Annotated in this window: 63 protein-coding genes and 1 riboswitch (2 of these 64 running past the window's edge); of the genes, 16 read left to right on the plus strand and 47 right to left on the minus strand. The window is 35.8% G+C overall.

Annotated features, from left to right (window positions below):
- On the minus strand, position 1 holds a 1-nt sliver of the coding sequence (locus KDN24_RS17130) for an ABC transporter ATP-binding protein (protein WP_409972343.1). 899 nt of this gene lie to the left of the window's left edge; only 1 of the gene's 900 nt is visible here; its start codon straddles the left edge of the window (only 1 of its three bases is visible, at position 1); its stop codon lies off the left edge, out of view.
- A 145-nt stretch (positions 2-146) separates the two neighbouring features.
- A complete protein-coding gene (gene lipM / locus KDN24_RS17135) occupies positions 147-983 on the minus strand; it encodes an octanoyltransferase LipM (protein ID WP_409972342.1) in 837 nt (278 codons plus the stop codon).
- A gap of 184 nt (positions 984-1,167) precedes the next feature.
- Here lipM and KDN24_RS17140 point away from each other — a divergent pair, with 184 nt between their 5' ends.
- On the plus strand, positions 1,168-1,548 hold the full coding sequence (locus KDN24_RS17140) for a rhodanese-like domain-containing protein (RefSeq protein WP_409972341.1): 381 nt from the start codon (positions 1,168-1,170) through the stop codon (positions 1,546-1,548).
- 244 nt (positions 1,549-1,792) lie between these two features.
- On the opposite strand, the gene gcvPB is transcribed toward KDN24_RS17140, so the two are convergent.
- From gcvPB to gcvT, 3 genes are read right to left on the minus strand one after another with little or no spacing between them, the layout of a single operon-like run.
- Complete coding sequence (gcvPB, locus tag KDN24_RS17145) at positions 1,793-3,253, minus strand: aminomethyl-transferring glycine dehydrogenase subunit GcvPB (RefSeq protein WP_409972340.1); 1,461 nt, start codon at positions 3,251-3,253, stop codon at positions 1,793-1,795.
- On the minus strand, positions 3,246-4,592 hold the full coding sequence (gcvPA, locus tag KDN24_RS17150) for an aminomethyl-transferring glycine dehydrogenase subunit GcvPA (RefSeq protein ID WP_409972487.1): 1,347 nt from the start codon (positions 4,590-4,592) through the stop codon (positions 3,246-3,248). Before gcvPA ends, gcvPB begins: the two co-directional genes overlap by 8 nt.
- Before the next feature lie 20 nt (positions 4,593-4,612).
- Complete coding sequence (gcvT, locus tag KDN24_RS17155) at positions 4,613-5,716, minus strand: glycine cleavage system aminomethyltransferase GcvT (protein WP_409972339.1); 1,104 nt, start codon at positions 5,714-5,716, stop codon at positions 4,613-4,615.
- 249 nt (positions 5,717-5,965) lie between these two features.
- A riboswitch (glycine riboswitch) is annotated at positions 5,966-6,056 on the minus strand.
- A 230-nt stretch (positions 6,057-6,286) separates the two neighbouring features.
- On the opposite strand from gcvT, the gene KDN24_RS17160 reads away from it, so the two are divergent.
- Positions 6,287-7,975, plus strand: a complete 1,689-nt coding sequence (locus KDN24_RS17160; RefSeq protein ID WP_491348095.1) for a DEAD/DEAH box helicase — start codon at positions 6,287-6,289, stop codon at positions 7,973-7,975.
- Positions 7,953-8,747: a YqhG family protein gene (locus tag KDN24_RS17165; RefSeq protein WP_409972338.1), complete on the plus strand. Its 795-nt coding sequence runs from the start codon at positions 7,953-7,955 to the stop codon at positions 8,745-8,747. The genes KDN24_RS17160 and KDN24_RS17165 overlap by 23 nt, the downstream gene beginning before the upstream one ends.
- A gap of 170 nt (positions 8,748-8,917) precedes the next feature.
- Here KDN24_RS17165 and KDN24_RS17170 read toward each other — a convergent pair whose 3' ends face one another.
- The 9 genes from KDN24_RS17170 to comGA are packed head-to-tail and all read right to left on the minus strand — an operon-like array spanning position 8,918 to position 13,672.
- On the minus strand, positions 8,918-9,115 hold the full coding sequence (locus KDN24_RS17170) for a YqzE family protein (protein WP_409972337.1): 198 nt from the start codon (positions 9,113-9,115) through the stop codon (positions 8,918-8,920).
- 50 nt (positions 9,116-9,165) lie between these two features.
- On the minus strand, positions 9,166-9,669 hold the full coding sequence (locus KDN24_RS17175) for a shikimate kinase (protein WP_409972336.1): 504 nt from the start codon (positions 9,667-9,669) through the stop codon (positions 9,166-9,168).
- A 14-nt stretch (positions 9,670-9,683) separates the two neighbouring features.
- Positions 9,684-10,070, minus strand: a complete 387-nt coding sequence (comGG, locus tag KDN24_RS17180; protein ID WP_409972335.1) for a competence type IV pilus minor pilin ComGG — start codon at positions 10,068-10,070, stop codon at positions 9,684-9,686.
- Entirely contained in the window at positions 10,060-10,539 is a 480-nt protein-coding gene (comGF, locus tag KDN24_RS17185; protein ID WP_409972334.1) for a competence type IV pilus minor pilin ComGF, read from the minus strand. The genes comGG and comGF overlap by 11 nt, the downstream gene beginning before the upstream one ends.
- Positions 10,493-10,825, minus strand: coding sequence for a phosphatase (locus tag KDN24_RS17190; RefSeq protein ID WP_409972333.1), 333 nt, complete (start codon positions 10,823-10,825; stop codon positions 10,493-10,495). The genes comGF and KDN24_RS17190 overlap by 47 nt, the downstream gene beginning before the upstream one ends.
- A complete protein-coding gene (gene comGD, locus KDN24_RS17195) occupies positions 10,809-11,330 on the minus strand; it encodes a competence type IV pilus minor pilin ComGD (protein ID WP_409972332.1) in 522 nt (173 codons plus the stop codon). Before comGD ends, KDN24_RS17190 begins: the two co-directional genes overlap by 17 nt.
- The gene (gene comGC / locus KDN24_RS17200; protein ID WP_409972331.1) at positions 11,249-11,581 is read right to left on the minus strand and encodes a competence type IV pilus major pilin ComGC; all 333 of its coding nucleotides are present in this window, start codon (positions 11,579-11,581) and stop codon (positions 11,249-11,251) included. The genes comGD and comGC overlap by 82 nt, the downstream gene beginning before the upstream one ends.
- A 2-nt stretch (positions 11,582-11,583) precedes the next feature.
- Entirely contained in the window at positions 11,584-12,615 is a 1,032-nt protein-coding gene (comGB, locus tag KDN24_RS17205; protein ID WP_409972330.1) for a competence type IV pilus assembly protein ComGB, read from the minus strand.
- Entirely contained in the window at positions 12,602-13,672 is a 1,071-nt protein-coding gene (gene comGA / locus KDN24_RS17210) for a competence type IV pilus ATPase ComGA (protein WP_409972329.1), read from the minus strand. Before comGA ends, comGB begins: the two co-directional genes overlap by 14 nt.
- 290 nt (positions 13,673-13,962) lie before the next feature.
- Here comGA and KDN24_RS17215 point away from each other — a divergent pair, with 290 nt between their 5' ends.
- Together KDN24_RS17215 and KDN24_RS17220 are read left to right on the plus strand one after the other, a co-directional pair.
- Complete coding sequence (locus tag KDN24_RS17215) at positions 13,963-14,664, plus strand: helix-turn-helix transcriptional regulator (protein WP_409972328.1); 702 nt, start codon at positions 13,963-13,965, stop codon at positions 14,662-14,664.
- 104 nt (positions 14,665-14,768) lie between these two features.
- The gene (locus KDN24_RS17220; protein WP_409972327.1) at positions 14,769-15,011 is read left to right on the plus strand and encodes a DUF2626 domain-containing protein; all 243 of its coding nucleotides are present in this window, start codon (positions 14,769-14,771) and stop codon (positions 15,009-15,011) included.
- Positions 15,012-15,103: 92 nt separating this feature from the next.
- Here the strand turns inward: KDN24_RS17220 and KDN24_RS17225 are convergent, their stop codons facing one another.
- Both KDN24_RS17225 and KDN24_RS17230 read right to left on the minus strand, forming a co-directional pair.
- Complete coding sequence (locus KDN24_RS17225) at positions 15,104-16,165, minus strand: class I SAM-dependent methyltransferase (protein WP_409972326.1); 1,062 nt, start codon at positions 16,163-16,165, stop codon at positions 15,104-15,106.
- Between the two features lie 153 nt (positions 16,166-16,318).
- Entirely contained in the window at positions 16,319-16,954 is a 636-nt protein-coding gene (locus tag KDN24_RS17230) for an MBL fold metallo-hydrolase (protein ID WP_409972325.1), read from the minus strand.
- A gap of 223 nt (positions 16,955-17,177) precedes the next feature.
- Between KDN24_RS17230 and KDN24_RS17235 the strand changes: the two genes are divergently transcribed.
- Positions 17,178-17,351: a DUF2759 domain-containing protein gene (locus tag KDN24_RS17235; RefSeq protein WP_409972324.1), complete on the plus strand. Its 174-nt coding sequence runs from the start codon at positions 17,178-17,180 to the stop codon at positions 17,349-17,351.
- Positions 17,352-17,684: 333 nt separating this feature from the next.
- Here KDN24_RS17235 and KDN24_RS17240 read toward each other — a convergent pair whose 3' ends face one another.
- The 10 genes from KDN24_RS17240 to KDN24_RS17285 form a co-directional block, all read right to left on the minus strand.
- Positions 17,685-18,842, minus strand: coding sequence for a YqgU-like beta propeller domain-containing protein (locus tag KDN24_RS17240; RefSeq protein ID WP_409972323.1), 1,158 nt, complete (start codon positions 18,840-18,842; stop codon positions 17,685-17,687).
- Between the two features lie 141 nt (positions 18,843-18,983).
- Entirely contained in the window at positions 18,984-20,168 is a 1,185-nt protein-coding gene (locus KDN24_RS17245; protein ID WP_409972486.1) for a M14 family metallopeptidase, read from the minus strand.
- Between the two features lie 280 nt (positions 20,169-20,448).
- Positions 20,449-22,341: an LTA synthase family protein gene (locus tag KDN24_RS17250; protein WP_409972322.1), complete on the minus strand. Its 1,893-nt coding sequence runs from the start codon at positions 22,339-22,341 to the stop codon at positions 20,449-20,451.
- A gap of 313 nt (positions 22,342-22,654) precedes the next feature.
- Complete coding sequence (locus tag KDN24_RS17255) at positions 22,655-22,855, minus strand: YqgQ family protein (protein WP_409972321.1); 201 nt, start codon at positions 22,853-22,855, stop codon at positions 22,655-22,657.
- A gap of 58 nt (positions 22,856-22,913) precedes the next feature.
- Positions 22,914-24,458 carry a rhomboid family intramembrane serine protease gene (locus KDN24_RS17260; RefSeq protein WP_409972320.1) on the minus strand — a complete coding sequence of 515 codons (1,545 nt, stop codon included), beginning with the start codon at positions 24,456-24,458 and terminating at the stop codon, positions 22,914-22,916.
- A gap of 136 nt (positions 24,459-24,594) precedes the next feature.
- Positions 24,595-24,792, minus strand: a complete 198-nt coding sequence (gene yqgO, locus KDN24_RS17265; RefSeq protein ID WP_409972319.1) for a protein YqgO — start codon at positions 24,790-24,792, stop codon at positions 24,595-24,597.
- A 75-nt stretch (positions 24,793-24,867) separates the two neighbouring features.
- Positions 24,868-25,644, minus strand: a complete 777-nt coding sequence (locus KDN24_RS17270; RefSeq protein ID WP_409972318.1) for a DUF92 domain-containing protein — start codon at positions 25,642-25,644, stop codon at positions 24,868-24,870.
- Positions 25,645-25,647: 3 nt separating this feature from the next.
- The gene (locus KDN24_RS17275; protein ID WP_409972317.1) at positions 25,648-26,205 is read right to left on the minus strand and encodes a 5-formyltetrahydrofolate cyclo-ligase; all 558 of its coding nucleotides are present in this window, start codon (positions 26,203-26,205) and stop codon (positions 25,648-25,650) included.
- Positions 26,206-26,295: 90 nt separating this feature from the next.
- Positions 26,296-26,445, minus strand: a complete 150-nt coding sequence (gene rpmG / locus KDN24_RS17280) for a 50S ribosomal protein L33 (RefSeq protein ID WP_057771568.1) — start codon at positions 26,443-26,445, stop codon at positions 26,296-26,298.
- A 56-nt stretch (positions 26,446-26,501) separates the two neighbouring features.
- Positions 26,502-27,134 carry a hypothetical protein gene (locus KDN24_RS17285; protein WP_409972316.1) on the minus strand — a complete coding sequence of 211 codons (633 nt, stop codon included), beginning with the start codon at positions 27,132-27,134 and terminating at the stop codon, positions 26,502-26,504.
- A 202-nt stretch (positions 27,135-27,336) separates the two neighbouring features.
- Here KDN24_RS17285 and KDN24_RS17290 point away from each other — a divergent pair, with 202 nt between their 5' ends.
- Positions 27,337-27,717, plus strand: coding sequence for a hypothetical protein (locus KDN24_RS17290; protein ID WP_409972315.1), 381 nt, complete (start codon positions 27,337-27,339; stop codon positions 27,715-27,717).
- A 4-nt stretch (positions 27,718-27,721) separates the two neighbouring features.
- On the plus strand, positions 27,722-28,207 hold the full coding sequence (locus tag KDN24_RS17295) for a hypothetical protein (RefSeq protein WP_409972314.1): 486 nt from the start codon (positions 27,722-27,724) through the stop codon (positions 28,205-28,207).
- A 34-nt stretch (positions 28,208-28,241) separates the two neighbouring features.
- Here KDN24_RS17295 and phoU read toward each other — a convergent pair whose 3' ends face one another.
- From phoU to KDN24_RS17335, 8 genes are all read right to left on the minus strand, one after another.
- Positions 28,242-28,901: a phosphate signaling complex protein PhoU gene (phoU, locus tag KDN24_RS17300; RefSeq protein ID WP_409972313.1), complete on the minus strand. Its 660-nt coding sequence runs from the start codon at positions 28,899-28,901 to the stop codon at positions 28,242-28,244.
- A gap of 96 nt (positions 28,902-28,997) precedes the next feature.
- Complete coding sequence (gene pstB, locus KDN24_RS17305) at positions 28,998-29,765, minus strand: phosphate ABC transporter ATP-binding protein PstB (RefSeq protein ID WP_409972485.1); 768 nt, start codon at positions 29,763-29,765, stop codon at positions 28,998-29,000.
- Between the two features lie 88 nt (positions 29,766-29,853).
- A complete protein-coding gene (gene pstA / locus KDN24_RS17310) occupies positions 29,854-30,732 on the minus strand; it encodes a phosphate ABC transporter permease PstA (RefSeq protein WP_409972312.1) in 879 nt (292 codons plus the stop codon).
- The gene (pstC, locus tag KDN24_RS17315) at positions 30,733-31,725 is read right to left on the minus strand and encodes a phosphate ABC transporter permease subunit PstC (protein WP_409972484.1); all 993 of its coding nucleotides are present in this window, start codon (positions 31,723-31,725) and stop codon (positions 30,733-30,735) included.
- A 44-nt stretch (positions 31,726-31,769) separates the two neighbouring features.
- A complete protein-coding gene (locus KDN24_RS17320; RefSeq protein ID WP_409972311.1) occupies positions 31,770-32,774 on the minus strand; it encodes a PstS family phosphate ABC transporter substrate-binding protein in 1,005 nt (334 codons plus the stop codon).
- A 186-nt stretch (positions 32,775-32,960) separates the two neighbouring features.
- Positions 32,961-35,120, minus strand: a complete 2,160-nt coding sequence (locus KDN24_RS17325) for a peptidoglycan D,D-transpeptidase FtsI family protein (RefSeq protein WP_409972310.1) — start codon at positions 35,118-35,120, stop codon at positions 32,961-32,963.
- Positions 35,121-35,282: 162 nt separating this feature from the next.
- A complete protein-coding gene (locus KDN24_RS17330; protein ID WP_409972309.1) occupies positions 35,283-36,500 on the minus strand; it encodes an MFS transporter in 1,218 nt (405 codons plus the stop codon).
- Between the two features lie 129 nt (positions 36,501-36,629).
- Entirely contained in the window at positions 36,630-37,238 is a 609-nt protein-coding gene (locus KDN24_RS17335) for a superoxide dismutase (RefSeq protein ID WP_409972308.1), read from the minus strand.
- 365 nt (positions 37,239-37,603) lie between these two features.
- Here KDN24_RS17335 and KDN24_RS17340 point away from each other — a divergent pair, with 365 nt between their 5' ends.
- Positions 37,604-38,299 (plus strand): Crp/Fnr family transcriptional regulator, encoded by a 696-nt coding sequence (locus KDN24_RS17340; protein WP_491348096.1) that lies wholly within the window; start codon positions 37,604-37,606, stop codon positions 38,297-38,299.
- 182 nt (positions 38,300-38,481) lie between these two features.
- Here the strand turns inward: KDN24_RS17340 and KDN24_RS17345 are convergent, their stop codons facing one another.
- Both KDN24_RS17345 and KDN24_RS17350 read right to left on the minus strand, forming a co-directional pair.
- Positions 38,482-38,964, minus strand: a complete 483-nt coding sequence (locus KDN24_RS17345; protein ID WP_409972306.1) for a DUF456 domain-containing protein — start codon at positions 38,962-38,964, stop codon at positions 38,482-38,484.
- Between the two features lie 28 nt (positions 38,965-38,992).
- Positions 38,993-40,636, minus strand: coding sequence for a Na/Pi cotransporter family protein (locus KDN24_RS17350; RefSeq protein WP_409972483.1), 1,644 nt, complete (start codon positions 40,634-40,636; stop codon positions 38,993-38,995).
- A gap of 190 nt (positions 40,637-40,826) precedes the next feature.
- On the opposite strand from KDN24_RS17350, the gene KDN24_RS17355 reads away from it, so the two are divergent.
- Positions 40,827-41,591, plus strand: a complete 765-nt coding sequence (locus KDN24_RS17355; RefSeq protein ID WP_409972305.1) for a DUF1189 domain-containing protein — start codon at positions 40,827-40,829, stop codon at positions 41,589-41,591.
- Positions 41,592-41,618: 27 nt separating this feature from the next.
- Here the strand turns inward: KDN24_RS17355 and KDN24_RS17360 are convergent, their stop codons facing one another.
- Positions 41,619-43,337, minus strand: a complete 1,719-nt coding sequence (locus KDN24_RS17360) for a methyl-accepting chemotaxis protein (RefSeq protein WP_409972304.1) — start codon at positions 43,335-43,337, stop codon at positions 41,619-41,621.
- 177 nt (positions 43,338-43,514) lie between these two features.
- Here KDN24_RS17360 and yqfZ point away from each other — a divergent pair, with 177 nt between their 5' ends.
- Positions 43,515-43,829, plus strand: coding sequence for a protein YqfZ (yqfZ, locus tag KDN24_RS17365; RefSeq protein WP_409972303.1), 315 nt, complete (start codon positions 43,515-43,517; stop codon positions 43,827-43,829).
- A gap of 193 nt (positions 43,830-44,022) precedes the next feature.
- Positions 44,023-45,132: a flavodoxin-dependent (E)-4-hydroxy-3-methylbut-2-enyl-diphosphate synthase gene (gene ispG, locus KDN24_RS17370; RefSeq protein ID WP_525931284.1), complete on the plus strand. Its 1,110-nt coding sequence runs from the start codon at positions 44,023-44,025 to the stop codon at positions 45,130-45,132.
- Positions 45,133-45,347: 215 nt separating this feature from the next.
- Here ispG and KDN24_RS17375 read toward each other — a convergent pair whose 3' ends face one another.
- Positions 45,348-45,734, minus strand: a complete 387-nt coding sequence (locus tag KDN24_RS17375) for a hypothetical protein (protein ID WP_409972301.1) — start codon at positions 45,732-45,734, stop codon at positions 45,348-45,350.
- A 194-nt stretch (positions 45,735-45,928) separates the two neighbouring features.
- Between KDN24_RS17375 and KDN24_RS17380 the strand changes: the two genes are divergently transcribed.
- Entirely contained in the window at positions 45,929-46,501 is a 573-nt protein-coding gene (locus KDN24_RS17380) for a hypothetical protein (protein ID WP_409972300.1), read from the plus strand.
- Between the two features lie 83 nt (positions 46,502-46,584).
- On the opposite strand, the gene KDN24_RS17385 is transcribed toward KDN24_RS17380, so the two are convergent.
- The 3 genes from KDN24_RS17385 to KDN24_RS17395 are packed head-to-tail and all read right to left on the minus strand — an operon-like array spanning position 46,585 to position 48,689.
- Positions 46,585-47,022 carry a Fur family transcriptional regulator gene (locus tag KDN24_RS17385; RefSeq protein WP_409972299.1) on the minus strand — a complete coding sequence of 146 codons (438 nt, stop codon included), beginning with the start codon at positions 47,020-47,022 and terminating at the stop codon, positions 46,585-46,587.
- A gap of 33 nt (positions 47,023-47,055) precedes the next feature.
- Positions 47,056-47,895: a metal ABC transporter permease gene (locus KDN24_RS17390; RefSeq protein WP_409972298.1), complete on the minus strand. Its 840-nt coding sequence runs from the start codon at positions 47,893-47,895 to the stop codon at positions 47,056-47,058.
- Positions 47,892-48,689 carry a metal ABC transporter ATP-binding protein gene (locus KDN24_RS17395; RefSeq protein WP_409972297.1) on the minus strand — a complete coding sequence of 266 codons (798 nt, stop codon included), beginning with the start codon at positions 48,687-48,689 and terminating at the stop codon, positions 47,892-47,894. The genes KDN24_RS17390 and KDN24_RS17395 overlap by 4 nt, the downstream gene beginning before the upstream one ends.
- Positions 48,690-48,877: 188 nt before the next feature.
- On the opposite strand from KDN24_RS17395, the gene KDN24_RS17400 reads away from it, so the two are divergent.
- Positions 48,878-49,132 (plus strand): DUF2624 domain-containing protein, encoded by a 255-nt coding sequence (locus KDN24_RS17400; RefSeq protein ID WP_409972296.1) that lies wholly within the window; start codon positions 48,878-48,880, stop codon positions 49,130-49,132.
- A gap of 30 nt (positions 49,133-49,162) precedes the next feature.
- Here KDN24_RS17400 and KDN24_RS17405 read toward each other — a convergent pair whose 3' ends face one another.
- Positions 49,163-50,056, minus strand: a complete 894-nt coding sequence (locus KDN24_RS17405; protein WP_409972295.1) for a deoxyribonuclease IV — start codon at positions 50,054-50,056, stop codon at positions 49,163-49,165.
- Positions 50,057-50,089: 33 nt separating this feature from the next.
- Positions 50,090-51,403, minus strand: coding sequence for a DEAD/DEAH box helicase (locus KDN24_RS17410; RefSeq protein ID WP_409972294.1), 1,314 nt, complete (start codon positions 51,401-51,403; stop codon positions 50,090-50,092).
- A gap of 217 nt (positions 51,404-51,620) precedes the next feature.
- On the opposite strand from KDN24_RS17410, the gene vrrA reads away from it, so the two are divergent.
- Positions 51,621-52,487, plus strand: coding sequence for a VrrA/YqfQ family protein (vrrA, locus tag KDN24_RS17415; protein ID WP_409972293.1), 867 nt, complete (start codon positions 51,621-51,623; stop codon positions 52,485-52,487).
- A 198-nt stretch (positions 52,488-52,685) separates the two neighbouring features.
- Positions 52,686-53,627: a 4-hydroxy-3-methylbut-2-enyl diphosphate reductase gene (locus KDN24_RS17420; protein WP_409972292.1), complete on the plus strand. Its 942-nt coding sequence runs from the start codon at positions 52,686-52,688 to the stop codon at positions 53,625-53,627.
- 258 nt (positions 53,628-53,885) lie between these two features.
- Here the strand turns inward: KDN24_RS17420 and KDN24_RS17425 are convergent, their stop codons facing one another.
- The 4 genes from KDN24_RS17425 to KDN24_RS17440 form a co-directional block, all read right to left on the minus strand.
- Positions 53,886-55,001 carry a Nif3-like dinuclear metal center hexameric protein gene (locus KDN24_RS17425; protein WP_491348097.1) on the minus strand — a complete coding sequence of 372 codons (1,116 nt, stop codon included), beginning with the start codon at positions 54,999-55,001 and terminating at the stop codon, positions 53,886-53,888.
- Positions 54,998-55,705: a tRNA (adenine(22)-N(1))-methyltransferase gene (locus KDN24_RS17430; RefSeq protein ID WP_409972290.1), complete on the minus strand. Its 708-nt coding sequence runs from the start codon at positions 55,703-55,705 to the stop codon at positions 54,998-55,000. Before KDN24_RS17430 ends, KDN24_RS17425 begins: the two co-directional genes overlap by 4 nt.
- 135 nt (positions 55,706-55,840) lie before the next feature.
- The gene (gene cccA, locus KDN24_RS17435) at positions 55,841-56,197 is read right to left on the minus strand and encodes a cytochrome c550 (protein ID WP_409972289.1); all 357 of its coding nucleotides are present in this window, start codon (positions 56,195-56,197) and stop codon (positions 55,841-55,843) included.
- A gap of 210 nt (positions 56,198-56,407) precedes the next feature.
- Positions 56,408-57,458: the 3' portion of an acyl-CoA dehydrogenase gene (locus KDN24_RS17440; protein ID WP_409972288.1), read on the minus strand. Its footprint extends 92 nt past the window's final position; the window shows 1,051 of its 1,143 coding nt (coding positions 93-1,143); the start codon falls outside the window, past its right edge — the gene reads right to left on this strand; it ends in the stop codon at positions 56,408-56,410.

Raw genomic sequence — 57,458 nt, forward strand, 5'->3', positions numbered from 1 at the left:
TTTTTCCACCTCCGTCATAACTAACTTTATTTTAAAATGGAGGGAGAAATGGGGTTAGTAGATTATGTCACAACTATAAGATGACATTTGTCATTTTTTAATTACCCACTTCCCTTGTTAATAAAAAAAAGCGGCTAGCGCCGCTTCTACCTCTTAAAATTCCATTCATCTTGTTCATAACGTTCTTTCGCAATTTTAGTTACATAAGCCATCTCATCCACTGATAATTCATAAGGCTCAAGCTCAATATGAAGCCCTTCTTCAAAACCCTTTTTAAATGCTTCTTTTGCTTGTTCGAGTGTGACTCGTGTCTTACTAATTTCATTAATGGCAACCGCTTTATTTTTAAATGCTTTTTGCATCCGTTCCTTTACACGTTCATTTGGATAGTTAAATAAACTGAATAGTTTCTCCTCTTCAATATCGAGTAAAATGGATCCGTGTTGAAGAATGACACCCTTTTGTCTTGTTTGTGCACTACCTGCAACTTTCCGTCCCTCTACAACAAGCTCATACCAGCTCGGCGCATCAAAACAAACAGCGGAGCGAGGATTTTTCAATGACTCTCTCTCTTCAATCGTTTTCGGAACAGCGAAATATGCTTCCATCCCTAAATGATGGAATCCTTTTAAAATTCCTTCAGAAATAACACGATATGCCTCTGTGACCGATTGAGGCATATTTGGATGTTCCTCAGACACAATCACACTATATGTAAGCTCATGCTCGTGTAATACACCCCTTCCCCCTGTCGGTCGCCGGACAAAACCAAGCTTATGCTTCTTTACAGCTTCCATATTAATTTCTTTCTCAACCTTTTGAAAATACCCAATTGAAAGTGAGGGTGGATTCCAGCCATAAAAGCGAATGGTCGGAGGAAACTGTCCTTCACTATTCCAATCTAGCAATGCTTCATCAAGAGCCATATTGAAAGAAGGTGAACAATTACCTGAGTCAATAAAACGCCAAATTTCTTTTTTCATTAGAAAACCTCATTTGCATATTGATAAACTACTATTAATTGTAGCAAAATTTTTCAAAGAGGTCTCCTTTTCTAAAGTCATTTATCAAGGAAAAAGAAGATTTTCAACGGTTCTACTTTACTCATATGATTGAAGGCTTATATAATAGAGTAGGCGTAGTAAAGCGTGAAAGGAGAAAGACATATTGGATACACTTTATTTCCTGTTAATTATTATCGGGGCATTTCTTGTTTATACGATTGTAACTTGGCTATATCAGCGAAAAATCGTTAAAACACTAACAGAAGAACAATTTCGCGAGGGTTACCGTAAAGCCCAATTAATCGATGTTCGCGAACAAAATGAGTTTGACAACGGTCATATTCTCGGAGCGAGAAATATTCCACTTTCACAAATGAAAATGCGAATGAAAGAGCTTCGTCCCGACAAACCCGTTTATTTATATTGTCAAAGCGGTATGAGAAGTGGGAGAGCAGCACAATTTTTATATCGCAGAGGCTATAAAGACCTTTCACAACTCCAAGGCGGCTTTAAAAAATGGACTGGAAAAGTGAAAACAAAATAGCAAAAATGATCATGTTAAACCAATAGATGGTTTTGCTTTACGGTTACATTATTATTAAAAGAGTTGGGGGATTTCGATTTTACCCTTTATCAAACTTCGATTGAAATTCCGATAAATTTTCCAACCTTGCTAGATCATTTAAAAGCTTATAAGTAAATAAAAGCTGGAGAAGAAAATGAAATCTTTTTCTTCTCCAGCTTTATTTTTAAGTCTTATTGAACTCCCTTTTAGGGAGGTAATAAGATTATTGTTTTTGATAGCGAAGAATCGGCTTACGAGCAGCAAGTGTTTCATCAAGACGACCAACAACTGTATTATGTGGTGCTTCTTGAATGATTTCTGGATTCTCTTCTGCTTCCTTCGCAATTTGAAGCATAGCATCGATAAACGCATCGAGCGTTTCTTTCGATTCTGTCTCAGTCGGTTCAATCATCATACACTCTTCCACAATCAATGGGAAGTAGATTGTTGGTGGATGATAGCCGAAGTCTATGAGACGTTTAGCGATATCAAGAGCACGTACGCCGAGTTTCTTTTGACGATTTCCACTTAATACGAATTCATGCTTACAATGTCTATCAAATGGAAGGTCATAGGCATGCTGCAATCTTCTCATCATATAATTTGCATTTAATACTGCATATTCAGTTACAGCTTTTAAGCCGTCTGGTCCCATTGAACGAATATACGTATAGGCACGAACATTGATCCCGAAGTTTCCGTAATATGGCTTAACACGTCCAATGGATTGTGGACGGTCATAATCAAATACATATTTATCGCCTTGTTTCGTGATGACTGGTTTTGGAAGATAAGGAATAAAATCTGCCTTTACACCAACAGGACCTGAGCCTGGTCCGCCTCCGCCGTGTGGGCCAGTAAATGTTTTATGAAGATTCAGGTGAACAAGGTCAAATCCCATATCTCCTGGACGAACTTTAGACATAATTGCATTTAAGTTCGCTCCATCATAATACAGTTTTCCACCTACACCATGAACAATTTCAGCCATTTCAAGAATATGTTCTTCGAATAAACCGATTGTATTTGGGTTTGTCAACATTAGTGCTGCTGTATCTTCACCAACAACACGACGTAAATCCTCAATGTCAACAAGGCCATCTTTAGTCGATTTAACCGTAACGGTTTCAAAGCCCGCTACTGTTGCTGAAGCAGGGTTCGTACCATGTGCTGAGTCAGGAATGATGACCTTTGTCCGGTTAAAATCACCGTTTGCTTCATGGAAAGCACGGACCATCATTAAGGCTGTCCATTCTCCATGCGAGCCTGCTGCAGGCTGAAGGGTCACTTCATCCATACCAGTAATTTCAATTAAATGCTGTTGCAGGTCATACATAAGTTCTAATGCACCTTGAACACTGCTTTCATCTTGCAAAGGATGCAAGTGAGCAAATCCATTATAACGCGCTACATTTTCATTAATCTTCGGATTATATTTCATTGTACATGAACCTAATGGATAGAAGACTGAGTCAATACCAATATTACGTTTAGAAAGTGCAGTGTAATGACGCATAATATCTAGCTCAGAAACTTCTGGAAGCTCTGGTTCTTCCACTCTGAAATATCCCTCTGGAATTAGCTCATTAATATCAGTTTCCGGAACATCCATTTCCGGGAGACTAAACCCAATGCGACCAGGTTTGCTTAATTCAAAAATGAGTGCTTGATCGTCCTTATGCATGGTACTCCCCCATTTCTTTAACAAATGTATCGATTTCTTCCTTCGTTCTTAATTCTGTAACGGCAACGAGCATATGATTTTTTAAATCGGAATAATCTCGGCCTAAATCATAACCACCAATGATTCCTTTTTCAAGAAGCTTTACATTTACTTCTTTAACAGGGGCATTTAATTTTACAACAAATTCATTGAAAGAATGGCCATCAAAGACAATCTCAAACCCGTTTTCTTTGAATTGTTTTTTCGCATAATTCGCTTTTTGAAAATTCGCAAGCGCCATTTCCTTGACACCTTTTTTACCTAATGCTGTCATTGCGACAGATGCAGCTAAAGCCGTAAGGGCTTGGTTTGAACAAATATTAGAAGTCGCTTTTTCTCTACGAATATGCTGCTCACGAGCTTGCAATGTTAAAACGAAGCCACGGCGGCCTTCCTCATCAACCGTTTGACCAATAAGACGACCCGGTACTTTTCGTACTAATTTATTTGTTACAGCAAAATACCCGCAATGTGGTCCACCAAATGCAGTTGGAATGCCAAATACTTGTACATCACCAACGACTACATCCGCTCCAAATTTCCCTGGTGGTGTTAGTGCACCTAGTGCAAGTGGATTACTTGAAACAACAAACATGGATTTATGTGCATGAATGATTTCCTCAAGCTCTTTTAATGGCTCGATTCTACCTAAGAAGTTCGGATATTGTACAATAACCGCAGCAACATCTTCATTAATCAATTCTTTAAGAGCCTCAACATCTGTAACTCCTTCTTTTTGAGGAATTTCAACAACTTCAATGTATTGACCCTTCGCATAAGTTTTCAAAACTTCCTTAGACTCAGGATGAACTGTAGTTGATATTAACACCTTTTTGCGGCGAGTATGTCCTGCACTTAACATGGCAGCTTCGGCTAAAGCGGTGCCGCCATCATACATAGAAGCATTCGCAACTTCCATACCTGTCAGCTCACAAACCATCGTTTGAAATTCAAAAATGGCTTGTAGCTCCCCTTGGGAAACTTCAGGCTGATATGGTGTATATGCTGTATAAAACTCTGAACGGGATAGAACATGATCGACTATGACTGGCATATAATGATCATAAACACCTGCTCCTAAAAAAGAAGTGTTGTTTTTTAAATCTGCATTTTTTTGAGCCAATCCAGCTAATTCTTTCATTAGCGCAGATTCTGTTGCTGCTGGTTTAATATTGTATTCGCCTTTAAACCTTACTCGTTCAGGAATATCATTGAATAACTCATCAACTGAGTTCACACCGATAACATCGAGCATCTCTTTCTTATCTGACTCAGTCAGCGGTAAATAACGATGTTTCATCATATAATCTCCCCCTTTTATTATTTTTCTCTTTTATAGAAAGGTGTAGGTGCCACAATTGCTTTTAGGCGCTTTCCACGAATTTCTACTTCCACTTCATTTCCAATATTTGTATATTTCGTATTCAATAGAGCTAATCCAATATTTTTCTTCAATGTTGGTGATTGTGTACCTGTTGTCACTTCTCCGATCTTCTCTTCACCTATGAAAACAGGATAGCCATGACGAGGAATTCCACGATCAATCATTTCAATACCAGCTATCTTTCGATTTAAACCATTTTCTTTTTGGCTTAACAATACTTCTTTTCCGATAAAGTTAGCATCTTTATTTACTTTAACCGCAAAGCCAATACCCGCTTCTAACGGTGTAATATCTTGAGAAATTTCTTGGCCATAAAGGACAAGATTTGCTTCAAATCGGAGCGTATCACGAGCACCTAAACCACATGGAATGACTCCTTCCTCTTGCCCAGCTTCTAAAATATCCTTCCAAATGGAAACAATGTCCTCGTTACCACAATAAATTTCAAAGCCGTCTTCACCTGTGTAGCCAGTTCTAGACACGAGTGCCTTTCTACCATTTAAATCTACATCATTTTGGAATTTAAAAAATCCGATATTTGCTAAGTTTGTTTCACTAGCCAGCTTTTGAAGCACCCGCTCAGCTAATGGACCTTGGATGGCAACTTGAGCTGTTTTATCAGAAATATTTTCAATTTGTACATCGCCTTCAAGATGGTCACTTAGCCATTTATAGTCTTTTTCAATATTTGAAGCATTTACAACTAATAAATAATGATCATCTGCATACTTATAGACGAGCAAATCATCTACTGTTCCGCCATTTTCATAACTCATAGCCGTATACAGGACACCGAATTCTTTTAATTTTGAGATGTCATTCGTCATCATTTTTTGAAGATATTGAAAGCTGTCTGGCCCCTTTACAACAATCTCACCCATGTGAGACACATCAAATAATCCAGCTTTCGTGCGAACTGCTTCATGTTCCTCTTTAATGCTTGAAAACTGAACAGGCAGATCCCAGCCCCCAAAGTCAATCGTTTTCGCACCATGGTCTTTATATACATCAAACAATGGTGTACGTTTTAACTGTGACATTTACTCATCCCCCTTTTATCCTTTGTAAAGCTTAGAAATTCGCCAATAGAAAGGAGCTCTTCATAAGAAAAGGACAGAAAACCCCCTCTAAAAATGAGAAGATCTCTGTCCTTGCACCTGAAAGTTTACCGTTAAACGGCTTTCCCCTTTGGTGGCCCCTTTTTGAATAGAATCGATCATTTGAAGCTCACAAGCTTATCAAGCTTCAAAATTCACACTTTCAGAAAAAAAGAGCACTCTCCAGAGCTACGTCAAACAAGAGTTCTTTTGCCTGAGAGATTCACAATTTCATTGCTTGCTCCTTCGGCGCTACATAAGTAGTCTCTCCCCTTGTCATCATCCGCATTTATAAAATTTTCCAAGTTGGTTCATACTAAGAAAAAATAGCATTTAATAGGACTACATAATCAACTAGTTTCCAAAACAGATTGTTACATAAGCCCTGCTGGTAAAACAAAATGGAAAATCATTATCGTTAAACGATAAACAAATGAATGTGGCAAATTTCAAAACTTTCAAAGCTATTCTAATCCTACCATTAGAATTGCTTTTGAGCAAGGAGTTGTTTTCATGCCTGTACAGATCAAATTTGAGTCCCTCTGGCAAAACGATTTTTTAAAACGGACAGAGGAGGATGGGCCTTGGGGATGTTGGGAACTTTATAAGTTAACAATGGAGGCAGAAAGTCATACGATCATTCCTGAATTTGAGGGATTACAAGCCCCAAAGCATTTATCAGGACTTACGCCTTTGCCACATCAATTGGAAGTGGCAAAGCAAGTTGTCGAAAACATGAATGGAAAGGCAATTCTCGCTGATGAAGTCGGATTAGGAAAAACGATTGAAGCTGGATTGATCTTAAAAGAGTATATGATTCGCGGACTTGTAAAAAAAGTATTGATACTTGTACCCGCTTCACTCGTTACACAATGGGCCTTTGAGCTAAACACGAAATTCTTCATCCCTGCGGTCATACAGCGAAAAAGCTATGTTTGGGATCAATGTGATGTCGTCATATCTTCAATCGATACAGCTAAACGCAATCCCCATCGCGATATTATTTATAAACAAGACTATGATTTAATTATTATTGATGAGGCACATAAACTGAAAAATAATAAAACGAAAAACTATGAGTTCGTTCAAAACTTAAAAAAGAAATTTTGCTTATTATTAACTGCAACACCTATTCAAAATCGGATTAGCGAGATTTTCAATTTAGTCTCTCTCCTAAAGCCCGGTCATTTAGGGAGTGAATCCGTTTTCTACGAGAAATATCACAAGGATTCACGAAGCTTAAATGATGATGAGCGTTTAAAAGCACTTGTGAATAAAGTAATGATTCGAAATCGTCGAGAGGATACAGGCATCCAATGGAAAAAACGGACGGTCGAAACGATTCCAATCGATTTTTCCCCTGAGGAACGAGCATTATATACCGCTATTTTAAGCCTGCGTGGAGATGAAAATTGGCAAAGCTCAAGTTCATTTTCAATCATGACCCTTCAGAGGGAGGCATGCAGCAGTAGAGAAGCTGTTTTTTTTACATTAAAAAATATGCTCGCTCGAAAAGAAAATCCAACGAAACAATTCGAAAAAAAAATCCATGATTTAATGGCAATCATCGAAACCGTACAAAAAAATTCAAAAGCCGTGAAAGCACTTGAACTAATTAAACAAATTAATGATAAAGTGATTATTTTCACCGAATATCGTGCTACACAAATGTATTTGCAATGGTTTCTGAAACAGCATAATATTACATCTGTTCCTTTTCGAGGTGGTTTTAAAAGAGGAAAAAAAGATTGGATGAGAGAGTTGTTCCAGAAGAATGCCCAAGTTCTGATTGCAACTGAAGCTGGTGGCGAAGGGATTAACTTGCAATTTTGCAATCATATTATTAATTTTGATCTGCCATGGAATCCAATGAGGCTGGAACAAAGAATTGGTCGTATTCATCGCCTTGGTCAAGAAAAGGATGTGCATATTTTTAACTTTGCCACTAAAGATACTGTTGAAGAGCATATTTTAAAATTACTATACGAGAAAATTCATCTTTTTGAAAAAGTAATAGGTGATTTAGATGATATTCTAACAAAACTTGATTTCGGAAATTTTGAAGACTATTTAGTTGATATTTTCGGTAATTCCAGTTCTGAAGGCGAAATGAAAATTAAGATGGACAATTTAACGGCCATGATTCAATTTGCTGAAGAGCTAAGGGAAGGTGAGATGAATGCAGCAACAGGAAATTCATAATTTTCTCGAACGATACTTTCAAGCAAATGGCTGTACAATCATCCATAATGGTCCAGGATTTCTATCGGTAGAATTAACGATTGACTTAGATAAAGAACTGATGAATCGCCCGTTTTATTGGCATTATTTAGAGAAAACTGGTGGCACTCCAAATCCAATGAGCCTTACGCTCATTACAGAGCCTAATTTAGCTCCAAAAGACTTAAAAGGAGAAATTATTCACTTCGGCTCCCCTAGATTGCACCAAATTTTCGCTTCAACACGAAAGCTTGCCGGTTTTATTCGCTTATATGAAGAGCAGCAGCGCTCTCCTGTCACGCAAACCTCGTTAAAACCATGGCTTGGGATGAATATCCGCATTTCTTATCAAAGTGACAGAAAGCGAGATGTACTTAAATCAATCGGTTTACAACTAATTAATGGGCAAATGATTGAAAACTTTCATGATAAGCTACTAGAATTAAAGCTTACTCGAAAAATTCCAGATTACTCCTTTACCATCTCGCCTCTCATCATGCCAAAAAGCGGGATGTTAAGAGTGGAGAAATTTCTTAAAGAGCAGCTTGAGTTAGAGGATCATTCTTGGGCAGAGGCTGCAAGAGCAAGATGGGATAAAGATTTAACACTGCTTGAACATTTTTATGAAGAGCTGGACGAAAAAGGAGAAGTTTATGAGATTGAAAAAGCCGCATTGAAAGAGCAGTATGAACCCAAAATTTCAATTTCAATTGTCAATGGTGGATTATTTTATTTAACAGATTTGGCTATTTAATAAGAAAAGGGTAAGTGCCTTGGTCAAGCGCTGGGGCTAGACATTCATCCAACTTCAAAAATTTTATGCTTTCTTATTAAAAATAAAAAAGCTAAACTCCTTCGGAACAAACAATCTGTTCCGAAGGAGCTTAGCAAAGCAGCTTAGCTTGAAAATATTTAATTCCTACTTTATATAGGTCTCTTCTTTCTGTACTTCCTTTTAACTTGATCGTAAAAAATATATGGAAGAATCCCAAACCATTTTAACAGAAAGGGTTCTTTCATTTCCTTTTTCTCGATATGTTGCCGTTTTCGCTCTTCCTTTGGCTGGTCAATATATTTGATAACCGTTTGTGTAATATATTTAACATAATCATTTGTATTCAATGATTACACCTCATTCCCCACAATGCTGTTTCAACTTAAAGTATGCCCTGCTAGGAAAGTTTTAAACAATGTACGATTTCTCTAACGATGTCGACAACTTCTTTTCCTGATGTATCAATAACGTAGTCAGCCGTTTCCTGATAAAACGTCATTCTCTCTTCATATAGCTTTTTAATTTTTTGCTCTTTATCACCTTTTAATAATGGGCGAGATTCATCTTGTTCAAGTCTCATCAATATTTCTTCAGGAGTAGCAAACAGGAAAAACACATTGCCTTTTTCTTTGAGGAGCTTCCGATTTTCTTCTCTTGTCACAACTCCTCCCCCAGTGGTAATGATCGTATTTTCACTGTGAAGGTTTTGAAGCATTTTTGTTTCCAGCATACGAAAATACGCTTCACCATCCTGCTCAAAAATGGTGTTAATACTTTTTTCCTCTTGTAATTCAATTTCTGCATCCATATCCAAAACTGGGAATGCTAAATATTCCCCTAATTCTTTCCCAATTGTCGTTTTTCCAGCTCCCATAAATCCGATTAAAAAGATCGATTTCATATCATTTCCCCTGTTTAGTTTTTTTCAATCCATTTTATCATCTTCCCTACTTCTTTGTCATAATAGCCGAAACCTAATACGATTGGTAAATCCTCCATTCGTAAATTAAATGAAACTTTAAATTGATTATCAGTAAGTTTTTCAACTCCATATTCAACCTCCCCATCCGTGAATATGAGATTTCCAGTCGGTAGAGCATTCTCATCTAGCTGCTGCATTTCGTTTTCCACATGAATGACAGAGCATAAGAAATAATACTCTTGTTTAAAAACGGTCTCAGCTTCTCTATATAACCGTTTCTCAGCTAAAAATTGTTCTATATACACTGTTAATAAAACAGAAAAAAGAAGAATCACGCAAAACGTAAGTGGATAGGTAAACCCTTTTTCATTACGGATCATGGGATTTATCCAATTCAAGATAGGAGTATACTGGGGCAGTAAATGTTTCAGAAAAATTATTTTTCACGGTTATCCTCACTCCATCTTTTATTTTCTCAAATTGTACGGTGTCGATTTTTTGGAGGACTACCTCATGTCCCGAATAATCAACTCTCCTACGAATACTCGTTCGATATTTTTCATAAAGAACATCTTGTCCATTTTTCTTTAAAAGCAGCCTTCCATTTGATACGTGCACTTCATCAGCTAAACGTATTTCCTTTTTCAGCTGATTTATAAATACATTCCACTCCATATTTTGCGCGGCAGCATCAAATCGTTCATTGTGAAAGAGAAGCGTAAAGCTAATTGGAAAAAAAGCAATGATAATGAGGAAAATCGAAAATGCATAGAGCATTTCAAGCATTGTAAATCCAGAATTATTAAAAAAACTCACATTTTTTAATTGTCCTTTTAAGTACATTTTCATATTGAACACAAACCTCCATTATGGCTTGTCCATTAGATTGTTCATACACGACCTCATAATCAGTTTGATCCATACTCACCGTTTCAAAAAGTGGAATTCTCCCATCTTTTTTTGCGTTCAATAAGGTTTCATATAGTAGCTTAACAGCTGTATTTTCCTGTTTTGTGGCAATAGAATGATTCATTGTCTTCATAATTAAAGGAACCATGACCCCTGCTATTACGAGCCAAGCCGATAATGTTAAGAGCAGTTCAGCTAAAAAATAACCTTTATTCTTTTTCAACATAGAATCTGCCCCTCCCGATCAAAAATGTCATCCGATATCTTTCTTTTCCCACTAGGATATAAATAGAACCAAATTTATTAATATTTCCGTCAGGTTGAAATTGAAAATTGAGACTTTGTGATCCAGAAACAACTTTAATCTCTTTTGGAATTTCCCTTTTTACGAGAAATCCATCAGCTACTCTTCCCCTTAAATAGTACATATTTTGTTCAGGTACAATGGAGACATAGACCTCATGGTGATGGGAAATGGCATACTGCTGCGCATAAAATAAATCTGCCTTTAGTTGATTTAGGAAAAGTTGTCTTTCCAAGAAGAGAAGTTGAGGCTTTATTAAAAAAGCTGATATAGAGGCAATAACGAGGAAAACACTTAAAACAATAAGAGATTCAATTAATGTATATCCCTGCTCTCGAGTGTTTACTATGGCTGCTTTTCGCCCATTGCTTCTTCTGCTAATACTCTTCCATCCGCTGAAATCGTTATTTTCGCTCCATTTGGACATGTATTTTCACCTTCATTTAAATATTCTTCATCAATTAATGCCTGAATAGAAGCTGGTTTTTTTCTTTTATCAATTTCATATGCCTGAACATGTGCCTGAACCATTTGCACAAAAGCTTCACAGCCTTTATTGTTTATTTTTGAATTATGCTTCGTAACATTTGGAATTGTAATAATTAACAAAACAGAAATGACTAATAAAACGATCATCATTTCAATAAGTGTAAAACCTTTTTCATTTCCTACTCTCATTTTTAAAATCCCTCCAATAAATGAAACATCGGTAATAATACAGCTAGATACATCGAAACAATTAAAAATCCAATGAATACATATAAGCATGGTTGAACCGTTTTAAGTAATTTTTCAGTCTTTTCTTCAATGAGATTCAAACAATGTCTGCTAAAAAAATATAGCTCTGAATCAAGCTTTCCATTTTTCTGTCCATGTCTAATGATGTGCGTTAGTTCTCTTTCGAAAAATGAAAAAGTGATTAATATCTCCTCTAGTCCCTCCCCTCTTTTCAAACCTTGTTTAATTTCTTCACCTAACTGCTTATAAAATGGCTGCTTATCATTATTTTCAAATAAACGTAGTGCTTCATGGATGGATAAACCGCCAGTTAATAAATAACTTAATTGTATTGAAAAATAGTGAGTAAAAAATAATCGAAGAAAATCCCCAAAAACAGGGAAAGAAACAAGAACTTGCTTTTGCTTTATTTGTGAGTATTTTCGAAATTTGAAAATATAAAAGAAGAGAATGGCAAGGAACATAATTCCGCACCCTGCCAACACATAAGGAATGATATCGCCGAAAATATAAACTACTTTTGTAAAGAAGTTTGGCTTTAGCTTCATAGAAGTAAATAAGGAGGAAAATCTCGGTAAAATTAAGTGATCAACGAATGTAAATAATATCGCTGTCATGAGGATTAGAAAGAGAGGATAAACAAGAAGCTTTTTTAATTTTTCAAAATCCCCTTGCCTTTTAAGCATCATCTCGCTTCCTTCTTGGAAAGCTGCTGCAAGTCCTCCATGCTGTTCTGCAAAGTATACGTAGCCAATTAAATGATGATTAAACTTTAAGTTTGCTAAAACTTGGTGAAAGGGATAACCTTCCCTTAAATCTGCAAGCGATTGACTCATTTCTGCTTTCTTTTTTTTCGGAAGTTGAAAACTAATGGATTCAATTGCCTCAGAAAGTGGATAACCTCTTATTAGAAGCTCACCTGTTCTTTTTAAGAAAAGACTTTGCTCATGAAGTGTCCATTTATTTTTGTTCATGATCAACCACCCACCGGTCATATTCAGAATCTTTTATATAGCCAAGCGCAATTCCCTTCTTGATAATGTCCTTTAATGTCTTGTATTGAACGAATACATCTTCTCCCTTCGCTTCCTTCATCGCTGCATTTAATGCTCTACCTGCCAGCAGTTCAAAAACACTCGCCCGCTTCCATCTTCCATAGCAATAGCAAAAGGCTGAGCATTCATTTTCACAATACGGGCATGTTAACTCAACTAGCCTTTGTGCGGTTACCGCTACTAGCGTCTGTTGAATTTCGACAAAATTCACCCCAAATTCACTTAACCTGTATATGGCCCCTTTCGCATCACGAGTGTGCATAGTTGAAAGTACTAAATGACCAGTTAGCGCAGCACGTACTGCAATCTTTGCTGTTTCCGCATCGCGAATTTCACCGACCATAATAATATCAGGATCATGCCTTAATATTGCTTTAAGACCAGTCGCATAAGTAACTCCTGCTTTTTCATTCACTTGAACTTGTAAAACGAGATCATTTTCTTTTTCTATTGGGTCTTCAAGCGTGATTACATTGCGGTTGAAAAGATGGGAAGTTTCATTTATTAGGGAGTATAGAGTCGTTGTTTTGCCAGAACCGGTCGGCCCTGTAAAAATAATTAATCCGTGGGCATGTTTTAATAAGGCAAGCATTTTTCGTGTCATTCCAGGAAATAAGGATATTTGATAAAAGGGTATTTGTTCTTGCTGTTGAAGGATTCTAATAACGAGGCTCTCACGATGAGCTGAAGGGAGAGTTGAAAAACGAAGTCCAACGATTTTCTCGTCGATAAAATAAGAGTAAGCACCGCTTTGTGGCCGTCTTTTTTCACCAATGTCCATCGAGGCTGTAAATTTAAAATGTGCAATAAGTCGCTCACATTCCTCCTTTGGGAGATAAAGTCTGGGAATAAGCTTGTTTGATAATCGAAGTTGAATGAGGGTGTCTTTCCTACGGGGGACAATGTGGATATCTGAGGCGTGGTTCCGAACGGCATCTTTAATAATTCGTTCTGCAAGTTTTTCAATTGTGTTCAATTGAAGATAACACCACCTTTTGGAAATTATTCCACTTTATTATACAATTACTGTATTGATTTGACAAATTATTTACGTGTAAAAATTTATTGAGCATGACATTCATTGTCCTTATTAATAAGAGAAATCTATCGTCTTGATAAATAATGTCGTTTAGTTAATAAAAAACAGATTGTGTCAAATTTTAATAGCAATAATTGTGAACATTTTATAAACTTATAGTGATAACAGTGTTAACATTTAATACCTATATTATAATAGAGTCATTATCCGGTCCCGAGGTGATCTAGGTGGAACAAACATTAAAAATTACAAATGTATTATCTGACCCAACACGCTTTTATATTTATCAATACATTACAAAGACACATAAAGAAGTAACTGTACAGGAAATCGCTGAAAATTTCGAAATTCATCCGAACGTAGCGAGACTGCATCTTTCAAAGCTAGAAGATGTAAATATGCTTGTTTCTGACACACAAAAAACAGGAAAAGGCGGTCGACCTAGCAGACTTTATCGTTTGTCTGATGATGTGATACAGCTTAATTTCCCGTATCGTGATTATCAATTGCTTTCAAAAATCACGATCCAAACAATGATCTCTTTAGGAGAGGTTGGGAAACAAGCATTATATGATACTGGTAAAAAGTTTGGTCAAGAATTGATTGAGCAAGAAAAGAACAGTGCTTATCAAATCGGAATAGATCTTAATTTCGAACAGAAATTAAATATTTTGAAAAACGCAGCAACAATGGCAGGTTTTTATCCAGAATTTGAATCAAATGATGACAAAACAAAAATCTTTTTCCAAATTTACAACTGTCCTTTTAAAGAAGTGGCGATGGAGCATTCTGAATCTGTCTGCAATATGCATTTCGAATTTTTAAAGGGAATGTTTGAGTCATTATTTGAATCCATTGAATTAGTGGAGAAGGAAAATATGATTAGTGGCTGTGATTCATGCTCATATCATGCGATCGTCACAAAGTAGCAACAAAGAGTTATTTACTTTTGTTGCACATTTCACTTATAATATGAAATGATGTACTTATAATATGTAATGATGTACTTACAGGGGTAAAAGGAGGGATACATATGGATCGTATGTTCAGAGTATGTGGATTTTGGACAGGAATCTTTGCCGTCATGTTCTTCATAGGGGGCATGTATGCAACATCTTTAATCTTCTTTGTTCAAACTGGATTTTTCGTACTTTTAAGCTATTTAAAGCTGACAGAACGTATGTACTTATATGTCTTCGGAGCATATTTGACGGTGTTTTTCGTCGGTTTCACTTACTGGACAACTTTTATGATGGTACCAGGTGCAGGACATTAAGAAAACTTCAAACTACTCAATAAAAAAGCGATGAAACTCATCGCTTTTTTATTTTTTTAAATTTTTTAAGTCGTCTTCATTTTAAAATGTTCCTAAATTCCTTTTGTTTGCAGAATGACATGAAAAGCTGAACTCATTCCTGTTGGCATGATTAAACTTCGAATCGCTCTATTTCTTTTACTCGTTTCTGAAAAAGGATTCGGATCGTAATGCTCTTGGAGTTCTTCGATGATTCCTGATGTTAATAAAAATTCATCCTGGCGCCATTTTTCATTAAAAATTAATCCAGAATTTGTGCCCATACGGATTAATGAATCGAAGTGAACATGACTCGTAATATCCATTTCTCCGGGGTGTAAAAGGACATTATTGATTTGCTGATGCTGGTAATATCCTCGTAAGCTTCCATCCTTTCTCCACGGTGCTCGCCATTCTTCATTTGAATAGCCATAATCAACCGTCAGCACAATTCCCTTCTCCATTGTGCTGGCAATCTCATGAACCATTTCTTCCATTTGTAACGGAATTTCTATTCTTTGGCGATCAACTAATTGTAATCCACTTTCAGCAAGAAAGGAAAAAATTCTTTCATCCGCTAATGGGACAAGCTTTTCAACGAGTTCATTATTCTGAACGGTGATCATAACCTCCATCAATATATCACCATGTCTTTCGATGACATGTACCGGAAAGGCATCAAATAATTCATTTGAGAAGATCATTCCATTAAACGGTGATATATCGGCAAGATTTTCGATTTGTCGAATATTTTCATTGAATGTGATTATCTTTTTCTGTTGCAGACGATGATATGTGCTTTCCTCTAAGATGAAATAGTTGAGTGTTTGTGATGTTAATTTGGACCATTCCTCGATGAAAGCTTGAGCAAACCGCCCCGTCCCAGCTCCTATTTCACATACAAAAGGTGGAAGCTTGTGCTCATTCATATATTTATAAAACCATTTGGCAACGGCTTGTCCATAAATATTAGATACATTACTAGATGTAATAAAATCACCTTCTCGACCAATTTTAACCTTTTCCTTCATGTAATAGCCGAGCTCCGGATGATATAATACTTGTGAAATAAAATCAGCATATGTGATCGTACAACCATTCTTTTTCATAATATAATCAGTTAAAAACTTTTTCATAAAATACTCCTTTATCTCATTATTACTATTGACACGGTAATAACGGTGTTATACTATATTTATAGTAGTAAAACTATATCCCCTCCCATTATTTGAATAGAACATCCCCCAGAAAAGCCCTTCTCTTATGAGAAGGGCTTTTCTATGCGAAGATTAAAATCCATGTAAAAATGGGTTTGTATCCATTTCCTGGCCAATTGTCGTAACTGATCCATGACCAGACATAACAATCGTCTCTTCTGGTAATACTAATAATTTCTCATGTATGCTTTTTAATAGTTGATTATAATTTCCTCCAGGCAGATCGGTCCTACCTATGCTGCCATTAAATAACGCATCACCCGATACAAGCAGCTGAGCCTCATCAAAATATAATGAAATACTGCCTGGTGAATGTCCCGGAGTTTCAAGAATTTGAAAACGGAAATCACCGATCATCATTTCTTGTTCAGCATCTATTAAATGATCTGCTGGCTTCCCTTTGACCGTCTTAATCATTTCATATTTTAATGAACCATTTAACTTCGGGTCTACTAGCCAATCTGCCTCTAATTTATGAACATACACTGGAATGCTATATTCACCTCGAATATCATCAACTGCTCCAATGTGGTCAAAATGGGCATGAGTAAGAATTATCGCTAATGGCTTTAACTGTTTTTGCTGAATAAAGCTTATTAGCTTTTCACTTTCCTCACCAGGATCAAAAATTAAACAGGTATTATTCTCTAATGACAATACATAACAATTTGTTTGTAAAGGACCTAATGGAATTTGACTCCATTCCATTATCAACACCTCCAGTTGATGAATATAATTATTATTCTACACGATTTTCATGCCGGATAGGAAGGAAATATAATCATGTGAATATACGACATAGAAGTGTCATTTTTGGACCTCGACAAATACAAGAAAAACCGATAGAATATAATACGAATGTAAAAAAAATTACATACTAGATGTAAATGAAACGAACAATACTATGATTGTATAAGGGGGCTATTTTATTATGGGATTAGTTATCATTTTTGCACTTGTAGCTGTACTAGCTGCATTTGGTGCAATTAGCGCATTAAAGAATAAAAACTTCCTTGGCTTTGTATTAGCAGCCTGCTCATTGCTTGTATTCGGTGGTTTTGCTTTAATGACATTAATTAAAAGCGGATATCCAGCAGTAAGCTAAGAAAAGCGAAAACGCCTCGGTCAGCGGCGTATAAACTGGACTGACCTCGACTGAGATAAAGGAAACACGACGAGTGATAACGAGGACGATGTTGACTTATCGTAGGGAGAGGGAGTGCAGGCAAAATACGCCACGTCCTGTGCAATGCCTGCACTAGCACGTCCTGTGCGTCGGAAGTTTACTAGTCGCTAGGCGCTGGAGCTAGACACTCATCCAACTTCAAAGATATAGGTTCCAATATGACAAAAAGGAAAGGACACCGATTTTCAAGGTTCCTTTCCTTTTTTGTCTTCATTTTTTTCTAGCTAAAAGAAAATCTAGGTCAAACACCCCTTACTTTTCAATATTAATAAGAGGTATTACTTGTTTTGTTTTCATATCAAGGAGTTTTTCATAATAAAAACCGTACAAGCAAAGTTCACCATTTGGTGCACAGCTTAAAGGTTCATTTTTCAAATCCTCGAAAAGTACTTTCATTTCCCCTTTTATAAAATCAAATGAAATTAGCTGAAATCCTTCTTGATATTCATCCGCAGCTGCACTATAAAGCGGTTTAAATGTAAGAAAATGATTTTCTTCATCGAAGTCAAAAAAGGGTATGAGCCAATCAGAAAATCTTGTTAAATGAGGAATAGTGAAAGATGATAATTCCTGAAAATCATTGCGAAGAAAAGAATAAACAGCTTCTTTCTTTTGCTCCGGTTTAACCGTTATCGTCATTAAAAAGTTTTTTATCGATTCTACATGATAAACTTGATTTAGCATTTTTCCTTCATTCATATTCGTTAATGACTTCTTCATTAATGGAGCAAGCAGCGTTGCATTTTCATTGCTCCAATCTAAATAAAGCAGGTCATCTTCATTTAACCAATAGACAAACGGTTCTTTTAATGGAACATTGGTCATTTGACTTTCGGCGATATTTACCTTAACCATAGAAAAATCCCAATTCTCCGTAAACAGAGAAATTAATAGTAAATCTTCATTATAAGGACTCCATTTAAAAACAAAATCGAATGCCTCAAGCCTTTCTTTCATTAATTCCTTGCCATTTATATCAATAATTGTAATAAGTCCCTCATAAGTTGTTGGAGCAGCATGAATCAAAATCTTGCTTCCAAATGGATTGACTATAACTGAGGCAATAGGTGCCTCACTTTCATATACTAACTTCGTTATTCCTGTATGAACATTATATGTATATAAATTAGAACCAAAATCAACATTCATTAAGTAAAGAATCGTTTCATTATTTAACCAGCCTGTTATCGTATTGAATTGACCTTGTCCCATTTGCAAGGGGGCAATTATTTCGCTACCAGTAAATAAATGGGGAATCTCTTTTTTTTCGAAAGGCAGGTTTAGTTTAGAGCCAGAATGCGTCTCTACATTTTTTTCTGTCATACAGCCACTAAGCAAACTCGAAATTAAAAAGAGGAATGCACATAAAAAAAGAACTTTTCGATTCCGCCATATTTTTGTCTGCTCCAACTTAGCCCCTCCCTTCTACTCCATAATATTAGTACGTTAATCCTCTTAAATTGTTTCATATTTTACGGAAAAACAAGTCAAAAAGAAAAAATCGGCCAACCGCCGACCTCTCCTCATTGAATATATGACATTTAATCCCGATTACATATACATAGCTGCAAGGAAAATACCGAGCACTTCTTCGAATATTTCTTCATATTGTGATAATGGCAACGGATTAATTCCCTTTCCCATTTCAATTGTAAAGCCTGGATGACGAAACTCCTTAATAAACCAATCTTTATAGCCAGCATAGCTATCTATATATTGCACCGCTTTATAGCCGCTTACTCTAGAAAATTCATTGGCTAAAATCTTTGACTCTGGAGGTTCTAATCCTTCATATCCCCAATAAAACTCTTCCCCTTGTGTATGAAAAGCAAGCATGCGATCAAAACGATTATTTCTGGCCAGATTTACCATTGCAATGCTCTCTGGCTCAGTTAAAGGGGCTTCTCCCGCATAATCTCTAGGTGAAGGTTCTTTCTCTCCTCTTTCTTTCTCAACCTCCCATTTAACTGGAAATTGATCATTTAAATCTACACCTCTAATATTCGCTTTCCATCCAGAAAAATTATGGCTCCCTCGATTAATTTTAATAACTTGTTCACTTACCTCAGGAGTAGGACCATTGATAACTAAATCAACACCATCAGGGTTAACCATAGGGACGATCGATAAATCAACCATATTATATAATGGCATCATCGTTAAACCTCTTATCGGTTTAGCATTCGTTAAAGATAAAAGAAAATAATTTAATAACCCCATTAATACACTAGAGGTAATCCATTCATTAGCATGAAAGGAAGCATTGAATTGTACCTTCTTCGTTCCTTTCCCAAGCTTAATTTCGTAAATTTGCTTTCCGAGAATAGACTTACCAATCGTATTTATTTTAATAAAAGGATATACATCCTTAAGCTTTTGAATATCCTCCGTTACTGCTGCGAAATTGTAATTTCTTTTCCCATTTACAATTAGGGAAATAATCCGATTTGGTATGAGAATTGTCATCCCAATATTCAATTGATTTGGGTTTACATTTTGATTAAGAAGGAGTAAGGCATCAACTGATAGATTTCTCCCTTCACTAAGCTTCCATAAGCTATCGCCTTTCCTCACTGTATATTTTTGTACAGTATATCCTGGTATTTCGATCTGTTGACCAATCGCTAAAGATGATGGATTTACTGTTGGATTCGAATCAATCAGTAAATTTAATGGGATCATAAATATTTGGCTATAGTGCCAGAGCGTATCACCTGCACGCACTTTAACTCTCATCATTGTCTCCTCCTCTCATCCTTTTATTCTTATGAGAGGAAGATGAAATTCATTCCGTTTAGAAGCTAAGGTATTCACCATTTTCAGCTATTGTAAGCAGGTAAGGCGATCGATCTAGCTAATTATAATTTATCATAGAACAGGAAGAAGTTCACTCATTCTCAAACTAAAGTTAATAATATACTGTGACAAAACCCGTTGAGGCGTTAAAATCATTTCCTCGGCAATAAGAAAAAAAAGCCTGCATACTTCGCAGGCTTTTTCTTTACTTTCCTTGAATTTATTCCGTATCTTGTTTATGAAAGAGATCTTGATTCAAATAATCCTTATTTTCATAAAATCTTAATAAGTCACCATAAATAATCTTATCTGAGTACTCCAATTCGTTTCTGGCTTTCTCAATATAAGGTTCACAAGCTGACACATCAGTTGGTTCACCTGTTTTTTTGTCATAACAAATATCTTTCGTATAAACATGATCTTTTGTAATAAAGCTGCCATCACGTAAAACCGTAAATTCCATTCTATCCTCAGAGAAAAGGTCTGAACCAAAATCAAAATTATCTTTTGTTTCTATTCCGAGCAAATGAAGAAGAGTAGGTTTTATATCAATCTGTCCTGATACCTTCGATATTGTCTTGCCTTCCTGCCCAGGGATATGAATAATAAATGGAACTCTTTGTAATTGTGTACTAACAAACGGAGTTACTTCCTCCCCTAAAAACTCGCTCATTGCTTTGTTATGATTTTCTGAAATTCCATAATGATCTCCATAGAGGACAATAATTGAGTTTTCATATAAGCCTTCTTCTTTTAATCGTTCAACAAAAACCTTCAATGCCTCATCTGTATACCGAACCGTCGGAAAATAATTGTTAACGGTTTTATCATTCGATGTATATGGTTCTATAAATTGGTCTTCCTCACCTAATTCAAATGGGAAGTGATTTGTTAATGTAATAAACTTCGCATAAAAAGGTTTTGGCATGTCTTTTAAATGTGGGATAGACTGTTCAAAGAAATCAATATCCTTTAAGCCCCAGCCAACTGAATTCTCATCCGTTACTTCATAATCAGGCAGTGAATAAAACCGACTATATCCAAGCGACTCATACATAATGTCTCTATTCCAGAAGCTTTTGTTATTCGCATGAAGTGTAGCAGTAAAATATCCTTTGCCACGCAATATATCAGGAGTTGCCTCATATTCATTTCCGGAATGTGTAAAGAATACCGCTCCTCGACTTAACGGATAAAGTGAGTTTTCAACAATAAATTCTGAATCAGATGTTTTACCTTGAGCCGTTTGATGATAAAAATGATCAAAGTAATAACTATCTTTAATAAATTCATTTAAGAACGGTGTAATTTCCTGTCCATTTACTTTTTCATTAATTACAAAGCTTTGTGTGGACTCCATTGAAATCATGATTATATTTTTCCCTTTGGCAATTCCAAACAATTCATCATTCGGCTTCTTGTAATTAGCATGAATATAGTTATCTATATCAACTAATTCACTACCATCAGCCATAGCCCTTTGCGCAGATGATTTCGATTGCAAAAAGGCATCATAAATATGGTAATTGTAAGTACCGATGTTTTTAACAAGCATTTCTCGATCAAACGTTCTTGTTAGAAGTTGTGGCCGTTCTGTTTCAGCTAAACCTAAATTAAAGAAAGCAATCGCGATCGCAACTAAGAAAAAAGCTCTTCGATCAACCTTCGAAAATTGATGATATGTAGCAGACTTAGGTTTAAGAAAAACAATTAACACTAAAATAAAGAAATCGGTAAAGTATAATAAATCACTAAAGCTTAATAATTCACTTACACTGCTTCCGAGATCACTCATATTGCTCGTTTGAAATAGTACTGGAATGGTTAAAAAATCATTAAAGAATCTGTAAAAAACAACATTCGCAAACAATACTAAGGATATGAAAAAGCTTGTAATCAAAATATATCGACTACGATTCTTTTCTTTCATAAACAAGCTAATTCCAAAAACGAAAAGCAAAAAGCTTAATGGATTAATGAATAAGATAAACTCTTGCCGCCAATTTTCTATTTTTATTTCAAAGCTAGTTTTATAGGCAATGTACGTCTTCAGCCAAAGCAATAATGTCGCTATCCCAATGAGCGAAACCTTTGACCAGTTAATTTTTTTCATTTTAATAAATACCCTCCCTGTTTTGTTAAGAACAGATACGGAAATGTTTGTTCCTTTTTCCAATTTAAGGATGTTTCCATTTAAATCAAACCTTATCTTAATACTTTTTTTACAAAAAATCAAATCCCATTTAACATTAATTTTGTAGAATTATAGAATTAATGGATCTCCCTACCCCACATTATTAGACGGATGAAACATTGAAAAGTTTCGAATTTGTCCTATTTCCGAAAAATGAGCCATTTGGCATAAATCAAAAAACCATCCACACTTTATTGTGTGAATGGTTTTTAAATCAATAAAACTGAAAAAATTACTGTTTTTCTTTCAAAAATGCTGCTTCATGCCTTAATAATAAAATCGCCATTTGGTATTCCTTTGTTTCGATTAATTGTGATTGATAAAGCTCCTTAATTTCCGCCTCCATTAATTCTAAATCAGCCACTCTATCACCAACATATATTATCGTTCCAAATTTTTTTAATAATTGTTGAACATCATATATCGTTTTCATTTCATCCCTCTAACTTTCATTTACCTCAAATTTATCAGGCTTGCATACTACTGATTTATCACTTAGCTTCATACTCTTTAATCATTTGCAATAAATTTTCATAATCCTTTTGATTTGGCATTAATTCATCAGCCATTTTAGCATATTTATTTGCCTCATCGATTTTTCCTTCTTTAAGGTAAACATAGGCTAAATAGAAATAAGCTTCATGAAAGTTCGACCTTTTTTCAGTTGCGATTACTAAATGTTCTTTTGCTTTTATTAAGTTATCCGTTTGCAGTTCTACAAATCCAAGGAGAAGATAAGAGTCAGCAGATGCTGAATTTTTATTCACATATTCAGTCAGCATGACTTCCACTTTTTCATATTCATTCGATTTAATATAATCTTGAGCAAGTACCAACATAGAGTTTTCATCTACTAATTTCTCAGGCGAATGAAAGCCATATTGCAGTAAACCTATGATCGATATGGCAGTTATACAAAGGAATAGCAGTTGGAAAAATAGTTTCTTCTGTTTAGGAAAATGAACGATGCCCGTTGCCAGAAATCCCCCAATTAGCCCACCAATATGACCTGCATTATCAATCCCAGGCATTGAAAAACCAAAAAGAAGATTAATGCCAAGCACGACTAATATATTTACACCTATCGTTCTGAAAAAAAGACGAGGGTATATAGTTCCAAAATAGAGCAAGGCGCCAAAACAGCCAAAGATCGCTCCACTTGCACCTGCTGAAATGCTTGTACTAAAAATAAAGCTAGCTAATGAGCCGCTAAAACCAGCAAGTATATAAATAATAAAGAAACGACCTTTCCCATAAATTCTTTCTACAGCCGTGCCTAAATAATAGAGAGCTAGCGTATTCATTAATAGATGCAGGACACCGATATGTAAAAACATCGGCGTGAAAAATCGCCACCATTCTCCATCCAAAATAAGGGGATTGAATTTAGCTCCATATTTTATTAAGGTTGAATTGCTCGTGCTTCCACCCTGTAACTCTAATAGTAGGAACATGACAACTTGAATAATGATAAACATATATGTAAAGAAGGGTTTTCCATGATTAAAAAGTTTTTGTTCCTTTTTCGCTCGATTAGAGGCTTCTGACAATGCAGCAAGCTTCACTTTATCGATTTCACTCTCAGTAATGGGTTCATTTACTGGAAATGAAAACTCATGATTTAAGATACTTCCTAACTGCTGAAACGCTTCAGCATAATGGGCTTTATCAAAGATAATCGATTTTACTTTTGTTTTTTCATTATTTTGATAGCTAAAAGGTTCAGCTATTTTACATTCATAATCATCTACTGGCGGATAGGCTGATACATAAATATTTATTACATTCATATTTCCACGAGCAGCCTGTTTTCTAATGTTCTCCCCATTTATAGCTGTCCGTTCAATATCATTTTGCATCCAATTACTCCAGTCTAAATTATAACGTAGTAATCGGATTACTTGCGCCTCTTTATTTTCAATTTTTTCAAGCCACAATTCATTTTGCTCTTGAGAAAGTTGAACAATTCGGTATTCATGTGCAGATATTAAATACTGAGCCAGCCTCCAGAATACATACTCTTCTTGAAAACTCAAGTTTTTCCCCACTCTCTTCTTACGATCATTTATTTCTTCTTCAGAAAAAATCCTTCATTTAAACTATAGGCAATTTTACTTCTTTTTGTAAAGTAAAAGAAAAAGACCTAGCAAGGCCTTTTTCTAAATAAATATTTTAGGTGACAGCTGTTGAATCAGAAGGAAACAGCATTCTCATTAAGCGCTCCCGTATTCCGGGAATACCTAATAACGAACTAACCATAATTCTTCGTAAAATGGCATTTTTAAAAATAATGTTTAAGACCCGATATCGATTTTGGAAAATAAATAGTCCACTAAGCGCGATTACTATGATCCAGATAAAACGCCCCATTTTCATCCCTCCTACTACTAGTTTTGGATGATTTCGGCGATTTTATCCATTACATATATGTTTATCCTTTTTTATTTATTTAAGCAACATCATGCCAAATAGGGCAGCTAGGAAGCCAGATGAAAAATTCACGAAGTCATTATTAAAAATAGAAAGCCCTCTCTTTTTGATTGTGCTCGTTCCACAATGGTTTAACGACTCAACTTCTGTACCACAAATTTTACATTGATAAACAACTTGAAAAAATGCTCCTAACACTGTGTCAATTAAATTTCCTGTAAAACCTAATCCAAAAATGATAAGTGCTTCAAGGATAGTCAAACGAAAAAAATAATAAGACAATAAAGCAATCGTTAAAGCCCCTATAATCGCTGCTACGGTTCCAAGGGAGCTTACGGCTCCCGATGTTCCACTTTCAATTCGTTTCAGTGTTCGAATAAAAATGGGCTTTCTTTTACTTAATGAACCAATCTCTGAAGCCCACGTATCTGAATTTGCAGCTGCAATAGCAATGGCAAATCCAATCAACCAAATAGGTGATGGAATCGTATAATTCAACAAACTAAAAAGAGCAGCCGTTCCTCCGTTTGCTGCAACTTGCTGCCAGTCGCGCTGTGAGCCTTTTTCGTGCCGCTCTTCCATTTTCATTTTGGCTTTTCTTTTAAATTTTGACCAGAAGCTTGAGCTCGCAAAAAAGAACCCAAGTAAGAGCAGCCCTTTAATACCAAAACCATAACTTACTGTAACACCAATAAGAAATGCAGCTATGCTACCTGATTTTGTCAAGAGTTTAAAGAAATAGCCACCCATTGATATCATGACAATAAATAAGAGAAGTAATAATGAAATCATCGTTTATTTCAATTTTGCTGTCATTATTTTACTAACTGGTAGATCATGAGGTTCGATCGGAAGCTTAGAAACAATTTGTGATTCAAAAGCTAAAGAAATCTTCTTTCCATTATATTTAAGAAGTAGACGGTCATAATACCCTCCACCAAACCCTAGGCGATATCCTTCCTTTGTAAAGGCTACTCCAGGGACAATTAATAAATCAATATGATTCAATGGAACTTCTTTTGTAACAGCCTCAATCGGCTCTAATAAACCGGAGTAAACAGATTCCAACTGATTAAATTGAGCGATTTGCCGAAAAATCATCTCTCGATTTTTTGGCAAGCATTTCGGAATGACAATTTGCTTGCCCTCTTCCCATGCCTTCTTAATAATCTGATATGTATCAACTTCTGGAAATCTTGAAATCGTAATTCCAACTGTTTTTGCTTCTTTCCAAAAGGGTTCATCGTAAAGTCTTAACGCAATGTCAGATGATAATTGCTCATATTGAAGCTTATCCATTTTTGAGAGCTTTTCCAATATTTGCTTTCTAAATGTTTTCTTTTCATCTTTCACTTCTATTCACCTCTATTTTCAATACAAAACACAAAATAGTCTCTTATTAAAAAACAAAAAAAGCAGAGGGACCACATGGCCCACTACTGCTTATTTTGTCTCACGATGTGTAGTAGAACGTTTTTCTCTTGGGCAGTATTTTTTAAGCTCAAGACGATCTGGATTGTTTCTTTTATTTTTTTTAGAAATATAGTTACGATCTCCACATTCTGTGCAAGCTAACGTAATATTCACACGCATGTAATATCCCTCCAAACTATTGATAACTAGTTCGTTCATACGACTTTTCTATAATATCACTTTTCACCCGCAATTGCTAGTGTGTTTTTTAAAAGCTCAGTATTTAATTTTAACATTTCTAATTCATTTTGTCCGCTTATGATCCATGATTTACCTAGGCAAGTCCGATTTTCTTTAATATCAAGATCAAAGGTTTGTATACTCACTGGATTCCCATTAGTCATCGGATAATATTTCAGGATTCCCGATTGTGTGCACTCCCATATTTCATCATGATCCATATTCCAAAGAGGCTGTGATGAACAGCTTCTCTTAATACTTCCAAAACAATAGCCATTAATTAAATACATGGCCTCATTTTCAATATGATAGATCACATTTTCAGAAGGTGAAATAAAAGATAAATGTGTATTTACAGTTTGTTTCCAATATTGAAATAAAAGCTTAGCCTGAAGGGAGCAAAAACCTTGATTAGTAATATATACGTTGAGCATACTTATATCCTTGTGAACATGTTCTTCTTTCATATATAAACAAATGCCTTCAGCAAGATTTAGCTCGTCTTTTCCAGACTCTAGCCAGTATGTTTTTCCATCTATCCATATACCGGGAATAACATTAAAAAAATCATCTTTAATTTGTTCAGGATGTTTTAAGAATTCTGAACGGAGACATGAATCTGTTTCCATCGCTTTTTCACCTTCCTACCGAAAATATTTCCTTATCTTCATGTTATCACCGAAAACTAGTCCTAACAATAAACGGAAATTGTCGATTATTGCTTGTCCTCCTACAAAATTCTGCATTTTTTCCTGTGACATAGATGAAACGAATCGAATTTTGTCGGAAATAATGGTAAAATGTTGATGAATGAAAATCGAGGTGACTTAATTGGAATATGTAATGATTGGCCTATTAGCCATAGCCGTTATTCTTTTAATTTCTTCCGTCTTTATGAAGGACCCATACAAAATAATACGAGAAGAAATTGACCAACTTTCTATGACTCAAATTCAAGAGCTGTATATGATTAAAAAGAAATTAAAAGTACTCGAAGAAGAGCTTCTTGTAAGTGATGATTCCTTTCAACCAGTCCTTACTGCTCACCAACCCGCATTTGAGCATGAGAACAAAGGAATACATGAAATTATCAAAAACCAAGTTTGGTCACTTGTTCAGCAAGGCTTGAATGTAGAACAAATTGCAAAGCAGTCTTCGCTTTCTGAAAGTGAAGTTGAGTCGATATTAGCTGAAATGATTAGAAGAGGGTAGAGAAATGAATAAAAAGAGTACACGAGCTTTTGCTTTTGGGATTGTCATTTCTGTATGTATAATCGGTGTATTTTATTTTTCGGAAGAGAAGAAAGGGACAGAAGGAAGTATAATAGATGAAGAAACAGCAAAAAGTTATTTACAAAATAACGGTTATGTTATTTTAACAAAAGATCAATATAATCAGATGGATAAATCAATCTCAGAAGCTCAAGAAAACACTAAAAAAATAGAAGCGCAGTTAAAAGATGAACAAAAAACAGCTGATAAAGAAAAAAGTAGTAATCGTTTTAACCTTGAAATAATTAGTGGAATGGTTTCACATGATATTGCCATAAAGCTTGAAGAGAAAATGATTATTGATAATGCCGATCAATTTGAAGCTTATTTAGAGGAAAATGGATATAGCAAAAGAATTCAGCTCGGTTCTTTTGAATTAATGGAAGGCATGAGTTATAAAGAAATCGCAAAAATAATTACAAAAAGTTAAAGCAGCGAAGCAAGCCGTCGCTGCTTTAACTTTGTTAATTATTTAAATCGAACTGACGCCCCTTTACTAAATAAAAGATATGTTCCGAAATATTTGTCATATGGTCCGCAGCTCGTTCTAAATATCGGCAAGTAAAAGAAAGTTGAGTGATTTGTGCCATTAATTCAGGATATTGCAGATTAATCTTCATTAATTCTTGTATTGCCTGACCGTATAATTCATCGACTTGGTCATCCATATCAGCAACTTTCTTCGCCTTCAAGGTATCTTCATCATAGTATGCTTCTAATGATAATCTTAACATTTTTATACTAATTTCATACATTTGTTTAATGTAGACAATTGGTTGTAGAAGTGGTTCATTTCCAATTCGAATTGTCGCTTTAGCAATATTAACTGCAAAATCTGCAATTCGCTCAATATTGGTTGCGATCTTAATCCCAACGATGATTCGACGCAAATCTATCGCAACAGGCTGCTGTTTTGCGATTAATAGAATAGAGAAATCATTAATTTCTTCATACAGCAAGTCTGCTTCATTATCATTATCAATAATTTCCAATGCCAGTTCAATATTTTGCTGCTCTAGCGCATCGATAGATTTTGAAAGTGCTCCTTCTGCAAACTTACCGAGACTAAGCAATTTTTCCTGCAGCTCTTTTAAATCATCATGAAATTTTTCCCGCACTGACATTTTTCTTCTCCCTTCATCCTAATTCGCAAAAGCGAATTTGAGCCCAGATTTTTCATCTTACATAAAATTATTACATTCTTTAAAAATCCAGAAGTATTAGCCAAATCTTCCTGTTATATAATCTTCTGTTCTCTTGTCCGAAGGGGTAGAAAAAATCTTATTCGTATTTGTATATTCGATTACTTCCCCATTTAAGAAAAATGCTGTTTTATCAGAAATACGTGCAGCTTGCTGCATATTATGTGTCACAATAATAATACTGAATTCTTTTTTCAAATCTTGAACGAGCTCTTCAACTTTCAATGTGGAGATCGGATCCAACGCTGAAGTCGGCTCATCCATCAAAATAACATCAGGCTCAATGGCAAGACAACGCGCAATACATAAACGTTGTTGCTGTCCACCTGAAAGGCCATACGCGTTCTCATGTAAGCGATCCTTCACTTCATCCCAAATTGCAGCACCTTTTAAGCTTGTTTCGACAATTTGGTTGAGAAGCTTTTTATCACGTATTCCATGAATTCTCGGTCCGTATGCAACATTATCATAAATTGATTTCGGAAATGGATTTGGTTTTTGAAATACCATCCCTACTTTTGTCCGCAGCTCTTCAACACGGTACGATTGGTCAAAAATACTGCGATCACGATATAAAATTTCACCTGAAGTTTTCACTCCTGGTATAAGTTCAATCATTCTATTTAACGTTTTAATATAGGTTGACTTTCCGCAGCCTGATGGACCGATTATGGCGGTTACTTCCTTTTCCATAATATCTAAGTCGATATTTTTTAGCGCATGATTACTCCCATACCATAAATTTAATTGATTAGTCTTATAAACAATATTTTTAGCTGGTTCCATGTCATTTGTTGCATTAGTTTGTTTATTATTAACAAGATGAATTTTTTGTCTTTCCATTGTTGCACTCATTTCTTTCGTCCCCTTTCTATTAATATCTTTTTGAAAACTTATTCCGAATGAGAACGGCAATCGAGTTCATAAATATGAGTAATGCAAGTAAAACGATAATTCCAGCAGCTGCTAAAGCTTGGAATTCCTCTTGTGGTCTACCAGTCCAGTTATAAATTTGCATTGGCAGAACCGTTAAACTATCAAATAAAGTTTTTGGTAAGAAAGCAAGAAAGAGTGGAAGTCCAAGTACAACTAATGGTGCAGTCTCTCCGATCGCCCTTGATAGTGCTAAAATGCCTCCTGTTAAGATTCCTGGAAGTGCTGCAGGCAGCACAACTTGAATAATCGTTTGCCATTTTGTAGCACCCATGCCGTAAGAAGCTTCTCTCAATCCATTGGGAACAGACCTAATTGCCTCCTGAGATGAGACAATGATAATGGGTAATACTAATAAACTCATCGTTAAACCAGCAGCTAACACACTTGTTCCAAGTGCAAGTGCACGGACAAATACAGTCAAACCTAATAAGCCAAACACGATGGATGGCACACCTGCAAGGTTTGAGATATTTATTTGAATAAAGCGTGTAAAGCGATTTTTCTTCGCATATTCCTCCAAATAAATGGCTGTACCAACACCTAAAAATAATGAAGCTGGAGCGACAACGCCCATAAGCCAAATTGTACCAATTAATGCCGTTTTTACTCCTGCTTGCTCTGGCTTTCGTGAAGGTAAGCTTTGCAGGAACTGTAAATCAAGATAAGCAACTCCTTGAGTGAATATCCGATATAGTAAAATCCCTAAAACAACTAAACCAAACATCGTAGCTGTGAAAAAGATAATTTTGAAGAGAATATTTGTTGTTAACCTAAGTCTCATCCGATTCGTTACGGTTGAATGATCAATTAATTTCATCTAATACTCCTCCCTAAATCGCCGAGAGATGAATTGCGCAAATAGGTTCATGGTCAACGTAAACAAGAATAATGTAAAGCCAACGGCATAAATACTGTAATAAATAGTTGTACCGTAGCCAGCATCTCCCTGACTAACTTGAACAATGTAAGCTGTCATTGTTTGGATGGAGCTTGTTACATCAAAATTCATATTCGGTGTTGATCCACCAGCAACTGCAACAATCATTGTTTCCCCAATTGCTCGTGAAACAGCTAAGACAATCGAAGCAGTAATACCTGATACTGCTGCTGGAAGAACAACCTTCAGTGCAACTTCTAATTTCGTCGACCCTAAAGCTAGAGCTCCTTCACGCATCGCATTCGGCACTGAGGAGAGAGCATCTTCAGAAAGTGAAGCAATCATTGGTGTAATCATAATCCCAATGACAATACCAGGGCTTAATGCATTGAATATTTCTAAAGAAGGAATTAGTTCTCTTAAAATAGGTGTAACAAAAGTCAATGCAAAAAATCCATATACGATTGTCGGAATACCGGCTAAAACCTCTAATATCGGTTTAATCAATCTTCTCGTTTTGTCAGATGCATACTCACTCAAAAATATGGCAGATCCTAAACCAATTGGTACAGCAACAACTGCAGCAATAACTGTGACTTTCAAAGTTCCCATGACTAGAGGTAGAATACCAAATGAACCTTGAGTTTGCGAAAATGGATACCATTTTTGTGCGGTTAAAAATTCTACAATGGAAACACGATCAAAAAAAATAAATGTTTCAACGATCAATGTCAGTACAATTCCAAGTGTTGTTAAAACAGAAACAATAGCAGTTAATAGCAAAAGAAAAGGGACAATTTTTTCAATCCAAGTTGAAAAGCTTTTTTTTTGCTTTTTCGCTTTGATCAATTCCTGTACAGAAAATGATTTAGTTGAAGTGTGTAAATCCAAATTGAAAAACCCCCTTCCATTTGAAATGCATTTAATGAACATAATGGGTCGGACGAGAAGCAAATTTCCCATCCGACCGTTATTTATTACTTAAGTCCTTCTAATGTTTTTAAGCCAGCCGCATAATCTTCATCTTTTAATTTTACATACCCAACATCTTCTGCAAGCTCTGCACCATTTTCAAGTGTGAATTTCACAAACTCGTAAACTCCTGCTTTGCTCTTAACTGCTTCATTTTTCACATAAATGAATAGTGGACGAGACAGTGGTGCATATTCACCACTTTCGATCGTTTCAAGTGTTGGCTCTACAGCACCGTTTCCTGAATCAACTGAAACTACTTTTAATTTATCTTTGTTTTCAACATAATAAGAGAATCCAAAATATCCAATAGCATATTTGTCACCAACAACACCTTGAACTAAAACATTATCATCTTCAGATAAAGTTGCTTTTTCAGAGATTGGTTCATCATCTAAAATAACTTCATCAAAGTAATCATACGTTCCAGAATCTGTTCCTGGTGAATAAAACTTAATTTCCTCTTCAGGCCAGCCTGCACGAATATCAGACCATTTTTTCACAGTTCCATCTTCAACCCACATTTTCTTTAGTTCATCAATTGTCAAATGGTCAACCCAATCATTGTCTTTATTAATAACAAGTGAAATACCGTCATTTGCTAGTTTCAGTTCAGTGAAATCGATGCCCTTCGCTTCTAATTCAGCTTTCTCTTCATCTTTAATCGGACGAGAAGCATTACTAATATCTGTTGTTCCAGCAATAAAAGCTTTAAATCCACCACCTGTACCTGAAACACCTACAGAAACTTTAACTCCAGGCTGTGCAAGATTAAATTCTTCTGCTACAGCTTCGATGATTGGATATACTGTTGATGAACCATCAATATTAACTTCACCTTGAAGCTCTTTTTCACCCTCATTAACTTGATCCTTGCTTGTTCCTTCAGTTTGAGTTTGGGTGTTTGTCTCTCCGTTCGTTTTCTCAGCATCATTTGAGCCACAAGCTGATGTAAAAGCGAGTACTGCTCCAATCAATGTTGATAGTGCCAAGTATTTAAAGCTTTTCATTTCTTTAATTCCCCCTAAGAGATTGGTTGTTTTGTCCTACAGCTACTACTTTAAAGAATTAGGATTAATTCCGTTTGAACTTTATGTAAAGCTTTTGTAAATTTGAAAGAATAAGAGAAAACAACCGCTCGAAAATAGAAAAAATCTACTCCCTTCAAAAGGAAGTAGATTTTACTTGTGATAATGTTATTGTGCTGAACCTTCATTTTCTGTTTCTTCATGATTATTTTCATTATTTTGACTAGGATTTTCTGCATTATTACTTGATTGACGCTGTTTTTTTATTTCAAAATAAGTATCCAAAACACGTTGTGCAATTTCAATGTTTTTAGAATGTCCTTTACCTGATTCATAAGCCCATGGCACAAGAACAGAAATCGCAACTTCAGGTTTATCTGCTGGGGCATAGCCAGTGAAGGTTAAATTAATTACTTGTGGTAATTTTTCACCAGGTTTTCGTTTTGGACCATCATAAAGGGCTTGGGCAGTCCCTGTTTTACCAGCTGGATTATAGGTTTTTCCAGCAAATCGATAATAGGCTGTTCCCCCTTGCTCTTGTGTTACTTTTTTGAAACCTTCCTGAACACGTTTAAACCAAGCTTCTTCCCCATCAACTTGATTAAGCACCTTTGGAGAAATTTCTTGAACAATCGGTCCTAGTTCGTTATTCTCCATTAATGGCTCTCGAATTTCTTTCACAATGTGAGGCTCCATTCGATTCCCACCATTGGCAATCGTGGAGATATATTGGGCAAGCTGCATATTGGAATACGTATCATATTGGCCAATTACAAGGTCAAGCAAGAAACCTGGTCTATCAGCTTTGCCTTTAAATCCAATTTGCTCATTAGGTAGATCAATTCCTGTTCTAACTCCTAATCCGAATTGTGCAAATGATTCTCTAATGGTCCTAAATGCTTCTGGGTTTAATCTCATTGGGCCATCATATTGATATTCACTACCATTAATTTTGAGTGCAGTCCGAAACATGTAAACGTTCGATGAATATTTTAGCGCGTTAATATCATTCATCAACCCTAAATTTTTCCATGATTTCTTTGGCTGTGTTCCTTTAATTTTTAGCGGTGTATCATTAAAAACATCCCCTGGTTTTATTGCCCCTGTTTTATAACCCGTTAAAATGGTCGCACCTTTAATAGCTGAACCTACGTTATAAGTAGTCGAAATATTTCCAAGTGCATCATCTAACATTACTCTTTTTCCATTTTCATCTGTATCAATTTGCTTTCCTGCCATCGTTAAAATTTCGCCTGTATAGGGGTCCATTAACACGACATAGGCGCGATCAAGCAAATTTGTGCCACTTATTTTTTTGGCATCTAATAATTCTTCTTCAATAATTTTCTCAACAGCCAATTGCAAGTCCATGTCAATGCTTAAAACGAGGTCCTTCCCTCTTTTTCCTTCAGAGATTGGAATGGTTTCAAGTACATTTTTTCCTGCTTTATCTGTAATATTTTTCACTCTAGCTTTCTGTCCATGCAGAACATCCTCGTATTGCATTTCAATATAGCTTTTTCCAACACGATCATTGCGGCTATAATCTCTTGCCAAATAATAGTCTAGCTGCTCTGCCGGAATTCCTTCACTTGAAGTTGTAATCTTACCTAAAACAGTTCTCAAAGTATTGCCAAATGCGTAATATCGTTCCCAGTCAGTTGTCGTATCAACGCCTGGTAATAGCTGCAGATTTTCGCTGACAACAGCAAACTCTTCAGGTGTCACATTTTTATTTTTGACAATTTGTGGTGTAAGCGCATAGCCGCTTATAAATTCACGGTAAATCGCAAGCACTTTTAAATCAAAGTCAGTTAACTCATTTAAATCTTGTTCCGTAATGCGTGCAAGCTTTAATTTATATATTTTATCGTCATATTCTTTACCTTCAAATTTTTCCTTCAATTTTTCTCTTTCTTCATCTGGAACTTTCTCTTCTGCCTTTTCTGGATTTTCGATCATCCAAAAATCCTTTTTATCTCTTTCTGTAACTTTATCCGGATCCTTATCAATAAGCAGGGCGAGTTTTTTCGCTACTTTAATCATATCACCCTGTTTCGCTCCTGTATTCGTATACGTGATCGCATTTTCTGGTGTGTTATCCACTACTACCTTGCCAGTCCGATCGAACATTTTTCCTCTTGGCACAGGATTGTTCACCGTAATTTCTTCCGTCCGTTCGATTTCCCGTCGGTAATCATCTCCATAGACGATTTGTACGATCCCTAATCGCAAAATTAAGACAGAAAACAAAATAAAGACGACAAAAAATAAAATGTTCAAACGAACAGGAACATGCGACTTCTTTTTCTTCTTCTTTTTATTCAATTTCTAATTACACATCCTTTTATGTAAAACGTAAACATTATGACGTTTCATATCCTTTCCTTTATTTTATAAGAAAACAATAAATTATTCTATGATGAACCACTAATAAATGAAAAGAAACATTTTACAAGTCATAAAAAAAGAGAAGAACATTCTCTTCTCTCATGTAGAATCGATATTTATTCGCCTTATAAAAAAATAAATACATGTATGCCCAGCTCCAAGGATGAGCAATAAAATGGGTATGGCTTTTTTTTCATTAAAAAAGAGAATAGCTATTATGAAAGATAGGATGGAGGTAACTCTCCCTGAATTTAAGAAGAGCTCACGGACAACAATGTATTCAATTCTCATTTCAGCAGCCTTCCACCCTTTGCCTATCACATCATACGTCATCGATAAATAAGGAACGAGAAGAAGAGGATAGGCAATGGCAATGGTTGCAGCATATATTAATAGTCGTAAATACGTTACATTGAAAACAATTAAAAAGATAGCGGCATATAAAATGAAGCCACCAACTAGGATTGCTTTTTTACGATGTTTTTTCGCAATGAGCCTTGACACACTATAATACGCGATAAATGCAATTCCCGAATTGACAAGCCCATATGTACCTAAAGCCAACTCACTTCCAGTTGAAATGAAAACAAATACTGATATGACAAAAGCAAATGTCCCTTCACGCAAGCCTTGGAAAAAATGGGCGTACGTTACTAGACGCCAGTTTTGATTATTTTTTCTTTCAGCAAAAATTCTTTTTAACCAATACTTCCCTTTGGCTGGCCGCCTTTTCAAAAAGAAGCTTAAAAACACAGCTAATGAAAAAAGCGCAAGTGATATACTAAAAATCACTGAATAGCCTGTAAACTTCTCCATCTTCGAAATGATAAAACCAGCCGTAATAGGTCCAATCATCCCACCAATAGATGTCAATATCCCAAGGAAGCCATTAAAAAAATCTCGATTTTCAGGCTCGGTAATTTCAAATGTTAATACATTAAAAGCTAACCAATAAAAACCATATCCTATTCCTAATAATGCACCGAGAAGTAATAAAAATTTCGATGCATTGGTTCCGCTAATTAAGACCGTCAAATAAAATGCTGCTAAAAAAATCACTCCTATTCTTAGCACCATAACACGATCAATCTTTTTTGCCCACCGCCCTGCTAATATAAAAGTAAGCGGCTGGGCTATTGCAACAGCTAAATTATAAAGCCCTAAATCAATAAAAGCTCCAGATTGTTTCCAAAGATAAATATTTACAAATGTATTCGAAAGGGCAACACTTAATGAGTAGAGCCCACCAATCACTAACAATAAACTTAAATCCTTCGTTAATTCGACTTCTCCGATCAACTTCCTTACTTTACTCATAAAAAAAACTCCCCTTATGTTCTACAGGGTAGTTTCTATCAAAGTCTGTGCTCTTATACAAATTTCCTATTAGAAAAACACGGCAAAGGAATATTCCTTCGCCGTTATGGACTGATTACGTAATTTCAATTATTTTGCAGCGCTGTAACGTTTAGAAACTTCGTCCCAGTTTACAATATTCCAGAAGGAATTAATATACTCAGGGCGACGGTTTTGATATTTTAAATAGTAAGCATGCTCCCAAACATCTAAACCTAAGATAGGCTTTTTGTTTTCCATTAAAGGTGAATCTTGATTTGGTGTGCTCGTTACTTCAAGCTCACCATTATTCACAACTAGCCAAGCCCAGCCAGAACCGAAACGAGTGGTTGCCGCTTTAGCAAACTCTTCTTTAAAGTTTTCAAAGCTTCCAAACTTTTGATTAATTGCTTCTGCTAAATCTCCTGTAGGTGTACCCCCACCGTTTGGAGAAATAATTTGCCAAAATAAAGAGTGGTTTACATGACCTCCACCGTTGTTGCGAACTGCTCCACGAATAGCTTCAGGGACATTATCTAAATTTGAAACAATTTCTTCAACTGTTTTAGATAATAACTCGTCATTTCCCTCTAATGCATTATTTAAATTTGTCACATATGTGTTATGGTGCTTCGTATGGTGAATATTCATCGTTTCTTTGTCAATATTTGGTTCAAGTGCATCGTATGCGTAAGGTAATTGTGGTAATTCAAAAGCCATTAAAAATTCCTCCTATGTAAATAAATTAAGCCTTCAAAATAATCCCACATTTTCACAATTATAATGTTAGAATTATTCTTCTTGCTTTCATAATAAGATTACCAAATTTAAATAAACGTTTCAATTAAATTGCTTGAAGTCAACTATACAATTCCCAGTTCTTTCAATTAATATTCGTGTTCGTCTCTCTTTCTTCTACATTTCGTTAAATTGTCATTTTTCTCTTTAATTCCGTTCTGTCAAGGATTTAAATCATATTACCCCATTGTATATAGCTATTTCCCCTTGTCGGATGATTGACGCCTATGAACAATTCCGTTAAAAATAAATTAACGTGTTTCGTAAGTGAAAGGAGTGACAGACTGATGAGGGATTTTAACATTTCAATTTATAGTTTAATTATTCAGCACTTTATTGATAAAGAAACCATTCAAAAAGTAAAGGCTGGCACCATTCTTTTTCAAGAAAAAGACAAAGTCGATCATATTTATATATTGCTTTCTGGAAGTATCGCTCTTGGAAGGCTTCATATGACAGGCAAGGAATTTACTTTAAAAATCCTAACAGGAGAAGAAATTCTCGTCGAATATCAATTATTTAAATCTTCGCCTCGATATTTATTTTATGCAAAGACAATAACAGATTGCGAAGTCTTTATGATAAACCGAGAAAAGTTCGAACAATTTTTATTAGAGGATAGCTATCGTTTAAGTGCAATGACGGCATGGCTGAGCACTAGATATTTAAAAGCACAGATGAAGTGCCAAGATTTAATTCTCAATGGAAAAAAAGGTGCACTTTATTCCATTCTTATTCGACTTTGCAACAGCTATGGGATTATGACTGATAAAGGAATCGTCATTGATTTACCATTAACCCATCAAGAATTAGCTAATTTAACGTACGGTACAAGAGAAGTAATCCAGCGATTGCTGAAAGAGCTTCGAGAAAAAAATATTATTTCGTACGAACGGCAAAAAATTACAATCAAAAATTTAAATTATTTAAAAGAAGAAGTCGATTGTCAAAACTGCCCTTATGAAATCTGTGGGTTAAACTAAGAAAAGCGCAAGCGCCTTGGTCAGCGACGTATTAAGTGAAACTCAATTAGTGGGGGTCTTACTGCCAGTTAATCTGCGATAAACTGGACTGACCTCGACTGAGATAAAGGAAACATTCTGACATTTTAACGAATGAAAAAGACCCATTGTTTTCATGACAATGGGTCTTTTCCTTCGATAACTTACAATACAACAATAAAAAAGTAACCAACCATGAAAGCTTGAATTAGCCCTTTTGTGACGACACTACTAATAAAACCAATTACTGAACCGAAGCCAATTTTCATCGCTTCCTTCCAGCCCTTTTTATTCACGACAAATTCAGCAATGATAGCGCCTAAAAATGGGCCGAGAATAATACCGAGTACAGGAATAACAAAAGGCCCTAAAATGATGCCAATTGTACTTCCCCAAATTCCAGCTTTCGAGCCGCCAAATTTTTTTACACCAATCATATTAGCTACATAGTCTGCAACGAATAGTAATAGAATAAATAGTCCTTGAATCGCCCAAAAAAGCCAATTAAACGGCTCGAATGAAAAAAATACTCCGTATAGAATAATCCCGCCAAAAAGAAAAATGACACTAGGGATGATCGGATAAACAAGTCCGATAAATGAAATAATGAATAATATAATGATGATTGTCCAATAGAAATATTCCATTTTACCCCATCCCCCTTTCATTTTGATTTCACATAGAATAAGCCAACCCTTGCTTTATTTCCTCATAATCCTCACCTAAAACCGCTTCCGCAATATTAACAGCATGATCACCGATTCTTTCTAAATTACTAATAATATCAACATAAACAATACCAGCTTGTGCAGAGCAATGTCCTTCATTTAAACGGATAATATGCTGTTTGCGGAGTTTTCTTTCCATTTTGTCAATTGCTTCCTCCTTCTGGACAACATGAAAAGCTGCATCTTTATCTTTATGATCTAAAGCCTCTATGGCTTCAGATACTGTAGAAATCGTTAACAGAAACATTTCTTCTAAATCATTCATGGCCGTATCTGTTAGTTTTATATTATTTGCTAATTGGTATTCAGTAAGCTCAATAATATTCTCATAATGATCGCCTATTCTTTCAATATCCCTGATTGTGTGCATTAACATCGTATGCTCTTCAGATTCATGCTCTGTTAAAGAACTAGTAGCGAGTTCAATTAAATAATCCGTTATTTTACGATCAAGGTCATTAATCGCATCCTCAAGCTGCATAGCATTCCCTGAATGCTTTAAAAGTTTCGTCTTCAAAAATTCATGGGTTTCTTCAAGCCCTTTAATTGAAAACTGTCCCATTCGTAATACTTCTTCCTTCACTTGTCCTAATGCTATCGATGGTGATTGCTCTATAAAAACGGGATCAAGATGTTTAACACGATATTCAGCTTCTGAATCTTCTCCAGGAATTAATTTCGTCACAATTAGGGCTAGGACGGCAACAAAAGGCAATTGCATAATCGTGTTTGAAGTATTAAAAATCCCATGGGCAAACGCAATGGTCATTGCTTCATTTAATTCTAAACTATTTTGTAGAGTTCCTACTACAAATGTGAATGGTTTTAATAAAATTAAAAATATCGTTGTCCCAATTACATTAAATATTACATGAACCGCCGCAGCCCTTTTCGCTGCTACAGATGTTCCAATTGCAGCTAGTACAGCTGTGATCGTCGTTCCGATGTTATCACCGAATAAAACTGGTAGTGCAGCGTTTAAATCAACAAGATTTTCTGAGAAAAGTCCTTGCAATATTCCAATTGTTGCACTTGAGCTTTGAACAATAACGGTAAAGACTGTTCCAATAATGACTCCTAATATTGGATTAGAACTTAAGCTGACCGTTAATTCATGAAATGACTCAAGCCCACTTAATGGCTTCATTCCACCGCACATTAATTCCAATCCGTAGAAAAGGGCTCCAAATCCAAAAACAATTTGACCGATATTATGAATCTTTTTATTTTTAAAGAAAAATAGTAAAATGGCACCAGCAGCAATAATTGGTAATGCATATGCACCTACATTTATTCCAATAATAAAAGCTGTAACAGTTGTGCCAATATTAGCTCCCATTATCACACCAATGGCTTGACGAAGCGTCATGAAACCTGCACTGACTAAACCAACAGTAATAACCGTGGTTGCAGAGCTGCTTTGAATAAGCATAGTCACAAGCATTCCTGCTAAGACACCCATTACAGGATTTGTTGTAAAACGATCTAACAAATCTCTTAAGCGATCACCCGCTGATTTTTGGAGTCCTTCTCCCATAAACTTTATACCAAATAGAAAGATTCCAAGACCGCCTAAAAATTCAAATAGCATTTGCTGAATATTAAGTTCCAATTCTCCAACCCCTATATTTTATATTCGACATTTATCAACAAACCCCATACAATTATTATTAAAGATTAGTTCAATTGTAAATATTTCTTAGCATTTATTTACAATACATTAACAATTGAACCTATTATTACAATTATGTTACAAGAAAATTTTTTAAGGGTGTGTCAAGATGAATATTTTTAAGCAATTTTTTAAGAGTTTATATTCACCAAAGGATATCGCATTGTTTCGTTTTCAAGGGATTGGAAAAACGATTTTATATGTATTTTTACTTACATTCCTTTCACTTCTACCTGCCATCTATTATTTAAGTTCAGCTACTATAAATGGGATAGATGCCATTCAAAATAGTATTAAAAATGAACTCCCTCCTTTTCAAATAACAAACGGTGAATTGCAATCCGAGGAAAATGCTCCGATTATTTTAAAAAAGGATGGTTTTACGATTAATTTTGATTCTACTGGAACGATCTCCATTGATGATATTGCAGAAAATAATGAAACCATTGCCCTTTTGAAAAATGGCGCCTATTTTATTGCCAATGGAAAAGTACAATCATTGCCCTATTCTATGATAGGCAACATAACAAATGAAGAGTTATTAAATATATTTTCATCGATAGATTCTTCATTAATTATTATTATTCCAATCATGGTTTTGATCATCTATATTTTGACTGCTGGACTAAACTTTATTCAAATTTCAGTCCTTGCACTACTTGGATTGTTATTAATAAAAGTATTGATGCGCAATATACAGTACCGTCATTTATGGAGAATTGCTGCATATAGTGTTACATTGCCTACTATCTTCTTCACAATAATGGAAGCATTAAAGACAACTGTACCGAATGGTGCACTCATAAATTGGTTCGTGTCATACATCGTGTTATATTTAGCCATTAAAGAAATTCCTCAACCAAAAAAGAGATAGGACGAAGATTTTCGTCCTATCTCTTTTCTATAAAATAGAATCTTGCTTTGAATATGTAAATTTTGAGCTCAGTGCCTCTAGTGATTGTGATAATTGCGTAAGTTTCTCTCCAACCTCATGACTATTCATTACTTTCATTTTCTGTTTTTGTGAGGCTAGCATCATTTGTTCAGCACTTGCTAACGTTTCCTGGGAGACAGATACGAAATTTTTAGTTGCCGCTTCCATTTTTGGCAATGTGACATTTAATCCAACTAATCCATGCTCTGCCTGCTTTATCATACTGCTGACAGCTTCTATTTCCAGCATTAATTGTTCAAATGATTCACGGCTTTCTAAAGCAGTCTCTAAATGTGTTTGAAAACGGCTAAACATCTCATTAAATTCATCTGAAGCCTTTAATGAGATCGACTCCATCTGTTCAATTGTCTTCTTAATTTCTTCTGTTGCTTCGGAAGACTGTTCAGCTAATTTCCGAACCTCATTTGCGACAACTGCAAATCCGCTACCAGCTTCTCCTGCTCTAGCAGCTTCTATCGCTGCATTCAATGCTAATAGTTTCGTTTGACCAGCAATATTTTGTATGAGAGTAACAATTTTGGCGATCGATTCTGAATATGTTTTAACCTCTTCAACAGTCGATGAAACTCCTTTAAATTCTATTCCAAAATGATTGAAGGTGTACAGAAGATTTCCAACGCTTTTCTCACCTTGATGTGCTGAATGATTCATCAATTGCGCCTTCTGCATAACCTCTTTCATTTGCCCGAAAATATAGTCAACTGATATTTTCATTTCTTGAAACATCCGAATGCTTTCCTCTGAGCTTGAAGCCGTTTGCTCGGCACCTAATTTTACAATATGTATAGCCTCATTCAACTGCTTGTTCTCTTCTAATACTTGGCTAGATATATCTCTTAATTCATCACCTGTTGATGATAAATTCGTAGTTGTAGAAGATATTTCATATAAAACACTGCCCATTTGCTTTATCATCGCATCAAAGCTTTTGACTAATGAATTGATTTCTGGAGTAGTCGTTTTTGCCTCCACTTTAAGATCAAAGTTTCCATTTCTTGCTTCTCTCATGACTTCCCTTAGCTTTGATAACGGCTTCGTTAAGCTTCTTACAAGTAAAACTAGAATCAATGAAGTAACAGTTATGCTAATCGTTACGACGATAAATATGTATTTTGCCATATCATTAATTTCTTTTAAATATTGTTTTTGAGGGATTGCGATAACATAAATCCCTTTGAATTCCTGGATAGATTGAAAAGATATTGTATATAGACTGCCATTTAAATCACGATGAATGAGTCCATTTTGCTTTTTTCTTATTTCATCTAAAACAGTCTGAGAAAATTGAACATTCGTATTTTTACTAACTGAAAATGGAATGGCACCTTCATTATTAACGAGAAAATAACTTCCTTTTAATCCGTCCTGTGCGAGCTGTGCATCTTGACTTTTAATTACTTGCTCTACCCTCCCATTAAATTTCTCTTCTTTTCCAACATAAATGAGCATTAAATTTTGAGCAATATCATAGATAGACTTAACTTCTTTCGTTAACCTTTGCTCCATGATTTTTATCGTTGTTTCCTTTGATTTCCCGTAAGAAATATACGCAACAGCAGAAACAGATAAGAGGAGCAAACTTAAAATTAAAACTAAAAGGCGCGTTTGGAGTGAAAATTTTGATAGTAAATGGTGAGTTTTTTCCTGAGTATTTTGTAACAACAAATACATACACCCCTTCCAATAGTCCTAATTATGACAAAGGAATATTAAGGAATTGTAAAGGCATGGTAATTTTTCCATAAATATTTTAGTAAAAAAGCTGTTCTATTTTTATTTGAAAAGCATATTCATTTAATAGAAAAAAGCGATGTTTAATTAATAGATGGAGGTTTAGCTTATATGAAACGTTTAGCTGCATTACTAGTGCTAGGCTTGATCGGATATACCATCTACTACGACTTGACAATTGGTACATTACCAGTCATAAAAGAACAAACAATTGCAGCTAAATCTACAGCGGTTGCAATAACACCTTATTTCGAGAAAAAAGTTTCTCCAGGGGATACCGTTTTATCTGTTGTTGAAGGAAAGCTAAACGGACCATTACCAGTCACAATCACACAAGTAATTGCAGATTTTAATGAATTAAACAACGGATTGCAGCCAGAAAATTTAAAAGCTGGGCAAACGTACCGCTTTCCTGCGTATGATTAGGAAAGTTATTGCTTCTTTCTTGTCAATTTCAATAATTCATTGATACAATAGTTAAAGTGATTTCTTTTAGCAAAAAGCGAAAGGCTGAAGTAAAAGAGAAACCACTAGTATTGAAGTGCTAGACACTCATCTAACTAGGAAAACTTTAACTTTTTTATCTTTATATAAAAGGAGCGAATCTCCATTGACTGAAATAACACATCGCACAAAAACACGGCCAGTAAAAGTAGGGCCATTAACAATTGGCGGTAGTAATGAACTTTTTATTCAAAGTATGACGACAACGAAAACTCATGATGTCGAAGCCACAGTAGCTCAAATTAAACGGTTGGAAGAAGCTGGCTGTCAAATCGTGCGTGTAGCTTGTCCTGATGAGAGGGCTGCTGATGCTATTGCCGATATAAAAAAACAAATTAACATCCCTCTTGTAGTCGATATTCATTTCGACTACAAGCTTGCTTTAAAAGCAATTGAAGGTGGAGCAGATAAAATCCGAATTAATCCTGGAAATATTGGGAAACGTGAGAAAGTAGAAGCCGTGGTAAAAGCGGCTAAAGCGAAAGGCATCCCTATTCGTATTGGGGTTAATGCTGGTTCACTTGAAAAGAAAATTCTCGAAAAATACGGCTACCCTACAGCAGATGGCATGGTCGAAAGTGCTCTTCACCATATTAAGATTTTAGAAGACCTTGATTTTCATGATATTATCGTCTCAATGAAGGCTTCTGATGTTAACTTAGCGATAGAAGCTTATGAAAAAGCCGCGAAAGCATTTGATTATCCACTTCATTTAGGAATTACTGAATCAGGTACACTTTTTGCAGGTACAGTTAAAAGTGCGGCAGGATTAGGAGTAATCTTAAATAAAGGAATCGGGAATACTTTGCGCATTTCGTTAAGCGCAGATCCTGTTGAAGAAGTAAAGGTTGCGAGAGAATTATTAAAGGTATTTGGCTTATCATCTAATGCTGCTACATTAATTTCTTGCCCTACATGTGGTAGAATTGAAATCGATTTAATTTCGATTGCTAATGAAATTGAGGAGTATATTCAAAAAATCAAGGCTCCGATTAAAGTAGCTGTTTTAGGCTGTGCCGTAAATGGACCTGGTGAAGCTCGCGAGGCAGATATTGGTATCGCTGGAGCAAGAGGAGAAGGCCTGCTATTCCGCAAAGGTGAAATTGTCCGTAAAGTACCTGAAGCAACAATGGTAGAAGAATTGAAAATTGAGATTGACAAAGTAGCTGCAGAATATTTCGCAAAGCAGGAAGAAGAAAAACAAAAAGCTAATAGCGTTCAGTAAAGCAAAACTTTTTTCAATAGTTTTAAAAAGAGCTGACCCAAAAGGCCGTTGAAAACGACTTTTTAGGGTCAGTCTTTTTCTTTAAAATAATTATTTTGAATATTATTGAATAATTCTGAAACGGAAATCAACCGACAAGTTAATAAAGTTTATACAAAAAAGAGGTGCCCCTAAAAGTTATACTTTTAGAACACCTCCTTAACCTTATCTTTCCTCTATCTAAAGAATGGCAGGATAAACATACCAACAATAATGGATACAACCCCGATTCCAATTGCCCAGCTGCCTAAGCTTGTTGCTCCTCTTCTACGAGCAATAAAGCCTAGAATAATTCCTGTAGCTCCAAACAAAACCGGAAAAACAAATAATGAGATAATCGAAAGAATTAATCCGGCAGAGCCTACCCCTCTACCCGCTGTTTCTACTTCGTTATCCCTTTCTTCTTCTGAATCCATGCCTCTATTAAAGGTAATGGGTGCAGCAAGCTCAGCTGAGGTTTCTTCTGTGAAATCTGCAGTTTCATCTAGGTTTATTTCTTCGTTTTCATCTCTTTGCCGAAGATCAAAACCCGTATTTTCGTGGTCACGATCCTGATCTGCCAATTTGATCCCTCGCTTTCAATAATCGAACCAATTAAGATCTTTAGTTGCTTAATTGGATCATTACTATTGTTTGCGAAATAATTGTATTTTAAGATGTAAATGTTTCACAGTTTATCCATTACGTTAATATTTCTTTAGTCATAACGATAGTTTTGGTAAGATAAAAAGGAAATTGTCGAAAAGGAGAGTATTTTATGAAGAAGCGTTTTGGGCTCGATATTGATGGAACTGTGACATGTCCAACCTCGTTGATTCCATATATAAACAAGGCTTTTCAACTCGATCTTACATTAAATGATGTTACACAATATGACTTAAATCATTTAGTGGATGTTTCCGAAGAGGATTTTGCCAAATGGTTTGCCGAAACTGAGCCGATTATTTATGCTAAATCGCCGCTTGCTGAAGGAGCGAAGGAAGTTCTGAATAAATGGGAAGGCGTTCATGAGTTATTCTTTATAAGTGCAAGAAGAGCCGATTTATTAAATGTAACGAAGGATTGGTTTTTTGGACATGCAGTGCATTTCAATCATATTGATTTATTAGGAACACATAATAAAGTTCAAGCTGCAAAAGATAATAAAGTTGATATCTTTTTTGAAGATAAACATGATAATGCCGTTATGCTTCATGAGGAATGTCAAATTCCTGTCATATTGTTTAACACCCCATATAACCAAGATCCCATTCCGAATGGAGTGATTCGTGTAAATAATTGGGCTGAAGCCAATAATTGGGTGGAAAATTGGTTAAGGAATTGGCAGTAATAAGGTGTTAAAAAAATGCCTGTATCGCACATATTCAAAAAAGTGTCATACAGGCATTTTTGATTACTTGATAAGCTGATATATTATCCAAAAGCGGCATTTGTTTCATTATGATAACAATCAGGACAACGACCATATATTTCAAATTTATGGCCTGATACATCATAGCCCTTTAAATTATCTTGAAGCTCTTTCATCGGACAAGTTGATATTTCTTTCGTTTTCCCACATTCTAAACAAATAAAATGGTGATGATGCTGTTCATGTGCACATGTGTAGCGAAAATGCTTTTCACCCGAGAGTTCAGTCATTTCAAAAATACCGAGGTCAACAAATAAAGATAAATTTCTATAAATAGTATCAAAGCTAATACCTGGATAATCATCTTGCATCCAAGCGAGTACATCTCTTGCAGTTAAATACTTATTGTTTTTCGCAAAGAATTGCAGCATTTCTTCCCGTTTATCTGTGTATTTATAGCCTTTATCTTTTAATAATTGTAACGCCTCATTCACATCCACGTTCTTCACCTCTTATTAATTTTCATGTTTAGCTCATGCCATTTTGAGTGCGATTTTTTTCAAAAGAATGGTTACGATTAAGATTAGGACCGCTAACATGACAATTGTTCCACCTGGAGCCAAGTCTAAATAATAGGATAAAGTAAGCCCTCCTAAAACGGATGTTTCTCCGAATAAAATAGAATAAAAAATCGTTTGCTTAAACCCTTTAGCAATCCGGATACTTGCTGCAACAGGCAAGGTCATTAAGGAGGAAACAAGTAAAATACCGACGATTCTCATTGATGCAGCAATAACGAGTGCAACCATAATAATAAAAATAAAATGTACACTTTTCGCAGCAATGCCCGAGGCTTTAGCATGTTCCTCATCAAAGGATAATAAAAAGAGCTCTTTATATAACAATACGATAAGTGCTATAACAAGGATACTTATTATTAAGATTGTCCATAAATCCATGCGGCTCACTGCACTTACACTTCCAAATAAATAACTGAATAAATCCGTATTAAATCCATCTGCCAATGAAATAAAAATAACCCCGAGTCCAATCCCTCCAGAAAGGATAATCGGGATCGCTAATTCTTGATAATGCTTATAAACGGCACGAAGTTTTTCAATAAACAATGATCCTGTCACTGAAAAAACCATTCCCATATAAAGCGGGTTTAAGCCACTAAAGATGAGGAATTTTTTTTCTAAAAAAAGACTGGCTGCAATTCCCGCTAGCGTAACATGGCTTAAAGCGTCAGCTATAAGTGAAAGTCTGCGTACTACGATAAAAACACCTAATAAGGGAGCAATGATACCAATAATAATTCCCGTTAAAAAGGCATTTTGAAGAAACTCATATTGTAAAATCCCTGCAATCATTGATTTACTCCTTCAAAATGATGATGGTGGTCGTGGTTGTGAGTTAGGATTTGAACATCGTGACCATAAATTTCAGATAAGTCTTTAGGTTGAAGCTGTTCAAACTCTACTGTCTCCCCATGAAAATGTAAATGATTATTTAAGCAAGCAACATGAGAAACTTTGTCGGAAATCGTTCCTATATCGTGCGTAACTAATAAAAGTGTAATTCCTAATTTTTGATTTAAATCATAAAGCATTTCATAGAAGGACTGAACATTTTGCGCATCAACGCCTACAGTAGGCTCATCTAGAATAAGTAAACTCGGCTCACTAACTAAAGCTCTCGCAATAAAAACACGCTGCTGCTGCCCTCCAGAGAGCTCCCCGATATTCCGATTTTTAAATGATTGAAGCCCCACAGATTCTATCGCATGATGAATCTTTAGTTGATGCTCTTTTTTCATGAATTTAAACATGCCAATCTTTTTCGTTAAGCCACTTGCAACCACTTCATAAACTGTCGCGGGAAAACCAGTATTAAAGGAATTAGCTTTTTGAGAAACAAATCCGATTTTCTGCCAATCTTTAAACCGGTAAATTTCTTCGCCGAACAGGCGAACATTCCCTTTTTGTAGTTTAAGTAAACCAAGAATTAGCTTTAATAAAGTCGACTTTCCCGATCCATTCGGACCAACTATACCTAAAAAAGCCCCTTCTTCAATAATCAAGTTAATATTTTCGAGTACATTGTCTTTTTCATAGCGGAAAGACACATCTTTTATCTCAATAATTGGCTTCATTTGCTTAGCCATCACAATCACCTTCGTATTAAGAATCATTACGATTTACAGATGTAAGTATACAGGATGAATATCAGATTGTAAAGAATTCAAGCCTTTCTCCCTATAATCGCCCAAAAAAATTGCGCCATTATTTCTACATAACCACTGTCACGAACCCATTCATTTTTTCATAAGGTAAAATAGAGGAGTGAGGAAAATTGAAAATTTTTGAAAACATTATTAATCACAAAATAAATACAATTACTGCTGATGAGTTATTAAAGTATGGTGGCCAATTTCAAATATCCATTTCGAAGCAAGAAGCTCAAAAAATTGCGGAGTATCTTCGTGGAAAGAGTATTAATATTTTTAATAGCAGCGAGCGGACAAAAATAATAAGAGAAATTGCAAAAATTGCCGGACCTGAAACAGCTAAAGAAATAAATCGGTTGTTTATCCAATTTACAAAATAAAAGCGGAAAAAATTCCGCTTTTATTTAAACCTATCCTTGCATAATGATATTTAATAAATCTTCATTGAACTCTTGATTTCTAAGCATAGCAATTTCATGCTTATATGGCGCTTTTTTGTTGTTTTTATCTTCACCAACATACGGGGTTTCGAGAATTTTTGGAATATCCTTTAATTGTGGATGATGAACGATATAATTTAACGCCTTAAATCCAATATGACCAAAGCCAATATTCTCATGACGGTCCTTTCTCATCCCCCGCTCATTTTTACTGTCATTTATATGGAGGACCTTTAAACGATCAATGCCGATAATTTTATCAAAGGAATTGAGAACGCCATCAAAATCCTCAACAATATTATAGCCTGCATCATGTGTATGACATGTGTCAAAACAAACTGAAAGATGATCGTTGTACGTAACGCCATCAATGATCATCGCTAGTTCTTCAAATGCCTTCCCACATTCAGAGCCCTTTCCTGCCATTGTTTCAAGAGCAATCTGAACTTTTTCATCACCTTTTAATACTTCATTTAACCCTGCAACAATTTTTTTGATGCCCTCTTCAGTACCTGCACCAACATGAGCACCTGGATGCAAAACAATTTGCTTAGCTCCAATTGCTTCAGTACGATCGATTTCAGTTCTTAAGAAATTGACCCCTAATTCAAATGTCGCTGGATTTGTTGTGTTGCCAATATTTATAATATAAGGAGCATGCACAACGATATCAGAGATACCATTTGCCTCCATATGCCTTAGTCCCTCTTCGATATTTAATTCCTCAATTTTTTTTCTTCTTGTATTTTGCGGTGCACCAGTATAAATCATAAATGTATTTGATCCATATGACACAGCTTCTTCACTTGCAGCTAATAGCATCTTTTTTCCACTCATTGAAACATGTGAACCAATTTTCAGCATAATTTCTCCTCCTACTTTTTGGAAAGCTAATCATTATCTCTTTTTTTGGATTCTTCTTTGGCGTTTTTTAAAGCTTTCTATTTCAGATTGCATTTTCTTCTTATAACCAGGTTTTACTTTTTTCGGCTTTTGAACGAGTGATTTTGCTTGCTTGTCAATGTCATCTGTTTGTTTTTGACGATTTTTTCGTTTATTACGGTCTTCTAAATCTACCCATTCTCCTTTTTGCATATCTACATGATGAAATTCAATTCCCATCTTCTCTAAACGAGCTAATGCATCCTCATCTGCTTGCTCATAAATGGTTAAGGCAATGCCAGTATTGCCAGCTCGTGCTGTTCTACCGACGCGGTGAACATAGAAATCTAAATCTGATGGTAGCTCATAGTTAATAACATGACTAATCCCTTGAATATCAATCCCTCGAGCAGCTAAATCTGTCGCAACAATATATTGAAATTCAAGGTCTTTAATTTGTTTCATCATTTTCTTTCGTTCCCTAGGGTTAAGGTCCCCATGAATCCGGCCTACCTTTAATCCTTTTCCGATCAAGGAGTCCGCAACTTCATCAGCCATTTTCTTCGTGTTTGTAAAGACAATGGCTAAATAAGGGTTAAATAAAGTAAGAGCTTCATGAACAAGCTTTACTTTATTTCTATGTCTTGAAGGTAAAAGGCGATGTTCAATTTTCGCTGCCGTAACTTGCTTTGGCATAATATGAACATACTTCGGGTTTTCCATATATTTTTTCATAAAAGGTTTCAATTTCTCAGGAATTGTTGCTGAAAAAACAAGCATTTGCAATTTTTCTGGCATTTTTGAAGCAATTTGATCAATATCTTCAATGAAGCCCATATCTAGCATTAAGTCAGCTTCATCAACAACAAGCATTTTGGCAGTATGAACAAAAAGAGCTTGTTCCTTCACTAAGTCATTAATTCTTCCCGGTGTTCCCACAACAACTTGAGGTTGTTTTTTTAATTTTTCTATTGATCTTTGCTTATCTGTACCCCCAATATAACAGCGTGCACTAATCGTCTCATTTTCATCGCAAAATTCTGTTACCTTTAAAATCTCGTGATATATTTGACTTGCTAGCTCTCTTGTTGGTGCAGTAATAACGGCTTGTACTTCCTGTCTAGAAAAATCAATTTTTTGTAAAATCGGCAATACATAAGCATGAGTTTTTCCTGTACCTGTTTGTGATTGACCGATCGCACTTTCATCTTTCAAAATGATCGGTATGAGCCTTTCTTGAATTTCTGTAGGCTCATAAAATCCAAAATGTTTCACCGCATTTATGATAAAAGGCTTTAGTTTGTACTGTTCAAATTTAGTTTCATTCATTATTTAAAACTCCTCTGTCTAGCTCCTGGCACTCTTCAACAAGTCACCTTAGCTGTTCAATTAATCGTATCAATCGTCATCCTGTTATTATAATAAAGTTTGCAACAAATAACCACTTTTACGTCAAAATAGCCAATTAAAGATATATCGCTATTTACTTTAACTAATCTGTTTTCTACGCATACTTTATTAATATAATGGAAAGGAGGCAACATAAATGTTTCAAAGACAAATTCCACCTATCCAAAGCGGAATGGGCTTCCATAGAGGAATGCCAGCTCACCCATTTATGGGGCAAATGAACAGTTATCCACCAATGCCCAACATGTTAGCCGGAAGCCATCCTCAAATGCAAGCAGGAATATTTCCACCGTTAGGACACGAAAGACAGCCTTTTATAGGGGCGAATATGCAGCCACAGATAAGAGCTGGAGGTCATCCACATATGGGCCCTGGCATTCCGCAACCGTTTAGAGCTGGAGGAAGTCCACAAATGACGCCTAACTTTCCACCACAGTTTAGAAACGGCAACGGTATACCCCCTCAGATGAATTCGGGTGGATTTCCACAGTTTGGAGCAGGAGGAGGCCCACCAATGAGACAACAAGGCGGTGGTGGTCTTCTTTCCAAACTATTAGGCAAGGGAAATCAAGCACGAGGGGCAGCAGCAGGCGGAAATGTACTAGGTGCAAGTCGTGCTGCTACTGCTGCTACTGGTGCTACTGGTGCTACTGGTGAAGCTGGTGGGGGAATATTAAAAGCTTTAAGCAATCCTACTGCGATAAATGGCTTTTTAACAAATACGCAAAAAATGTTAAATTCAGCCTCACAGCTCGGTCCAATGGTTCAACAATATGGGCCACTTGTAAAAAACATACCTTCGGTGTGGAAGCTATATAAAGGGATGACAGGCTCTAAAGATGAAGCGAAAAATAATGAAAAAAAATCAACGACAGAAAAAAAATCAAAAAAAAAGAATGCAACCGTAAAAGTTAAGGACAATGAGAAGATAAGCGAAAATTCGCCCCCTCCAAAAGCTAAAGAAATAAAAATCAGAATGTCAAAACCTAAATTATACGTATAAGAAGGAGGCAGCTGCATTCTTTTTCTTATTTTTAGTTTCATTTATATGCATTTATTCATACACATATTGCGCAAGCAGCAGCATCTACCTCCTTTTAGTATGATTCTCATTAGAAGTCTTATATAATAGAATGGAACATGAATATAAACATCATGTAATATTAAACAGAATTCCTAACAGTATAGGGGGTTTTCATAGATGGAGATTATCAAAATATCACCGCGCGGTTATTGCTATGGGGTCGTCGATGCCATGGTGATTGCTAGAAATGCAGCTTTGGACAAAACATTGCCACGACCTATCTATATTCTTGGTATGATCGTTCATAACAAGCATGTCACGGATGCGTTTGAAGAAGAAGGAATTATTACACTTGATGGCAGCAACCGCAAGGAAATTCTTGAGAAAGTCGATAAAGGAACGGTCATCTTTACTGCGCACGGCATCTCGCCTGAGGTGAGAGAATTAGCTAAACAAAAAGGACTAATTACGATTGATGCTACATGTCCCGATGTTACAAGAACCCATGAATTAATTCGTGAAAAGGAAAAGGAAGGGTTCAAAATCATATATATTGGAAAAAAAGGCCACCCAGAGCCTGAAGGTGCGGTCGGGGTTGCCCCCCACGCTGTTCATCTCGTTGAAACTGTTGAAGATGTCGAAAATTTACAAATTACAAGTCCAAAAATAGTTGTTACAAATCAAACGACAATGAGTCAGTGGGATGTTAAGCATGTAATGGAAACCATTGCGAAAAAATATTCTCATGCTGAATTTCATAATGAAATTTGCAATGCTACTCAAGTCCGCCAAGAAGCTGTTGCCGGGCAAGCAGGCACGGCTGATGTGCTGATAGTCGTAGGCGACCCAAAAAGTAATAACTCAAATCGTCTAGCACAGGTTTCTGAAGAAATTGCACATACGAAAGCCTATCGGATTGCTGATATTACCGAACTTAATATAGATTGGATTAAGGACGCTTCCACAGTCGCCGTTACTGCCGGTGCCTCAACTCCTACTCCAATTACGAAGGAAGTTATCACATTTCTTGAGCAATTTAATCCGAATGATGAAAACACTTGGGTACGCGAAAAAAAGGTACCGTTAAATAAAATTTTGCCGAAAGTAAAAACGAAATAAAATAGCCCCTATAGAATGACATGGATAAGATGTCTCCTCTATAGGGGTTTTTATCTCATTCGGGGTCAGTCCAGTCCATACGTCGTTGAACAGTCGACTTCGCTTTTCTTTGTCTAGCTACGGCTCCTAACGACTAGTGAACTTCCCTCCCCCTCCTTACGATAAGTCAACATCAGCTCGTTTTCACTCGCTGTGTTTCCTTTATCTCATTCGGGGTCAGTCCAGTCCATACGTCGTTGAACAGTCGACTTCGCTTTTCTATATAAACTGAAATGGATCTGTGTTTAATTCTGATGGGAAAATGGCTACATCATATCCTTTTTCGTTGCACATTTTTGTTAATTGTTTTGCCACACCTTTTTTCATTACCTTCTCTACGTTATGTCCTGGATCAACAATGTTCAATCCTACACTCATAGCATCATGAGCAACATGGTAATACATGTCACCTGTTACATAAACATCGGCGCCTTTAAATTTAGCCGTTAAAAAATATTTATTGCCATCACCACCAAGTACGGCTACCTTTTTAATTTTTGAATTTAAATCACCGACCACTCGCACATGATTAACATCAAATGCCATTTTGACATGGGCTGCAAATTCCTTTAACGTCATTTCCTTAATATCGCCAATTTTTCCAAGCCCTAATGTTTCCCCTTTATTTTCCAATGCGTAAATATCATAAGCAACTTCCTCATACGGATGAGCTTTAAGCATCGCCGTTAAAATCCGCTTCTCGAGATGAGCTGGATAAATGGTTTCTATTCTTTCTTCTTTTACAGTTTCAAGTTTCCCATGAGAGCCTATATGAGGACTTGTAAACTCATTCGGTAAAAACTGTCCAATTCCAGCTGAAGAGAAAGTACAATGACTATAATTGCCGATAGATCCAGCCCCAGCTTCACCAAGTGCTTTCTTCACATCATCCACATTTTCGAATGGAACATAAACGACCAGCTTTTTCAATTGAGTTTCATTTGTAGGGTATAATACTTCTGTATTTGAAAGGTCCAGCGCCTCTGCTAACATATCATTTACCCCGCCTTTTGCAATATCAAGATTTGTGTGGGCGGCATAAACTGCAATATCATGTTTAATTAGTTTTTCAATTAATCTTCCTGAAGGTGTATCGGTATGGATTGCTTTTAATGGGCGAAAAATAGGGGGATGGTGCGCAATAATGAGCTGTACATTTTTATCAATTGCCTCGTCCACAATACTTTCTAATACATCAAGCGCAATCATGACATTCTCTATTGGTCTATTCAATCTTCCAATTTGCAAACCAATTTTATCGTCCTCCATTGCAAGATTTTTCGGAGAAAACTGTTCAAACAACTGGATGATTTCATGACCGTTCACCTTTTTCATACGTTTAAAACCTCCTCAACGATTCTCAACTTTTCCATTAATTCTTTTCTTTTTCGATTATTTTCTTCTGTCTGTCCCGCATTTTCTAGCTGGACTAAAATACGTTGCCAGTTATTCCATTCTCTACGCCATTTCTTATTGAAAGCACTTGATTTTTCTTTAATTAAATAAGGACCGAGGAGCAATTCTTTTGACAAATCTTGATAGACAGTATTTGGGTTCCCTTTTTCTGCAACTAAAATTTCATAAATTTTTTCATCTTCTTCGAGAATATGTTCAGCAATTAATGCCCAGCCATTTTCAAGCAGCCATTCTCTGATCGAAATGGCACTAATATTTGGCTGCAAGATCAATCTCCTAGTCTCTGTAAGCTTTTCTTTCCCGGCTTCCAAAATGCTAGCGATTAGTGCCCCTCCCATTCCAGCTATCGTAATACAATCCACTTCCCCATTTTCGATAACTTCAAGTCCATTACCCTTCCTAACATCAATTTTCTCAGTAAGGCCTTCGATAACAACTTGACGCTTCGCTGATTCGTATGGACCATCTGCTACCTCTCCAGCGATTGCATAAGGAATGGAACCTATTTTAACTACATGGCATGGCAAATAAGCATGATCCGAGCCAATATCAGCTAATCTATACCCCTTTGGAATATAGCTAGCAACAGTATGAAGTCGTTTTGATAATTTTTCTGTATTCATAAAGCTCACCATTCTTTAACTTATCCGTTTTTGTATTACTAATTATTCTTTATGATGTTTTAGTCTACTAAAAGTTTAACGATCCAACTAGTTAAAAAAAGTCCTTTACATATGCAAAGGACTTTTTTATAACCATTATTTAAGATTAGCTAACCATTCAGCCATTGCATCTTCTTGACCAGGGATTAATCCTCCTGGCATACCACCAGTTGTTCCATTTATAAGGATATCTTTAATCTCATCTTGCGAGATTGGTAATCCCTTTAATGCTGGGCCAACCCCACCTTGATATTGATCACCATGACAGCCAATACAGCTCTTCTTGTAAATATCCTCTGGGTTAGTTGCTGCAGTCTCTTCTGTTTTTTCACCGCCGCCCTCTTTTTCAGCAGCAATTTCTTTCATATTGCCGAGACCAATAAAAGACATAACAAACATTAATCCGATACCTAATACAAATATTAATACGTACGGCATAATTGCATTTTTCATGTTTTAACCCCCCCTTATGTAAGAACTTCTCATATTTAGTAAGTATATATACAAACAATCTCTATTTTACTTCAAAATGCAGTTAAGGAAAAGCCCTAAAGCAAACTTTGTCACATCTATTTCACAAACTAGACAAAAACTCCACCATCTCAGATGGAGTTCATCTTTATTTCTAGGATTTAAGAAAAATCTCACCGATTACTTGGTAAATTAGCTACAGCCAATTTGCCTTGCAATGACCATTCGTTGAATTTCCGACGTACCCTCACCAATTTCAGTAAGCTTGCCATCTCTCATAAAGCGTTCTACATGATAATCCTTCATATACCCATATCCACCATGGATTTGAACAGCCTGGTCGGTTATTTCCATACAAATTTCTGAAGCGTAAAGTTTGCACATTGACGCTTCTTTCGAAAAAGATCTACCTTGATCTTTCAACCATGCTGCTTTATACACCATATTCCGTGCAAGTTCAATTTTCATTGCCATATCTGCTAGTTTAAACTGAATGGCTTGAAAATATGACAGAGAATGACCAAATTGTTTTCTTTCTTTCGCATATTGTAATGCTTTATCATAAGCTGCCTGGGCTATGCCAACAGCCATCGCACCAATCCCAATTCTTCCCCCATCCAAAGTAATTAAAAATTGCTTAAACCCTTCACCTTTTTTACCGAGCAAATGCTCAGTTGGTACGCGCACATCTTCCAGTACAAGCTCAGTTGTATTTGAAGCATTTAGCCCCATCTTCTCATAATTATCAATGATTGTAAAACCTTCGATATCAGTTGGTACAATGATCGCACTTATTTCTTTTTTTCCATTTTCTTCACCAGTTATAGCTGTTAGTGCCAAATGTTTCGCATAACTTGCATTCGTTATAAAGCATTTATTCCCGTTAATAACAAATTCTCCATTATCTTCAGTTGCCGTCGTTCTCGTTCCCCCTGCATCAGAGCCTGCCCCTGGTTCCGTCAAACCAAAAGCCCCCAAAGACTCTCCTGTACAAATCGGGACTAAATATTTGTTCTTCTGTTCTTCTGTTCCGAATAAATAAAGTGGAGCACCACCTAAAGAAATATGAGCTGAATAAGTAATGCCTGTCGAGCCACATGCACGGCTTAATTCCTCCGTAACAATTGCGAAGCTAATTGTATCTGCACCAGCACCACCATATTCCTCTGGAAAAGGAAGTCCCATTAAGCCGAGCTCAGACATTTTGTCAAATAATTCTTTTGGAAATTGTTTATTTCGATCT

This window comes from Cytobacillus sp. Bva_UNVM-123 (assembly GCF_046351715.2).
GTDB lineage: Bacteria > Bacillota > Bacilli > Bacillales > Cytobacillaceae > Cytobacillus.

Bases quoted from the DNA above. Each gene is read 5' to 3' on its own strand.
- lipM (WP_409972342.1), bottom strand. From the start codon at position 983: ATGAAAAAAGAAATTTGGCGTTTTATTGACTCAGGTAATTGTTCACCT.
- gcvPB (WP_409972340.1), bottom strand. From the start codon at position 3,253: ATGCATAAGGACGATCAAGCACTCATTTTTGAATTAAGCAAACCTGGT.
- gcvPA (WP_409972487.1), bottom strand. From the start codon at position 4,592: ATGAAACATCGTTATTTACCGCTGACTGAGTCAGATAAGAAAGAGATG.
- gcvT (WP_409972339.1), bottom strand. From the start codon at position 5,716: ATGTCACAGTTAAAACGTACACCATTGTTTGATGTATATAAAGACCAT.
- KDN24_RS17160 (WP_491348095.1), top strand. From the start codon at position 6,287: ATGCCTGTACAGATCAAATTTGAGTCCCTCTGGCAAAACGATTTTTTA.
- KDN24_RS17165 (WP_409972338.1), top strand. From the start codon at position 7,953: ATGCAGCAACAGGAAATTCATAATTTTCTCGAACGATACTTTCAAGCA.
- KDN24_RS17175 (WP_409972336.1), bottom strand. From the start codon at position 9,669: ATGAAATCGATCTTTTTAATCGGATTTATGGGAGCTGGAAAAACGACA.
- comGG (WP_409972335.1), bottom strand. From the start codon at position 10,070: ATGATCCGTAATGAAAAAGGGTTTACCTATCCACTTACGTTTTGCGTG.
- comGF (WP_409972334.1), bottom strand. From the start codon at position 10,539: ATGAAAATGTACTTAAAAGGACAATTAAAAAATGTGAGTTTTTTTAAT.
- KDN24_RS17190 (WP_409972333.1), bottom strand. From the start codon at position 10,825: ATGTTGAAAAAGAATAAAGGTTATTTTTTAGCTGAACTGCTCTTAACA.
- comGD (WP_409972332.1), bottom strand. From the start codon at position 11,330: ATGTCCAAATGGAGCGAAAATAACGATTTCAGCGGATGGAAGAGTATT.
- comGC (WP_409972331.1), bottom strand. From the start codon at position 11,581: ATGAGAGTAGGAAATGAAAAAGGTTTTACACTTATTGAAATGATGATC.
- comGB (WP_409972330.1), bottom strand. From the start codon at position 12,615: ATGAACAAAAATAAATGGACACTTCATGAGCAAAGTCTTTTCTTAAAA.
- KDN24_RS17220 (WP_409972327.1), top strand. From the start codon at position 14,769: ATGGATCGTATGTTCAGAGTATGTGGATTTTGGACAGGAATCTTTGCC.
- KDN24_RS17225 (WP_409972326.1), bottom strand. From the start codon at position 16,165: ATGAAAAAGTTTTTAACTGATTATATTATGAAAAAGAATGGTTGTACG.
- KDN24_RS17230 (WP_409972325.1), bottom strand. From the start codon at position 16,954: ATGGAATGGAGTCAAATTCCATTAGGTCCTTTACAAACAAATTGTTAT.
- KDN24_RS17235 (WP_409972324.1), top strand. From the start codon at position 17,178: ATGGGATTAGTTATCATTTTTGCACTTGTAGCTGTACTAGCTGCATTT.
- KDN24_RS17245 (WP_409972486.1), bottom strand. From the start codon at position 20,168: ATGAGAGTTAAAGTGCGTGCAGGTGATACGCTCTGGCACTATAGCCAA.
- KDN24_RS17250 (WP_409972322.1), bottom strand. From the start codon at position 22,341: ATGAAAAAAATTAACTGGTCAAAGGTTTCGCTCATTGGGATAGCGACA.
- KDN24_RS17255 (WP_409972321.1), bottom strand. From the start codon at position 22,855: ATGAAAACGATATATGATGTTCAACAATTATTAAAAAAATTTGGAACG.
- yqgO (WP_409972319.1), bottom strand. From the start codon at position 24,792: ATGGGGCGTTTTATCTGGATCATAGTAATCGCGCTTAGTGGACTATTT.
- KDN24_RS17270 (WP_409972318.1), bottom strand. From the start codon at position 25,644: ATGATTTCATTATTACTTCTCTTATTTATTGTCATGATATCAATGGGT.
- rpmG (WP_057771568.1), bottom strand. From the start codon at position 26,445: ATGCGTGTGAATATTACGTTAGCTTGCACAGAATGTGGAGATCGTAAC.
- KDN24_RS17285 (WP_409972316.1), bottom strand. From the start codon at position 27,134: ATGGAAACAGATTCATGTCTCCGTTCAGAATTCTTAAAACATCCTGAA.
- KDN24_RS17295 (WP_409972314.1), top strand. From the start codon at position 27,722: ATGAATAAAAAGAGTACACGAGCTTTTGCTTTTGGGATTGTCATTTCT.
- phoU (WP_409972313.1), bottom strand. From the start codon at position 28,901: ATGTCAGTGCGGGAAAAATTTCATGATGATTTAAAAGAGCTGCAGGAA.
- pstB (WP_409972485.1), bottom strand. From the start codon at position 29,765: ATGGAACCAGCTAAAAATATTGTTTATAAGACTAATCAATTAAATTTA.
- pstA (WP_409972312.1), bottom strand. From the start codon at position 30,732: ATGAAATTAATTGATCATTCAACCGTAACGAATCGGATGAGACTTAGG.
- pstC (WP_409972484.1), bottom strand. From the start codon at position 31,725: ATGTTCATTAAATGCATTTCAAATGGAAGGGGGTTTTTCAATTTGGAT.
- KDN24_RS17320 (WP_409972311.1), bottom strand. From the start codon at position 32,774: ATGAAAAGCTTTAAATACTTGGCACTATCAACATTGATTGGAGCAGTA.
- KDN24_RS17330 (WP_409972309.1), bottom strand. From the start codon at position 36,500: ATGAGTAAAGTAAGGAAGTTGATCGGAGAAGTCGAATTAACGAAGGAT.
- KDN24_RS17335 (WP_409972308.1), bottom strand. From the start codon at position 37,238: ATGGCTTTTGAATTACCACAATTACCTTACGCATACGATGCACTTGAA.
- KDN24_RS17340 (WP_491348096.1), top strand. From the start codon at position 37,604: ATGAGGGATTTTAACATTTCAATTTATAGTTTAATTATTCAGCACTTT.
- KDN24_RS17345 (WP_409972306.1), bottom strand. From the start codon at position 38,964: ATGGAATATTTCTATTGGACAATCATCATTATATTATTCATTATTTCA.
- KDN24_RS17350 (WP_409972483.1), bottom strand. From the start codon at position 40,636: ATGCTATTTGAATTTTTAGGCGGTCTTGGAATCTTTCTATTTGGTATA.
- KDN24_RS17355 (WP_409972305.1), top strand. From the start codon at position 40,827: ATGAATATTTTTAAGCAATTTTTTAAGAGTTTATATTCACCAAAGGAT.
- yqfZ (WP_409972303.1), top strand. From the start codon at position 43,515: ATGAAACGTTTAGCTGCATTACTAGTGCTAGGCTTGATCGGATATACC.
- KDN24_RS17380 (WP_409972300.1), top strand. From the start codon at position 45,929: ATGAAGAAGCGTTTTGGGCTCGATATTGATGGAACTGTGACATGTCCA.
- KDN24_RS17390 (WP_409972298.1), bottom strand. From the start codon at position 47,895: ATGATTGCAGGGATTTTACAATATGAGTTTCTTCAAAATGCCTTTTTA.
- KDN24_RS17395 (WP_409972297.1), bottom strand. From the start codon at position 48,689: ATGGCTAAGCAAATGAAGCCAATTATTGAGATAAAAGATGTGTCTTTC.
- KDN24_RS17405 (WP_409972295.1), bottom strand. From the start codon at position 50,056: ATGCTGAAAATTGGTTCACATGTTTCAATGAGTGGAAAAAAGATGCTA.
- KDN24_RS17410 (WP_409972294.1), bottom strand. From the start codon at position 51,403: ATGAATGAAACTAAATTTGAACAGTACAAACTAAAGCCTTTTATCATA.
- vrrA (WP_409972293.1), top strand. From the start codon at position 51,621: ATGTTTCAAAGACAAATTCCACCTATCCAAAGCGGAATGGGCTTCCAT.
- KDN24_RS17420 (WP_409972292.1), top strand. From the start codon at position 52,686: ATGGAGATTATCAAAATATCACCGCGCGGTTATTGCTATGGGGTCGTC.
- KDN24_RS17425 (WP_491348097.1), bottom strand. From the start codon at position 55,001: ATGAAAAAGGTGAACGGTCATGAAATCATCCAGTTGTTTGAACAGTTT.
- KDN24_RS17430 (WP_409972290.1), bottom strand. From the start codon at position 55,705: ATGAATACAGAAAAATTATCAAAACGACTTCATACTGTTGCTAGCTAT.
- cccA (WP_409972289.1), bottom strand. From the start codon at position 56,197: ATGAAAAATGCAATTATGCCGTACGTATTAATATTTGTATTAGGTATC.